Here is a 53,890-nt window from a genome sequence, read left to right as displayed (position 1 = left end):
CGCCGCCGTCCTCGTCGACTACGTCGTGGAGGTGGGGCGCGACCGCCTTCGCGAGCGCCTCGCGGGCCGGGACGCCGTCGATCTCCTCGTCGTGGTCGAGCGCCTTCGCGAGCCGGGTTATCTTCGCGTCGGCGCGGAACGCCTCGGCGAACTCCACCTCGGCGCCGGCGACGTCGAACGGGACGCCCGCGGCCTCTAAGCGCCCCGCGAAGGCGCGCGCGTCGTACTCCGTGAGCGACCGGAACCCGACGACGAGCATCGGTCGGTCGTCGCTCGCGAGTCCGGCCTCCGCGGCCGCGGGGTACCGCGCCGTCGGCTTCACCGCGCCGCCGAACGTCGGCACGAGGGCGTTGCGGTCGGTGTGGCCGCCCCGGTACGCGTCGCCGGTGAGGTCGTCGAACAGGTCGAGCCCCTCGCGGAGCGCGTCGGCGCCGACGATCCGGTAGGGATGGCTCTCGGGGAGCCGGTCGATCGCCTCGTACGGGTCCGCGAGCGGCCCCTCCGGGTCGGGCCACTCGTCGGGGTCGAGCTCGCGGCCCGCCGTCGGCGGCCCGTCGCGCAGCGGCTTCGCGGGCTCCGTCGCCGGGACGTAGCCGAGCGCGTCGATCAGCCCGGACGCCTGCCGCAGCGTGCTGGCCTTGTGAGAGACGAGCCGCACGTCCGCGCCCTCGCGGGACGCCGACACCGCCGCCGTGACCGCGGCGAGCCCGCCGCCGATCACGAGGACGTCGCTGTCGATGGCCATCAGCGGCCCCCGTCTGCGGCCGCGTCGTCGTTTGCGCGGTCACCATCGGCGGCCGCGTCGTCGTTTGCGCGGCCGCCGTCAGTGGCGGCAGTTCCGGCCGATCCGGCCCCGTCGGCGTCGGCCGCACCATCGTCGGCGCCCGCGTCGAAAGCGCCGAAGTCGACCTCATCGTCGAGGTTCGCGGGGTCGCCGTCGCGGTTCATCGTCGTCGCGTGGAGCATGTGGTTCAGCATCGCCTGCGAGAGCTGCTCGCCCCACAGCGCGTGGCGCTGGCCCTTCCAGCGCTCCTGATACAGCTCGTCTTCGGCGTCGCGGACGACCGGCTCGGGGTACTCCTCGGCGAGCTCCGACGCGATCCGGTGCGTACAGAAGCCGCCCTGACAGTTCCCCATCGAGGCGCGCGTCCGCAGGCGGACGGCGTTGAGGTCGGAGCCCGCCTCGCCGACCGCGTCCTGGACCTCGGCGCGGGTCACGCTCTCGCAGTTGCAGACGATCGGGTTCGGGTCGTACTCGTCGAGCACGTCGTCCGCCCGAGAGCCGAGCCGCTGGCCCGACCGCCGCGCGACCGGCGAGCGGAGGCCGAACTCGTCCATCAGCTCCTCCATGCGCGCCTCGCTCTCCGACCCCGGCAGCGGCGCGTCGGCGGTGTCGCAGGTCGCCTCGTGGTCGAGCGTCTCGCAGACGTGGTCGGAGATGGACTCGGCCATCATCCGGTAGGTGGTGAGCTTCCCGCCGACGATGGTCGTCATCCCCGGGAGGTCGTCGCGGTCGCCGTGGTCGAGGAGGAAGTAGTCGCGCGTGATGTCCGTCGGGTCCTCGGTGCCCGTTCCCGGGGGCTCGTAGAGAGGCCGGACGCCCCAGAACGAGCGGAGCGTCCGGGCGTCTTCGAGCGCGGGCACGAGCTCCGAGAGGGTCTCGATCATCAGGTCCACCTCCCAGTCCTCCTCGGGGTAGTCCTCGGGGTCGTCGACCTCCTCGTCCGTCGTGCCGAGGATACAGGCGGTCTCGTGGGGGACGATGATGTCGGCGTCGCCCTTCGGCCGGCAGCGGTTGATCACGGTGTCGACCTGCCGGGTGTTCATCACCGTCATCACGCCCTTCGACGGGCGGACCTCCACGTCGACGCCGGCCATCTCGCCGACGTTGCCAGCCCACGCGCCGGTCGCGTTGACGACGTGGCGCGAGCGGATCTCCTCGGTCGTCCCGGGCTCGCGGTGGACGCGCTTGCCCGGTCCGGTCTCGTGTTCGATCTCGACGCCGACGACCTCGCCGTCCTCGACGAGCACGTCGGTCACCGGGGCGTGCGTCTCGATCCGCGCCCCGTGTTCGCGGGCGTCGGCGGCGTTGGAGACGCAGAGGCGGAACGGGTCGACCGCGCCGTCCGGCAGGGCGATCGCCTTCTCCACGTCGCGCGCGAGGTACGGCTCGCGGCGCCGCGCCTCCTCGCCGTCGATCACCTCGACGGGGATGTCGCACGCCTTACACCCCTCCAGCTTCTCCTGGAAGTACTCCTCGGAGTCCTCCGGTCGCTTGACGAACAGCCCGCCGGTCTCCTCGACGCAGTGGGCCGCGATGTCGCGGAGGACCATGTTCTCCTCGATACACTCCTTCGCGCTCTTCCGGTCGGAGACCGCGTAGCGGCCCCCGCTGTGGAGGAGCCCGTGCATCCGTCCGGTCGTGCCGTGCGTCAGGTTTCCCTTCTCGACGAGGACCGTATCCAGCCCGCGTCGCGCCAGGTCCCTGACGACGCCGCACCCCGTCGACCCCCCACCGACGACGACGACGTCCACTTGTCTGTCCATGCGAGGCCCTTGGACCACGACCACTTTACTTTACCTCCCGAGGCGCCTTACTCATAACTATCAGGGTCATTCAAGTGGCGTACTCGCCCTCAGCGTCGGTGTGTTTATATACTACACTTTTTCACTCCCGCCGCTATCCGGATTTTAACAGGAAGATTATTATGGTAGTACATTATGTTCACGATCGGCGTGGTAGCTTCCGTGAAGATATGTCGCGGCGGCGTCGATACGCCTCGCGGCCGCCTCGGGTCGGCTCCGGACGGGTCTGACCGAGCGGGCACGCGACGCGACAGCGAACGCGGCGCCGGGATCGCCCTCGACGGCGAGTGCGACCCGGCCACCGCCGCGCGCGGACCAGCGCCACAGGAGGGATCCACAACATGACACAGTACGTCGGTGCGATAGACCAGGGGACGACCGGAACTCGATTCATGGTGTTCGACCACGAGGGTCAGGTCGTCGCGAACGCCTACGAACAGCACGAACAGATCTACCCGAACCCGGGCTGGGTCGAGCACGACCCGATGGAGATCTGGGAGAACACCCAGCAGGTCGTCCTCGACGGCCTCGCTGACGCGGGCCTCGAAGCCGACCAGCTCGACGCCATCGGTATCACCAACCAGCGCGAGACGACGATCGTCTGGGACAAAGACTCCGGCCGACCGGTCCACAACGCCCTCGTGTGGCAGGACCGGCGGACGACCGACCGCGTCGAGGAGCTCCAGGAGGCGGACAAAGTCGAGGAGATCCGCGAGAAGACCGGCTTGGAGGCCGACGCGTACTTCTCCGCGACGAAGACGGAGTGGATCCTCGACAACGCCGAGCCGCTCAAGATGCAGAGCTCCCGCGGCGGCGACCTGCGCGACCGGGCCCGCGCCGGCGAGCTCGTGATGGGCACCATCGACTCGTGGCTCATCTACAACCTGACGGGCAACCACATCACTGACGTCACCAACGCCTCCCGGACGATGCTGTACAACATCCGGGACTTAGAGTGGGACGACGAGCTGCTCGACGAGTTCGACGTGCCGAAGGAGATGGTGCCCGAGGTACGCCCCTCCTCCGACGAGGACTACTACGGGCACACCGACCCCGACGGGTTCCTCGGCGAGGAGGTGCCCGTCGCGGGCGCGCTCGGCGACCAGCAGGCCGCGCTGTTCGGCCAGACCTGCTTCGACGAGGGCGACGCGAAGAACACCTACGGCACCGGCTCGTTCTACCTGATGAACACCGGGACCGACGCCGTCGAGTCCGACCACGGACTCCTGACGACGATCGGGTTCCAGATGTCCGGCGAGCCGGTCCAGTACGCGCTGGAGGGGTCCATCTTCATCACCGGCGCCGCCATCGAGTGGCTCGAGGACGTCGACCTGATCAACAACGCGGCCCAGACCGCGGAGCTGGCGCGCTCGGTCGACTCGACAGACGGCGTCTACATGGTCCCGGCGTTCACGGGCCTCGGCGCCCCGCACTGGGACGGCCGCGCCCGCGGCACGATCGTCGGGATGACCCGCGGGACGAGCAAGGAACACATCGTGCGGGCGACGCTCGAGTCGATCGCCTACCAGACCCGCGACATCGCCGAGGCCATGGAGGCCGACTCCGGCGTGGAGACGACGAGCCTCCGCGTCGACGGCGGCGCGGTGAAGAACAACTTCCTCTGCCAGCTCCAGTCCGACATCATCCAGACCGAGATCGCGCGGCCGGAGGTCGACGAGACGACCGCGCTCGGCTCGGCGTACGCCGCCGGGCTCGCGGTCGGCTACTGGGACAACGTCGACGAGCTGCGCGACAACTGGCAGATCGACCGCGAGTTCACGCCCGAGAAGTCGCAGGGCGAGGTCGACAAGCTGTACAGCCGCTGGGACGACGCGGTCGAACGCTCGAAGAACTGGGCGATCGACGAGGAGGACGAGTAGATGAACGAGCTGCTGCTCCAGATCCCGGTCCTCGGGATCGAGACCAAGCTGTTCGTCATGCTCCTCATCACCGCGCTGGCGGGCGGCGCGTTCGGGGCCGCGATCGGCGCGCTCCCGGCGTTCATCTTCACCGGGTTCGTCGTCTTCCTCGGCGAGGGGATCGGCATCCTCCAGCGACAGATCGGCGCGATCGAGGGTATCCCCGCGGGCGAACTCGCCGCCGGGATCACCGGCGTCATCGGGTTCGGGGCGATCACCGGCCCGCACATCGCGTTCGCGGGCGGCGTGGCCGCCTCGGCGTACGCGGGCAAGAAGTACCCCGAGATGAACCCCGCCGACGGCGGCTACCACTTCGGGAAGGACATCACGTACGCGTTCGGCACGAAGCCCGACATCCTCGCCGTGGGCGCGATATTCGGCGTGCTCGGGATGCTGATCACGCGGGTCGCCAACGGCCTCTTCATCAACGTGTTAGAGATGACGCCGCCGACCGACTTCATCGCGGTGTCCGTGTTCGCGACCGCGTTCCTCGCCCGCCCGGTGTTCGGCTACCCGATCGTCGGCAAGCCCGCCGGAAAGGGTCTGCTCGACATGTCGCCGTTCGAGCGCGGCGACATGCACCCGCAGGCCGACGGCGGCCCCGAGGAACACGCCGGTCGACCGGCGACCGAGCCGTGGCTCCCCCACCAGTACAAGTGGGCCGGAGTCACGACCATCGGCCTCGTCGGCGGTATCCTCGGCGGGTACATCTACCTGCAGACGGGGAGCATCTTCCTCGGCTACGGTATCTCGGCGATCAGCCTGCTGTTCCTGAACCTCGGCGTCGAGAAGATCCCGGTGACACACCACATCACCCTGCTCGGCTCCGTCGGCGCCGTCCTCGGCGTCGGCGCGTTCGGGGATATCGGCGCGGTGACGCCGCTCGCGTCTGTCGGCACGATCGGCGCCGTCGTCGCGCTGCTCGCCGGCGGCGTCCTCGGGGCCCTCAGCGGCCTCGTCGGCGAAGTCACTCAGCGGATGTTCTACTCGCACTCCGGAACCCACGTGGACCCGCCGGCGATGGCCATCGCGATCATGATGCTCGTCGTGGGCGTCCTCGCCATCCTCGGCGTCCTGCCGAACGCCGGGTACCTCTGAGCCCGCTCGCGGGAGCCGACGCCGCGTCGGCCCTCCCGTAGCGGCCGGGGACCGTTCCGCACGCGAAGCACCCTCCGACCAAGCCGCCGAATACCAATGAGACCAGACCGGACACGCGGACGCCGAGGCGCTCGGATCGAGAGCGACGGCCGTCGCTCGGCCGCCGTCGCCGCCGCTCGCGGCCGCCACGTCGCTCGCGACGCACCCAACGCCTTCGACGTCCCTGCCGCCGACGCCGATCGCGACCGCGATCGACCGCGCACCGACTCCGCTTCGTGCCAGTTTTGTTCGACTATCTCGGAGGGTCGGCCGTGAACATCGACGACCGGATCGAGCGACGGCTCGGCTACGACGCCGGCATGAGCGTCCTCGCCGACTTCGAAGCCGTCTCTCCGGTCAGGCACGTCGAGTCGCCGGTCGGCCGCGGGCCGGCGATAGAGCGGCTCCTCGACGTGTTCGAGCCCGCCTTCTCCGGCTCGCTCCCGCCGAGCGTCTACGTGTACGGGCCGAAGGGGAGCGGGAAGTCGGCGGTCGTCTCCGCGCTGTTCGACCGGCTGGCGAGCCACAGCGGGCCGCGGCGCGCCATCCAGACGACGACGCGGGCGGTCGAGCCGACGATCCCCGGGTTCGTCTACGTCGACGCTCGGAACGCGTCGACCCGCTTCCGACTGTACCACGCGATGTTGGCCGCGATGAGCGACGAGCCCGTCCCGGACCACGGGATCGGGACCGAGGAGTTGGCCGAGTCGCTGCGCGACGCGATGCGCACCGGCCCCGACCTCGTCGTCGCGGTCGACCACACGAACGAGACCGAGACGCCGACGGCGGCGACGCTTATCGACTGGCTGAACGACGTGGGCGATCGGGTCACGCCGGCCTGTATCGGCCGCGACCCGCCGGACGCGATCGACTGGGAGCCGGAGACCACCGTCGAGTTCGCGAAGTACCGCCGGCACGTGCTCGTCGAGCTACTGACGAGCCGGTGCTCGACCGGGCTCGGCCGCGATGCCCTCTCGCACGACCAGATCCGCGAGATCGTCGAGTGGGCCGCGGGCGACGCCCACGACGCGCTCGCCGCCGTGATGGGCGCGGCGGTCAACGCGGAGCGGGCGGGCGCGTCGACGGTCCGCTCCGGCGACGTCGACGCCGGCATCGAGGGCGTCCCTCGCCCCTGCGTGGCGCTGGGACGCGTGCTCGCGCTCCCCGAGAGCCGGCAGCGGCTCCTCTACGAGCTCGCCGGGCTCTCGGAGGAGGAGCGGTCGACGGTCGGCGTGGCGACCGAGGCCATCGCCGCCCGCCCGGGCGTCGACCTCTCGGCGTCGACGGTGCGGCGGGTGCTCTACGAGCTGGCCGACGCCGGCCTGCTCGAACGCGTCACCGTCCATCAGAGCGACGGGAAGGGCCGACCGCCGAGCCGGCTCGTGCCGCTGTTCCCGACGGTCGTCTTCCGCGAGCTGTTCGACCGCCGCGTCCGGACCGGATAGCGGCCAACCGAGGCGACCCAACCGGATCAACAGCAGCGATACGGTTTTTTAAAGGATGTAAGTGACGGCGGCAATTGCTTATAAATGGACGCGGTGGCGTGTGCCTGCGAGCGGCCGCCACCGGCGGCCGCGAGTCAGCACGCGCGAGGGAGTCGGTCGCCGAGCGAAGCGACGGCGACCGACGAGGCTGGGGAGGCGTGAGGTGCGGTTGCTGTGCGTTCCCGCGAGCGAAGCGAGCGGGAGCACGGAAGTCGCAGCCCGCGCAGCGAAGCGAGCAGGAACGTCTTCCGGAGGGGCGGGACTCAAAGGGGCAGTCGGCTCCGGGAAGACGGCCGAAGTAAGCACCGCAGCGAACGGAGTGAGCGAGGAGCGCAACGAGGCCCTCGACCGGAGCCGACTGGGGCTTTGGAGGTGTTCGCCGCCGATCCGCCAGCGACTATTTATAAATGAGCGGCTGGGGGCTTTGGAGGTGTTCGCCGCCGATCCGCCAGCGACTATTTATAAGTGAGCGACTGAGAATTTAGCAACGTTTGTCGCGAAGTCGCAGGCTATTTATAAACAACCACTCGGTCGCTTCGATTCCGCTACGTACCAGAGCCGATCGAACGGAAGACAGTTGTCGCCGAACCGCCGATCCCGGGTATGGTTCCGCCCCTCGCGCTCGACATCGACGGCACCCTCACGACGCCGGACCACCGGATCGATCCGCGGGTCTTCGAGCTGCTGCCGGACTGGGACGCCCCGACGGTGTTCGCCACCGGGAAGGCGTTCCCGTACCCGGTCGCCCTCGCGCACTTCCTCGGCCGCGAGGAGACGGTGATCGCGGAGAACGGGGGCGTCGCGTACGCCGACGGCGAGACGACGGTCGTCGGCGACCCGGACGCGGCCCGGGCCGTCGTCGAGGCGTTCCGCGAGCGCGGCGGCGAGGTGGGCTGGGGCGACGGCGACACCGTGAACCGGTGGCGCGAGACGGAGGTCGCGCTCTCGACCGACGCGGACGAGGCGCTCCTGCGCGAGGTCGCCGCGGCCGCCGACGGCGTGGAGGTCGTCGACACCGGCTACGCCTACCACGTCAAGTCGACGGGCGTGAGCAAGGGGCGGGCGCTCCGCGTCGTCGCCGACGCGCTCGGCCTCGCGGCCGACGAGTTCGTCGCGGTCGGCGACAGCGAGAACGACGTCTCGACGTTCGACGTCGCCGGCGAGTCGTACGCGGTCGCCAACGCGGACGACGCCGCGCGCGAGGCCGCCGACGAGGTGGTGGAGGACGGATTCATGGACGGGACAGTCTCGGTGCTCGAACGGCTGCGCGAGCGCGCCGAGTAATCCCGGGCGCCGTCGTCGCGGCCGCGTTCCCGCCCCCGCGGTCACGCCTCGCCGTACGGGTACCGCGCCGTCGCCCCGCACTCCAGACATCGGACGACCACGCGGCCGGGTCGCGTTCGGACGCGGCTCGTCTTCCCCGGCCGGAGGTAGACGGCGCAGTCGTCGCAGGCGCGCCTGGAGAGCTCGGAGGGAACGCCGCAGCGGTTGCGCTCGGCGACCCGGCGGGCGCGGGCGACGTACTCGCGGGCGCGGTCGTACTCGTCGTCGACGACCGCCTCGCGAGCGAGGGCGAACAGCCGCTCGATACGCTCCGCCGGGATGCCCATGTCACGGAGGGGGGCGCGCGGCGGCAAAGAGGTTGTTATCCGGGTCGCTCGCGGCGGCCGGTTCCGGCCGCCCTCGACGCGTCGATGTCCCCGGACCGGCCGCGACCCGCACGCTTTTTTATCGGTCCAACCCAACCGAGCGGTATGAAGGAATCCCTGATGGACGTGATCTGCTGTCCGCTCGACAAGGCGACCCTCGAACTCGACGTCGACGACGCGGACGACGAGGAGGTCCTCGCCGGGACGCTCACCTGTACGGAGTGCGGCGAGACGTACCCCATCGAGGACGGGATCCCGAACCTCCTGCCGCCGGACATGCGCGAAGAGGCCGCGGCGTAGGCTCCCGAATCCGGCGTATCGCGGCGTCGACTCGACCGACCCGGAAACTCGTTGCTCGTGTGAATCTTTTTTTAGTACGGGGTCGTGGTCCCACCCGTGCCGACACTCGACGTCGAACTGAACGGGGAGACGGTCCACGACATCGACGCCCCGGACTCGTTCGTCACCGACGGACCGTTTCCGGTCGTGCTCGAGAACAGCGGGCGCTCGACGCACGTCCACCTCCACTTCGACGACGACCTCGACCGGGTGGCCGCGCTCGACGAGGGCAACCACTTCGTCGCCGACGAGGCCACCCGCCACGTCCACGTCTCGACGGCCGACGTCGACGAGGCCGTTCGCGGCAAGCTGAAGATCGTCACCGGCTACGGGTCGAACACGACGTACGTCGACGTTCGGGTCGACCCGTCGCCCGAGACCCCCGAAGAGGCGGTCGCCGTCGACGAGGAGCTCTCCGCGCCCCCGGAGCGCACGCCGGAGCCGCCGGCCCGACAGCGCGCGGTGAACGCCCTCGACCGCCTGATACGGCGCGGCGGGGTCGCGGGCGCGGTCTTCGGGCTGGTCGCGGTCGGCGTCGCGGTCGGCGTCGCGATGGCCGTCGACAGCGCCGTCGTCTGGCTCGCGGTGGGGATCGCGCTGATGGTCGCGGTCGGCGCGGCGCTGCTCGCGGTGACGTGAGGCGATGGGGGAGGTGTCGGCGCCCCACGGACTCCGCCGGCTCGACCTCCGCGTCTCGCTCGGGATCCGCGCGCTTTTAACCGTCCCACCGGAACTGAACGCCATGAGCTTCGAGAAGGAAGACGAGGTCGTGCTCCACGACAAACACAGCGAGTACGACGGCGAGACGGGGAAGATCACGCAGGTCATGGAGACGATGTTCGGCGACGCGACGTACACGGTCAGCTTCGAGGACGGCCAGGAGACGGGCGTCCCGGAGGACGCGCTCGACGCCGTCGAGAGCGAGGAGTAACGCCGCCCCCACCCGCACCGCATGTCGAAAGTCCCCTTCCACTACGTCGACCTCCGCGCGTTCTCGTACGCCACCGAGGACGTGAAACGCGTCGAGCAGGCGCTCCGCACCCTGTTGCCCGAGGACGTCGAGCTCGACCGCGTCGAGAACGTGGGCCATCACGGGGACCGGATCGTGGTGCTCTCGGCGCGCGTCGAGCGCGCCGACGAGATGCGACACGTGCTCGACCGGCTCGCCGAGCTTGAGGACCTCGACCGCGTCCTCGACGAGCTCGACGAGCGCGTCGACGACAACTGCGCGCTGTTCCTCCGCCTCGACAAGCAGGCGGCGTTCCGCGACGAGGTCCGGCTCGGCCCGGGGATCACCGTCCGCACGAAGGTGGAGGCGTACCCGGCGAAAAAGGAGAAGGCGGTCGCGAACGCCCGCGAGACGCTCTCGCGGCTCGCGGACGAGGACTGAGCGCGACCGAAGCCGGTCGCGGTCGACTGTCAACGCCGGTCGCAGTCGACTGTCAACGCCGGTCGCCGTCGCGGTCGACGGCCGCGCGCCCGCCCCGCACCCACGGCGTGACTTTTTCACCCGGCCAGTCGATGTCCAGCCATGAGCGATCCGTTCGTGGTCGTCGGCGCCGACGCGGCGGGGTTGAGCGCGGCCAGCAAGTTCCGGCGCGAGGCGCCCGACCGCGAGGTCGTCGTCTTCGAGAAGGGCCGCTGGATCTCGTACGCCTACTGCGGGATGCCGTACTTCATCGCGGGCTACGTCGACCGCATGTCGGACCTCCTCTCGCTGTCGCCGAGCGAGGTCGACGAGCGGGGGATCGACCTCCGACGCGAACGCGAGGTCGTCGCCGTCGACCCCGACGCGAAGCGCGTCACGGTCGAGGGGCCGGACGGGGACCGGTCCGAGCAGGCGTACGGCGACCTGCTCGTCGCGACCGGCGCGCGCGCGACCACCGGCCCCTTCGACGTGCGGGGCCTCGACGGCGCGTTCACGCTACATAACATGGACGCGGCGGCCGCCATCGACGCCTACGTCGCCGAGCCGGACGCCTACGACCCCGACCGCGCGGACGTGAGCGCGGTCGACCGCGAGCGCGTCGAGCGAAACGCGACGATGCCGGCCCCCGAGACCGTCGCGGTCGTCGGCGGCGGGTACGTCGGCGTCGAGGTCGCGGAGGCGCTCACGGAGCGCGGACTGGACGTCCACGTGTTCCACCGCTCCGGCCACCTCCTCTCGCCGTTCGGGGAGACGGTCGGGAACCGCGTCGAGGCGGCGCTCGAAGCCGAGGGCGTCACGGTTCACACGGACGCACCGGTCGAGGCGCTCGTCGGCGACGACCGGATCGAGGCGGTCGAGGTCGGGGGCGGGAGCGACGGCGACGCCGAGACGGTCCCCGTCGACATGGCGGTCGTCGGCGTCGGGATCCGGCCAAACACCGACCTGCTAGAGGGCACCGGCGTCGACCTCGGCCCGGGCGACGCGATCCGCGTCGACGACCGCGGCCGCACCAGTCTCCCGGACGTATACGCCGCGGGCGACTGCGCGACCGCGCGTCACGCGGTGACCGGCGAGCCCGACTGGCTCCCGCTCGGCCTCACCGCGAACCGCGCCGGGCGGGCCATCGGCGCGACGGTCGCGGGCGACCCGACCCCCGTCGGCGACATCGCGGGCACCGCGGCGGTGAAGGCGTTCGACGCCGAGGCCGCCCGCGTCGGAATCTTAGACCCCGAGGAGGCGGAAGCGGCCGGCTTCGACCCGGTCAGCGAGACGGTGACCGCGGGGTCCCGCTCCGGCTACTATCCCGGCGCGGCCGAGACGGACGTGACGCTCGTCGCCGACCGCGACACCGGGCGGCTCCTCGGCGGGAGCATCGTCGGGACCGACCGCGCGGCGGTCCGGATCGACACACTCGCGACCGCGATCGAGGCGGACATGACCGTCCCCGAGGTCGAGCGCTTGGACCTCGCGTACGCCCCGCCGTTCAGCCCGGTGTGGGACCCGATACTCGTCGCCGCGAAGGTGCTGAACGGGACGCTGGAGGACTGAGGCCGATCGGGAAGAGACGCTACCGCGACGCGGCGATCCGGGAGAGGAGGAAGCCGACGACCGCCGACGCGGCGCCCACCGCGACCGCGACCGCGCCGGCGAGGGCGAGCGGAGCGGTGAACGCGGCCGCGGCCGGGGCGCCAGCGGCGAACGGGAGGACGTACGGCTCCGGACCGATCCCCCGGAGCAGCGTCCCCGCGAACGGCCCGTAGGCGAGCAGGATCGCCGGGAACGCGCCGCCCTCGGTCGCGGCGAACGCGACCGCGCCGAGCGCCGTCACCGCGGCGAGGACGCCGGTAGTCTCCGGGCTCCCGACGCCGACCGCGGCCGTCGCGTCGAAGGCGACGTACGACAGCGCGAAGCCGACCGCGCTCCACACCGTCGCCCGCTCGAAGCCGGATTCGCCCAGGGCGATCCGTCGGAGCGCCGCCCGGCGTGACGCGGCAGCGTCCCCCTCGCCCCCGTCGCCGCCCGCCGCCCTCGTCGCGTCGCCGCCCGTCATTCCGGTCGCGTCGCGCCCCGCCCCTCGCGGTCGGGGGTGAGGTTGCCGTGTTCGTCGATCTCGCCCGCGACGATCCGCGTCGAGGAGATGCGCTCGCCGTCATCGGCCGCCACGTGGTCGACGACGACCAAGTCGAGCGGGTCGCGGCCGCGCTCGGCGCGGATCTCGTTGATCCGCTCGCCGCCCGCCTTCGTCTCGGGGGAGACGATCAGCGCGTCGAACTCCGGTTCGACCGCGATGCCGGTCGGCTCCGTCAGCTCGCGGATCTCGTACTCGCGCCCGTGCGCCTCGGCCCGCGGGGCCAGCTCCGCCTCCAAGTCGCGCTCGCGCCGGTCGTAGGGGCGGACGTACCGCTCGACGTGTCGGGTCTGCGGCGCCAAGTCGTCGGAGGTGAGCCCGACGGTGACGTCACCCAGCTCGAACGCCCGTTCGAACAGCTTGCGGTGGCCGTCGTGAACGGGATCGAACGTACCCCCCAGCGCGACGTTCATGCCTCTCCGTTGCGCGGGTCGAACTTAAAACGTCCCGAACCGCGGTCGGACGAGAGGAAGTCGGTGCCGGTCGGCTCAGTTCGCCCGCTCGTCGTCGTCCGCGTCGTCGCCGTCGGTGTCCTCGTCGCTCCCGTCTTCATCTCCGTCCGACGCCTCGTCGTCGCCGCCCTCGCCGTCACCGCTCTCGCCGTCCTCGCCGTCGACGGAGATCTGGACCGGCTCGGTGTCGCCGTCGGGCGACTCGCCGCCGAGCCGGCGGTCGAGGTTGAAGACGGCGTTCAGCTCCGCCTGGACGTCGCCGACGACGGTGCGGACCAGCTCGCTCGGCGCGATGGCCTCGTACTCGTAGGGGTTGTTGCCCGCGCCCTCCGCCTTCCGCTTGCCGCGCTCGACGGTGTCCTCGTCGTGGAGCTCGGCGAGCGCCTCGCGGACGGTGCTGGGGTACAGGCCCGTTCCGTCGGCGACCTCGTCGCTCGTGCTGTGGGGGTTGTCGCGGAGGTAGACGTAGATGCGCGCGCGGGTCTCCGTGTCGAGCAGCCACGCGAGCAGGTCGACGACGTTGTCGTCGAACCCCTTCACCGCCCGGTCGGCGCCCTCGCCGAGCCGCTCTTTCGTCTTCCGAAGCTCCTCGCGGGTCCGGTCCGTCGGCGACTCCTCCGGGTCGTCTCCCGGCTCGGTCGGTGAATCGTCCGTGGTCATGCCGGAAACTGGGGGCTACGCGGCCAAAAGCGTTTCTCGTCGCTTTCGTTCCGACGGAACTCCCGGGAGCGCCTCCGAGGCGTTCGATTCCGGGGTTAGGGGCTCACGAGGAGGTCCGAACGCAGCGCGTCGGCGCCCTCCTCGTCGCGGATCCGTCGCTGGCGCGCGGCGCCGCTCTCGGCCTCGTACACCTCGCGGATCCCGTCGACGCCGAGCCGGTCGCACTCCGCCTCGACGATTTCGCCGAGCGCGGTCGTCCCCTCGCCGTCGCGGTCGATGAACGCGGCGTCGTGCCCGTGGCGGATCGCGCGCCACTTGTTCTCGTCGAGCAGCTCGCGGCGCAGGGTCGGGAGCGACTCGCCGTCCTCGTACCGCTCGGCGTAGTCGACGACCAGCGCGCGGACGTACTCGGCGAGCGCGAGCGTGACCTCGGGGTCGCGCTGCGCGTCGGGCGCGCGCACCTCCACCGTACCGTGGCCGGTGTGGGGGCGCACGTCGAACCACAGCTCGCCGCGGTCGGCGATGGAGTCGGTCTCGACCATCCGGCGCTCGTACCGGCGGAACGCGTCGAAGTCGTCGAACGCGGAGGGGATCCCGGTGTTCGGGAGGTTCTCGAACACCTTCGCGCGGGCCGAGGCGAGCCCGGTGTCGAAGCCGTTCCAGAACGGTGAGTTCGCGGACAGGGCGAGCAGCACCGGGGAGTGCCACCGCAGCCGGTTCGCGACCCACACCGCCTTGTCGGCGTCGTCGACGCCGACGTGGACGTGGAGCCCCGCGGTCGTGTTCCGGTGTTGGGGGTACTGGATCCGGTCTAACTGCGCCTGATACCGGGGCTTCTGGACGTGGTCGAGCTCGCGCCACTTCGCAGCCGGGTGGAGGCCCGCGGCCGCGATCCGATACCCGTCCGCCGCCGCGTGCTCGACGAGCGCCTCGCGGACCGTCGCGAGCGCCTCGGCCGCTTCCGCCGGGTCCTCGATCGTTTCGGTCTGCGCCTCGATGGTGCACTCGAACAGCTCGTGGTCGAACCCCTCCGGCACCGCCGCTGGCGGGTCGCGGCCGTACACGAGGTCGTCGGTCCCGGACGTGGGGTAGCCCTCGGCATCGACGATGTAGAACTCCTCCTCGATGCCGAGCGTCCCCATCCGGGAGAACGCCTCCCGCGAACCGAGTTCCATTACGCCTCCGTTCCGCCCGCGCGGTCTTATAAGGATTGGAACCCGAAACGGAGCGCCGGTGTCGCGAGCGACTATTTAAATGACCCGCGCGGTCGCCTTGCTCGTTTATAAACAGCTGGCGGTCGCGGTGGCGCGTGCCTCCGAGCGGCCGACAGGCCGCGAGGAGCACGCGCGAGGGAGTCGGTCGCCGAGCGAAGCGACGGCGACCGACGAGGCTGGGGAGGCTTGAGGTGCTGTGCGGAGCGGTGCGGGGCGGGACTCAAAGGGGCAGCCGCGAGGCCGCAGTACGCTCGTTGCGCTCCTCGCTCGCTCCGCTCGCTGCGGTGCTTACGTCGCCTACTGCGGCCTCGCGGCTGGGGCTTTGGCGGTGTTCGTCGTCGATCTACTGTTATCCTTTTATAAACGAGCGGTAGCAACGCGGCCGCTCTCCGGTACAAAACTGAGTACGAAAACCGAACCGACCGAACTGTACTGCGCTTATTGAAAACGAGTCGGCGGTGAACCGTCACCGCCCGATTCCCCTCGCTCGGCTTCGCCCCCGCTTACCCGAGGACGTACCGGAGCGCCGGGAACTTCTCGACGAGCGCCTGCCCGCCGACCTCGATCCGCTCGATGTAGGCGTCGAGGCCGAGGACGCGACCCGCGCCGAACGCGGCGACCGTGAGGAACACCATCGCGTACACCAGCGTCGAGTCGAACAGCGCGAGCGCCTCGCCGCTCCACCCGCCGAGGTAGAACAGCATCATCTGCATCGCACCGCCGAGCGCGGCCAGCCGGACGAACGCGCCGGCGATGAGCGCGACGCCGATGAGCACTTGCGTGACCGGGACGACGACGTTGACGATCTCCATCAGCGCCGCGTTCGACGCCATGGCGGCGTAGATCCCGCTGACCGGACTCGCCGAGCCGACGTTCGCGAGGTAGCCCGCGGCGTCGAACGGCCACTCCGAGACCTTGCCGAGGCCCGCGAACAGGATCATCCCGCCGATGGTCGCCCGGAGCAGGACGATGAACAGCGCCGACAGCGAGTGCGCCTTCCCCAGCAGCGTGACGCCGCCGATCTCTCCGCCGAACTCGTTTGTGGTTTTGGTGGACATTGTGTCTCTCCTCACTTACGGATACGCCGGATACCCGTATAAATCGAGAAGCGAGTTCCCCCTCGGCGGGACGGATTCGGCCGGTTCCCCGCATCTGTGGGGTCTTTAAGTACTACTCCCGAACGCTATCGGTTCGCCCCGCCTACAACGCTTCGCCTACCACGCCTCGCCGCTCGCGAGATCCACGTCGCCGTCGCCCTTCTTGGAGGGGCAGACGTCGGCGAGCGCGCAGTCGGCGCAGTCGGGGTTGATCGCGGTACACGTCGCCCTCCCGTGGTCGATCATGAGGTGCGTGAACTGCTGCCAGTCGCTCTCGGGGACGATCTCCAGCAGGTCCTGCTCGATCGCCTCCGGCCGCTCCTCCTCGGTGATTCCCAGCCGGCGCGTGAGCCGCTGGACGTGCGTGTCGACGACGATGCCCTCGACGACGTCGTGGCCGTGCTGGAGGACGACGTTGGCGGTCTTCCGCCCCACGCCGGCCAAGTCCGTCAGCTCCGACATCGTGTCCGGGACCTCGCCGTCGTGCTTCTCCGCGATGTCCGCGCACGCCGAGCGGATGTACTTCGCCTTGTTGTTGTAGTAGGTGATCGAGTTGATCGCCTCCGCCATCTCCTCTTGGGGCGCGTTCGCGTACTCCTCGGGCGTCCGGTACGTCTCGAACAGGTCGGCGCACACCTTGTTCACGCGCTCGTCGGTACACTGCGCCGAGAGGATCACGGCGATCAGCAGCTCCAGCCGGTTCGAGTAGTTGAGCGAGATGGTCGAGTCGGGGTACTCCTCGTACAGGCGCTCCAGGACCTCGGCGACCTGCGCCTCGCGCGAGTCGAGTGGCGTTCCCATACGACACCCTCCGTCCGGGCGACATTGAACGATCCGACTACGGCGTTCCCCCCCGCGGCCCAACCGGACGACGGTGCCTCGACCGAGTAGTAAGACAGTTACCACGCGCCGCGTTTGAGGGGGTATGGACGTACTCGACGTCGCGGCGCGCGCGACCGAGACCGGACCGGTGTGCGACGCCTGCCTCGGCCGGCTCGTCGCCGACCGGAGCTTCGGGCTGTCGAACGCCGAGCGCGGCTCGGCGCTCCGGGTGTCGCTCGCGCTGCGCGACGACGAGGACCACGACCCGGTCGACGTCGCGGACTGCTGGGTGTGCGAGGGGCGCTGCGCCGAGTTCGACGAGTGGGCCGAGCGCGCCGCCGAGGCGGTCGAGGACGTCGAGTTCGCCACGTACAACGTCGGCACGCGCCCGCCGCCGCTGATCGAGGAGAACGAGGCGCTGCTCCGCGCCGACGTCGGCCTCGACGAGGACGCGGGCGAGCCGTTCAACTCGGAGTTCAACCGCGAGGTCGGCAAGCGGTTCGGGCGGCTCACCGACACCGAGGTCTCCTTCGACCGCCCGGACGTCCAGTTCACGATCGACTTAGCCGACGACGAGGTCGACGCGAAGGTGAACTCGACGTTCGTCTACGGCCGCTACAGAAAACTGGAGCGCGACATCCCGCAGACGGAGTGGCCCTGCCGCGAGTGTAAGGGCTCGGGGCGCCAGGGCGCGGACCCCTGCGACCACTGCGGCGGCTCCGGCTACCTCTACGACGACAGCGTCGAGGAGTACACCGCGCCGGTCGTCGAGGACGTGATGGACGGGACGGAGGCGACGTTCCACGGCGCGGGCCGCGAGGACGTCGACGCCCTCATGCTCGGCACCGGGCGTCCGTTCGTGATCGAGGTCGAGGAGCCGCGGCGGCGCCGGGTCGACACCGACCGCCTCCAGTCGGACATCAACGCGTTCGCCGACGGCGCGGTCGAGGTCGAGGGCCTCCGGCTCGCGACCTACGAGATGGTCGAGCGCGTGAAGGAACACGACGCCGCGAAGCGCTACCGCGCGCAGGTGGCCTTCGACGCCGACGTCGGCGCCGACGCGCTCGCCGACGCGGTCGAAGAACTGGAAGGCGCGACCGTCGAGCAGTACACCCCCAACCGGGTCGACCACCGCCGCGCGAGCATCACGCGCGAGCGCGACGCCTACGAAGTGACCGCCGAGCTCGACGACCCGCGCCACGCGACCGTCGAGATCCGCGGGGAAGGGGGCCTCTACATCAAGGAGCTGATTTCGAGCGACGAGGGCCGCACCGAGCCGAGCCTCGCCGGCCTGCTCGGCGTCGGCGCCGAGGTGACCGCGCTCGACGTCCTCGCGGTCGAGGGCGAGGACGAGCCGTTCGAGCGCGACGAGTTCTTCCGGGAGTAGCGCGCGCCGAGCCGAGCGATTCGGCCCGTCCGGGCGCCGTCTCGAACCGGTAACGACCCCGGAACCAACGGGATTTATCTGACGAGCGTCAGACGATCGCGTATGAACGGGAGCGACGCCGACGGCGGAGGCGCCCCGAGGCGCGGGGCCCGAGACGGCGGCGCCCGCGGCGAGTCGGGCGGTTCGACCGGCGCCGGCGCCGGCCACGCGGATTCGCCCGCTGTCGGCGACGCCGTGATCCGGCCCGCGATCGACGACGCCGGCGAGGTCCCGGCCGCCGCCGACGTGTCGCTGAAGGGCGCCGACCGCGCGGAGCGTCCCGACCGCGTCTCTTCGGTCCTCGTCGCCGTCGGCCCCGGCCCGCACTCCGGGGCGACGATCGACGTCGCGCGCGAGATCGCCGCCGCGACCGACGCGTGGCTCGAACTGTTCCACGTCGTCCCATCGGACGCGGCGCTCGCCGACGCCGGCCCCGACGAGGACGCCACCGGGACGGCCGTCACCGCGAGCGACGCGGCCGATGCCGAGGACTACGCGGCCGCCGGCGAGCGGCTCCTCGACGCGGCCGAGGAGCGTCTCGGCGGGTTCGACCGCGCGGACCGCTGGCTCGTCGAGGACCGGACCGCGGCGGGCGCGGTCGTCGAGCAGTCGGCGTACTACGACCTGGTCGTCGTCGGCGCGCCGACGACCGGGACCGTCGGTCGCTTCGTCTTCGGCTCCACCACCGACACGGTCGTCGGCGACGCCGAGGTCCCCGTCGTCGTCGTCGAGGCCGACGGGTCGACCGCGCTCGACGCGGAGTAGGCTCGGTCGCCGCTCTCCTCGCAGTACGGACGTTCTTCTCCGTTCTCGTCCGCGGTCACTGCGTGTCAGCGTTTACCGACCCGGCGACAGCGTTAAATTAGTGTACATACTTGTACATCACAACGCGGAATACTACATCGGTGGACACAATGAATCTCAACGACACGGTCGAGCGCGTGACGGACGGGACGGATCTCACCCTCGACGAGGCGCGCGAGGCCGCGCGGCTCGTCTTCGAGGAGGCGACGGAAGCCCAGATCGGGGCGCTGCTCGCCGCGCTCCGGACGAAGGGCGAGACCGAGGCCGAGATCGCCGGGTTCGCGCAGGGGATGCGGGACGCGGCGCGGACGATCGAGCCCGACCGCGAGCCGCTCGTCGACACCTGCGGGACCGGCGGCGACGACCACGACACGATCAACGTGTCGACGACCGCGGCCATCGTCGCCGCGGGCGCCGGCGTGCCGATCGCCAAGCACGGCAACTACTCGGTCTCCTCCTCGTCGGGCAGCGCGGACGTGCTGGAGGTCGCGGGCGCCGACGTCGAGGCCGAGCCCCCGGCCGTCGAGGACGCGATCGAGGAAGACGGGATCGGGTTCATGCTCGCGCCGGTGTTCCACCCGGCGATGAAGGCCGTCATCGGCCCGCGCAAGGAGCTCGGAATGCGGACGATCTTCAACGTCCTCGGCCCGCTCACCAACCCGGCGGGCGCCGACGCGCAGGTGCTCGGCGTCTACGACCCCGACCTCGTGCCCGTCATCGCGCGGTCGCTCGCGCACATGCCCGTCGAGCGCGCCTTGGTCGTCCACGGCGCCGGCATGGACGAGATCGGCATCCACGACGAGACGGTCGCCGCCGAGGTCGACGGCGAGGACGTGACGGAGTTCACGATCGCGCCCGATGACCTCGGCCTCGACTCGGCCCCGATCGACGCGGTCGCGGGCGGGACGCCGGAGGAGAACGCCGCGGACCTGCGCGGGATCGTCGACGGCTCCGTCACGGGACCGAAGCGCGACCTGATCCTGGCCAACGCGGGCGCGGCGATATACGTCGCCGGCGAGGCCGACACGCTCGCGGCGGGCGTCGAGCGCGCGGCCGACGCGATCGACTCCGGCGCGGCCGCCGAGAAGTTCGCGGCGCTGTGCGGCGACGACGAGTCGCTCGCGGCCGACTCGGGGGCGACGCCGGCGGAGGGCGCGGAGACGACCGCGGAGGACGACGACTGATGGCGCGGGTGAAGATCTGCGGGATCACCGGAGAGGCCGACCTCCGCGCCGCGGTCGACGCGGGCGCCGACGCGGTCGGCGTGATCACGGAGGTGCCGGTCGACTCGCCGCGCGAGGTCGACCCGGCGACGGCGGCGGAGCTGCTCGCGGACGTGCCCCCGTTCGTCACCGCGACGCTCGTGACGATGCCGGACTCCGCGGAGCGCGCGGTCGAGCTCGCCCGGACGGTCGCGCCCGACGCGATACAGCTCCACGGCGAGTGGACCGCGGACGAGCTCCGGTTCATCCGCGCGGAGACGGAGCGGCGCGTGCTGCTCACGGTCGACGCCGACGACCCGGCACGCGCCGAGGAGCTCGACGGCGCGGTCGACGCCTTCGTCGTCGACTCGACCGACGACTCGGGCGCCGGGGGCACCGGCGAGACGCACGACTGGCGATCGACCGCCGAGCTCGCAGAGCGGCTCACCACGCCCGTCGTGTTGGCGGGCGGGCTCACGGCCGACAACGTCGCCGAGGCGGTCCGCGTCGCCGACCCCTTCGCGGTCGACGTCGCCTCGGGCGTCGAGATCGAGGGCGGGCGGAAGGACCACAACGCGGTGGCCCGCTTCGTCGCGAACGCGGGCCGGGAGATGGAGCTGGCATGAGCGACGCGGCCCCCTCGCTCGACCGCTCGAAGGCCGAGTTCGTCGAGCTCGCCGCCGACGCGGAGAAGCCGGTCGTCGTCCGCGCGTCGGCCTCGCTCGACGCCGACGTCACCCCGCTCGGGGCGTACGCGACTCTCGTCGGCGAGGGGCCGTACGGGTTCCTCCTCGAATCCGGGGAGAAGGTCGCCTCCAGCGACCCCGACGGCGCGTTCACGTCGGGCGGGAAGGCGGACCGGCACGCCCGCTACTCGTTCGTCGGCTACGATCCGGAGGCGATCGTCTCGGTCCACCCGGACCGCACCGAGGTGACCGAGCTGGGGCCGGCGGCGGAGTTCGTCGGGGACGGATCCGAGAAAGAGATCGGCCCCGGCGCTGGCGACGCCGTCGACCGCGTCCGCGCGGCGTTCCCGGACGTGCGCCTCCGCGGCTTCCCCGACACCGACCGCCAGATCCTCTCGGGCGGGTTCGTCGGCTTCCTCGCGTACGAGGCCGTCTACGACCTCTGGTTGGAGGAGATCGGCGTCGAGCGTCCCGAGACGGAGTTCCCGGACGCCGAGTTCGCGCTCACGACCCGGACCGTCGTCTTCGACGAGCGGGAGGGCGGCGCCGAGCTCGTCTTCACCCCCGTGATCGGCGTCGACGACGACCCGGCCGCGGTCTACGACGACCTGATCGCGGAGGCCGAGCGCGTCGCGGCCGAACTGGAGGCCGCGTCGCCGCCGGACCCGGACGGGGTCCGCGTGCGCGAGGAGTCCGCCGACCCGCGCGAGGAGTACGAGGAGGCCGTTCGGACCGCGAAGCGGCACGTCCTCGACGGCGACATCTACCAGGGCGTGATCTCGCGCAGCCGCGAGCTCCGCGGCGAGGTCGACTCGCTCGGACTGTACGCGGCGCTCCGGGACGTGAACCCCTCGCCGTACATGTACGTGCTGCGCCACGACGACCGGAGCGTCGTCGGCGCGAGCCCGGAGACGCTCGTGTCCGTGAAGGGCGACCGCGTCGTCTCGAACCCGATCGCCGGCACCTGTCCGCGCGGGACCAGCCCGGTCGAGGACCGGCGGCTCGCGGGCGAGATGCTCGCCGACGGCAAGGAGCGCGCCGAGCACACGATGCTCGTCGACCTCGCGCGCAACGACGTGCGGCGCGTCTCCGAGCCGGGGTCCGTCCGCGTCGAGGAGTTCATGAACGTGCTGAAGTACAGCCACGTCCAGCACATCGAGTCGACCGTGACGGGGACGCTCGCGGCCGACGCCGACGCGTTCGACGCGACGCGCGCGACGTTCCCGGCCGGGACCCTCACCGGCGCGCCGAAGGTCCGCGCGATGGAGATCATCGACGACCTGGAGACGACGCCGCGCGAGGCGTACGGCGGCGGCGTCGGCTACTACTCGTGGACCGGCGACGCCGACTTCGCGATCGTGATCCGGACCGCGACGCTCGACGAGTCGGGCGACGAGTCGGTCGTCGGCGTGCGCGCCGGCGCGGGCCTCGTCGCGGACTCCGACCCGGCCGCGGAGTACGAGGAGACCGAACAGAAGATGGACGGCGTGTTGACCGCGATCGACCGCATCCGCGAGGACGCGGACGGCGAGGACGGAGAGCGAGAGGGCGAGGGCGACGACGAGCCCATCGCCACCGGCACGGAGGCCGAGCGATGAGGGTCGTCGTCGTCGACAACTTCGACTCGTTCACCTACAACCTCGTCGAGTACGTCTCCGACCAGACGGTCGACGGGGAGCCGGTCGCCGTCGACGTGTTCAAGAACACCGCGTCGCTCGCGGACATCGAGGAGCCGGAGCCGGACGCGGTGATCGTCAGCCCGGGCCCCGGCCATCCGAAGAACGACCGCGACGTGGGCGTGACCATGTCGGTGCTGCGCGACCTCTCCCCGTCGGTCCCGACGCTCGGCGTGTGTCTCGGCTTAGAGGCCGCCGTCCACGAGTACGGCGGGACGGTCGGGCACGCCCCGGAACCGGTCCACGGCAAGGCGTTCCCCGTCGACCACGACGGGGAGGGCGTGTTCCGCGGGCTCGATCAGGGGTTCCGCGCCGGCCGCTACCACTCGCTGGCGGCCACGGAGGTCCCCGACTCGTTCGCGGTGACGGCGACCACCGACCACGAGGGCGAGTCGATCGTGATGGGGATCCGCCACCGGGAACACCCGATCGAGGCGGTCCAGTTCCACCCGGAGAGCGTGTTGACCGGCTCGGGCCACGACCTCATTCGGAACTTCCTCACCGGAGTCTGAGGCGCCGGCGCGTCAGGCTCTCTCGCTCGTCGACTCGTCGTCGGCCGCCTCGTCCTCCTCGTCGTCCTCCGTCATCCCTTCCTCCTCCGCCTCTTCGAGACCCCGGCCGGCGAGCCCGGCGAGGTGCCCGACCTCCGGGAGGATGATCTCGTCGACGCCGAGCCGGACCGCGTTCTCGGAGCCCGGGAGACAGAACACCGGCGTGGCTGAGACGACTCCGGCGGTCGCGCGCGATCCGACGGTCCGCGTGCCCACCTCCTCGTAGGAGAGCCGGCGGAACAGCTCGCCGAACCCGGGAAGCGGCTTCGCAAGCAGTCCCCGGACCGCCTCCGGCGTGACGTCGTCCGGCGTGACGCCCGTTCCCCCAGTGGTCACGACCACGTCGGTGTCCTTCCGGCGGGCGAGCCGATCGACGGTCCCCTGGACGCTGTCGTAGTCGTCCAGAATCAGCTCGCGGACGGCGACCTCGTGGCCCGCCTCCTCGAACGCGGCCGCGACGTAGTCGCCGGCCGGGTCCTCGTCCGTGCTGCGCGAGGACGACACCGTGACCACCGCGGCCGCGACCGAGTCGACGTCGTGGTGATGGTGGTCGTCGGAGTCTGCGTCGTGGCCGTACCGGTGTCCGTCGTCGCCGTGGTCGCCGTGGTCGTCGTGGGCGCCGTGGTGTCCGCCGTCGTCGTGGGTCATGACTCCGCGTTGGTCGCCCGCGTCAAAACACCTCCCGGTCTCCCTACGGCCAGTCGTCGCGGGCCTGCTCCTCGGGCGCCTCGTCCTCCGTCTCACCGGTCGCGAGCGTCCACCCGGCCGCTTCGGCCGCGTCCTCGACGTGGAGGAACTCCCAGCCCGTCGCCTCGGCGACCGCCTCGTCCTCGTCGTCGACCCCCACGAAGACGTGGCGGTCAGTGTCGAACTGCCCGCTGATGTTCTCGAGACTCTCCTCGACGCCGCGCGGGCCGGAGAAGAAGTCCTGTCGCACGCGGTGTTTCCGCGTGAAGTTCGTGACGACGTAGGTCGGCTTCTCGCTGACGACCCCGACGTACTCGGTCCACTGCCGGGCGTTGTTGAACACCGCGTTGGGGTCCGCGAGCGCTTTCAGCGCCTCCAACTCGAACGCCAGCGTCATGTCTGTAGATCCGCCGCTGTCCATGCGATCCGCTTGCTCCCCACCGGCGAAAACAACTTCGCTTCCGGGCAGCCGCGCCCGCGCCCGCCCACCGCCGCGCGACTGCGGCTCCTGACGCGACCGCCCTCACCGCGACCGAACCAGGTAGTAGTCGGTGAACTTCACCACGTCGCCGTCGGCGAGGTCGCCGGTCTCCGGCGCCGTCCACGGCACGTCCGCCAGCTCTCGGACGATCCCCTGCTCGTCGTCGTCCAGCTCGTCGTAGTGGCGAACCCGCGCGTCCGCCGGAACGCGGCCGGTGCGTCGGAGCCGCAGCCGTCGCCCGGTGTCTCTGAGTGACATATGCTACCGTATGCCACGATTAATCATAAGCGTTTCGCGGCGGGCGCCGCTCCGGTTCGGCTCGCTCGCCCCGCGAACGCGACGGCGGCGGTTCAGTCGTCGGCGCGGGGGAAGGTGAGCGTCACCACGGTGCCCCGGGGCTCCGCCTCCGCGACCGCCGCGGAGCCGCCCGACTGCTGGACGACCCAGTAGACGAGCCACAGCCCGAGACCGCTGCCGTGGTACAGCGCGTCGACCGCAGTCCCGTCGACGAGGACGTCTCGGTTCATGCCGGTCAGCCCCGGCCCGTCGTCCTCGACGCGGACCTCGACCGCGTCGGGGTGGACTTCGACGGACACCGTCACCGTCGGTCGGTCGCGGTCGTGGTGTTCGACCGCGTTCCGGACCAGCTCGTCTATCGCCCGGGAGAGCCAGGTCGTCGCGGACGCCGTCGCGACCCCGTCGTCCGGCACCGACGCCTCGACCGTCGCGCGCGGGAACTCCTCGGCCCGCGCCGCCACCACCTGTCGGGCGACGCGACCGACGTCGACGGGTTCGGTCTCCGGCGCGTCGCTCAGTATCTCGGTGATGTGGTGGGCCTTCTCGCTCGTCTCTAAGAGGCCGTCGGCCCGCGACACGATGTACCCGGCCGCGTCCGCGGGGTCGGCGGCGCCCGCGGCGATCTGCTCCGCCCGTCCCCGGACGACCGTCAGCGCGTTCCGGAGGTTGTGCTGGAGGACACGGTCGACGACCCGAAGCTGTCGCGCGCGGTTCTCGCTGTCGGTCACGTCTCGAAGCACGCCGACGACCCCGGCGGGCTCCCCGTCGTCGGGGCTATCGAGCGGGTAGTACCGAACGTCGAACGTCCGCGTGCCCCGGGTCGGGTGCGTCCGCGTCGTCCGGTACTCTACCGACTCGCCCCGGAGCGCACGCTCCACCTGTCGCTCGACGTCCTCGTAGCCGTCCGCCGGGACGACGTCGGCGAGCGTCAGTTCCGTCACGTCGCGGTCGCCGAGCCCGTGATACTCGCGGTACTGCGGGTTCGCGAACAGGAGCCGCCCGTCGCGATCGACCGCGGCGATGAGGTCCGTCGCCCCGTTGATCGCGCGCTCGTACCGCTCCAACTCCCGTTCGCGCTCCTTCCGGTCGGTGACGTCCCGGCAGATGGCGAACGTCCCGGCCAAGTCGCCGTCGGCGTCGTAGTAGGGGTACCGCTGCGTGCTGAACGTCGCCTCCCGTTCGCTTTCCGGAAACGTCGGTGAGACCTCGTACTCGGCCATCTCCTCGGCGTCGAGCACGCCTCGCCGGCGCTCGTCGACCTCGGCCGCCGTCTCCGCGTCCATGAACGCGAACTCGTCGGTGCCGTACAGCGCCTCGCGGTCGACGCCCGCGAACTCGCTTACGGCCTCGTTCAACAGCTCGAACTCCCCGTCGCGGTTCTGGAGGAGGACGGGGTCGTCGAGCCGCTCGACGATGTCCCGGTACTGTTTCAGCTGGGCCATCGCCGCCTTCCGTGCCGTAACGTCCGTCTGGATCGCGACGAACCGCGACACCTCGCCGTCGTCGCCGAGTACGGGCGCGATCGTCTGGTGGGCGTGGTACGGCTCGTCGTCTCGCCGCCGGTCGATGATATCCTCCTCCCACACCTCGCCGTCCAGCAGGGTCGACCACAGCGAGTCGAAGTACTCGTCCGGCATCTCGCCGGAGTTGAGTATCGCCGGGGTCTCGCCGAGGACCTCCTCCGGCTCGTAGCCGGTGTGGTCGGTGAACGCCGGGTTGACGTACTCGATCGTCCCGTCGACGTCGGTGACGTAGATGGCGTGGCCGGCGTGTTCGACGAGGTTGCGGAACGTCTCCAACGTCTCCCCGCCGACTTCCTCGACGCCGTCGCGGAAGACACCGGTATACACGGCGTCGGTGTCGTCGGTCTCCGCGTCGGGGTCGCCGTCGCTTCCGCCGCCCCCGCACCCCTCTCCCGTCGAGTGTTCGTGGAACCGGACCGAGAAGGTCACGGTGTGACCGTCCGCGTGTCTGATCGGTACAGAGAAGCTCCCGCGGTCGTCGAGCCCGTCGACCTGTGCGAACCGCTCGCGGACCGATCGGACGCGCCCGTCCGCGGCCTCCGAGGCGACGAGGGACGCGAGGTCGCGGCCGCGAAGGGCGGCCGGATCGTACCCGAGAACCGCCTCGGTGGCGGGGTTCGCGTAGACGATCGTCCCCGCCAGATCGACGGAGACGATCGGATCGGAACACCCCTCGACGAAGGACGCGAAAAAGCCGTCTGGAGGCCGTGACGATCCGGGTGACATACAACGGAGACAGAGCGTCCACCGTAAAAAGCACCGTGACCCGGCGGTCGCCTCGAACCCGTCGCCGCGATCGGCGGCCGCCGCGACGGGGGGCGGGGTCGGCGGGCTACTGCTCGGTCGGGGCCGCCAGGTCGTCGACGGAGAAGCCGGGCTCCATGAGGCGGTCCGTCTGGTCGCTCACGTCGCGCCCCTCGCGCATCAGCTGCTTGAACGCGGACTGCGGCGAGAGGTCGCCGATGAGCACGCCGCCGACCACCTTCCCGTCCTTCAGCGCGACGCGGCGCCACTCGCCCTCGGCGGTGGTCGCCTCCACCGACTCGTCGCCGAGCGTCGGGTGACCGAACGAGAGGAACGGGAAGTCGAAGTGCGTGATCGAGTACGAGGAGACCCACTCGAACGCCTCGCTGCCGTACTCGACCATGTTGCGGGCCGCGATCGTCCCCTGCTCCTTGGCCGAGCCCCACGAGCCGTTCTTCGCGTGCTCGCCGAGAATCAGGTCGTCGAACGTCGTGATGTCGCCCGCGGCGAACACGTTGTCGACGTTGGTGCGCATGAACTCGTCGACGACGATGCCGTCGTCGAGTTCGAGCGGGGTGTCTTCGACCAGTTCCGTGTTGAAGTTCAGCCCGATGGCGACGCCCGCGAAGTCGCACTCGTAGCGCTCGCCGTTCGGGTCGACGGCGGCCTCGACGTGGCCGTCGTCGTCGACCTCGAAGTGGTCCACGCCGGAGCCGAAGACGGGCTCGACGCCGCGCTCGCGCATCGCCTCGTGCATGATCTCCGCGCCCTCCTCCGAGAGCGCGTAGCGCCACCAGTTGTCGCCGCGCATCAGGTACTTCGCCTCGACGTCCTGCGCGCCGCAGATGGCCGCGAAGTCGATGCCGAGCAGCCCGGCGCCGACGATGACGCCCTTCTCTGCGCCCTCGACGCTCTCTTTGATCTTGCGAGCGTCCTGGAACGTCCAGAAGTGGTGGATCCCGTCGGCGTCCGCGTTCCCGACCGGGAGCTGCTGGGGCGTGCCGCCGACCGCGAGCAGGAGGGAGTCGTACTCGAACGTCTCGCCCTCGTGGGTGTGAACCGCGTCCGCCTCGACGTCGATGTCGACGACGACCGTGTTGAGCCGCAGGTCGACGTCGTGGTCGTCGTACCAGTCCTCCTCGTGGATCGAAATCGGCGCCTCGGGGAGCTTCCCCTTCGCGTACTCCTTGATCAGGATCCGGTTGTAGAGGGACTCACCCTCGTCCGTGAGAACCGTGATCTCGGCGTCGGGCGCTTCCTCGCGCAGCGTCTCGGCCGCGGACGCGCCCGCGATACCGTCACCGATGATCACGTACGAATCGCTCATGGCTCGGGGTTCGGATTCATGGTTAATGTGGGTTGTCATCCGCGCTCGCCCCCGTGAGAACGGGCGACACGACCCGCGAAAACGCGAACGAAGGCACCGTTCGCGGCGGTACCGCGATCCGTTTCAGTGGTCCGCGCCCGCCGGCTCCGCGGGGAAATCCTTCTCGCCCGCCTCGATCGCGACGTCGAGCCGGTTCTCCGTCGGGACGAGCGGGCACTCGTACGCGTGGTTGTACGCGCAGGTCGGGTTGTACGCGTGGTTGAAGTCCACTATCCACTCGCCGTCGACGCGGTCGCGGTCGGGCTCCAAGTCGAGGTATCGGCCCGCGCCGTACGTCGCCTCGCCGCTGGTCGCGTCGCGGAACGGCACCCAGAAGCGGTCCGCGCCGTCGGCCGGGCGGTACGCCTGAAGCGTCGCCGCCTCGCCGTCGACCTCGAACCGGAACTCCCCCCAGCGGCGGTACGTCTGCTCGCCGTCGGCGGTCGTCTCGACGGTCACGGTCTCCTTCTCGTCGTGTTCGTGGAGCGGGAGGTGGAACCGGAACGACGGGTCCGGCTCGAAGTACGCCAGTCCGGGGAACGCGTCGCCCCGCATCGCGACCGGCAGCGGCGACCGCGCCGAGTCGCGGAACTGCTCGATCTTCGCCTCCCGCTGCGCCTCCACCTGCCCAGCCCAGTCGTCGACCTCGTTCGAGTCCATGTCTACCACAATATTGTTCGTAAAGCGCAATAACAGTTCCGCGGTGGGGACGGGCTCGCACACGATCCCCTCGCACGAGTCCACGGGGCTCCGTTCGCGTCGAGAGCGAGTCGAGAAACCCCGGCCCGACGCCACAGATTCAAGAGCGTCCCGACCCAACGACGCGTATGAAAATCCGGCAGAACATCCGCCACTGGGCCGCGAAGAAGGCGTTGACCACGCCGGTGGTCGGCGACGTCGCCAACGACAAGCTCGTCGACCTCCACACGAGCATCTTCCTCAACAAGGCCGACGAGGACCGGCGCGAGGAGCGCCGCGACCACCTCGACAGCTTCTTCGACGCGACGATGGACACGTACGTCGCCGCCTTGGAGGCCGGCTACCCGGAGGCCGAGGCCCGCGAGATCACCCACGTCCAGGCGAACTTCGACTTCTTCAACCACGGCTGGACGGAGATGATGGAGATCCCGGGCGACGAGCTGGAAGCGCACTACCGCCGGTACGAGTCGTTCTTCTCGGAGTACGGGATCACGATCGACGACCCGCTCGGCGAGTTCCGGCCGGCGGCGGGCGTCGTCGAGGCGCCGGAGACGTCCGAGAAGCTCGACGAGCCCGAGTACGAGAACGCCTTAGCCGGCTTCGCGGACGACGTGTACGTCGAGACCGACGAGGGGGAGACGGTCGTCGGCGGCGACACGGAGGAGCCGGACGAGGTCGACCCGTCGGCCGCGCCCGGGCTCGACGAGGACGAGGCGAGCGCCTGAGCGCGCTCAGCGATTTTTAACTCCCTTTCCGTCGGCGCTCGGCAGCCGCATCGGCGACCACGGTAGCCCGCCGCCCACTTTATAATCCACCGGAGAGACGGTGACGCATGAACCGCGGGCAATCGTTCCTCCTGCTTCTCATGGCGTCGGTCGCGCTCCTGACGCTCTTCGTCATCCTGCCGTTCGTCGAGTACGTGATCGCCGCGGCGATCCTCGCGTTCGTCCTCTACCCGTTCCACCGGCGCCTCTCGCGGTGGCTCCGGGCGCGCGTCTCGAAGCGGTTCGGACACATGCTCTCGGCGCTCACGCTCATCTTCTCCGCCATCGTCGCCGTGATCATCCCGCTCGCGTACATCTCGTGGGTGTTCGTGCGCGACCTCACGGCCATCGCCGCGGGCGAGACCGGCATCAACGTCGCCGCGATCGAAGCGGAGATCGCCGCGCTCACCGGACAGGACCCGGAGGTCGCCGACCTGATCCAGACCGCCGGCGAGCTCCTCGTCGAGGTGCTGTTCGGCGGGTTCAGCGGCGTGGTCACCACGGGGCTCCGGGCCTCGGTCGGCCTGTCGCTCGCGCTGTTCCTGCTCTACTACACGCTCATCGACGGGCCGGCGTTCGTCGGGTGGATCCGGGACACGAGCCCGCTCCCTCCCGAGGTCACCGCGGACCTCGTCGACCGGGTCGACGCGATGACGCGCGGCGTCGTGATCGGCCACATCTCCGTCTCGCTGCTCCAAGCCGTCATCGCGGGGGTCGGGCTCTGGGTCGCCGGGATCCCCAACGTGGTGTTCTGGACGTTCGTGATGGCGGTGCTGGCGCTGCTGCCGCTCATCGGAGCCTTCTTCGTGTGGGGGCCCGCGGCCGCCTACCTCGTGGTCGTCGATCAGGTCACGGCCGGGATCTTCCTCGCGGTGTACGGCGTCGCGGTGATCGCGATGGTCGACAACTACGCCCGCCCGCTCGTCATCGACCAGCGGGCGCACCTCAACCCGGCGATCATCCTCCTCGGCGTCTTCGGCGGCATCTATTCGGTCGGATTTACCGGCCTCTTCGTCGGCCCCATCGTGATCGGCGTGCTCGCGGCCACGCTGGAGACGTTCCGAGAGGACTACGACGCGATCTGACCGGGGTTTAACCCCGCACCCCGCGAACGACACCCATGGCGACGACCGCGACCTCTCGACTCCCGAACCGCCGCGACGCCCTCCTCATCGCCGGCGCCGCGGTGGCAGTCAACCTGATCGGCGCGCTCGGCGTCCCCTTCACGACGACGCAGGGCGCGTGGTTCGCCTCGCTGGAACTGCCCTCCTTCTACCCGCCGGGGTGGGCGTTCGGCGTCGTCTGGCCGATACTGTACGCGCTGCTGGGCGCCGCGGCCGCGCTCGTCTACCTCGCCGGCCGCGACGGGGGAGCGTCCGCGGGACGCGTCTGGACCGCGCTCGCGCTGTTCGGCGTCCAGCTCGCCGTCAACGTGGCGTGGTCGCCGGTCTTCTGGGGGCTCGAACGCGCCGACCTCGGGCTCGTCGTCCTCGTCGTCCTCCTGCCGCTCGTGGTCGCGACGATCCGGGCCTTCGACCGCGTCGACCGCCGCGCCGCGGCGCTGCTCGTCCCCTACCTCGCGTGGGTCTGCTTCGCGACCGCGCTCAACTACGCCATCTGGTCGCTCAATTAGCGCCCGTCGCGCGGGGACCGGTCGGGGTCGGGCGGCCCGCGCTCCAGCCGCTCCGCGACGAAGCGGCGCTCCGCCCGGCTCAGCTCCCCGTCCGTCTCGCGGAACGCCGCCAGCCCCTCGCGGTACCGCTCGGGGTCGACGCCGGCGGGCGTCGCGGCGGGGCGCGCCAGCTCCAGCTCGGCGATCCCCGTGCGCTCGCCCGTGTACGCGAAGCCGCACTTGTGGCACGCCTCGTACGCGAACGGGTTGTTCACGGCGATCTTCACGCGCTCGAAGCCGGCGGCAGCGAGGTCGGCGACCGTCTCGCCGATCAGCCGCGGGCCGATCCCCTCGCCGCGCCGCGCGGCGTGGACCGTAACGTACCGCAGTCGACAGGTGGTCGGATCGGTCCGGTCGGGCGAGAAGGAGACGGCCGCGACCACGTCCTCGTCGAACGCGTCGGGGTCGACCGTGTCCGGCAGCGGCTCCTCCGGCTGCCAGTCCGGCGCGGCCGGGCTCCCGTCCGGCGTCCGAATCACCGACTTCCCCGGCGCGCCGACGACGAACTTCCCGGCGTACGCGAACGCCCGGTAGTCGAGCCGCAGGGTCGTCCCGTCGTCCGGGGGACACACGAGCGCGTACTCCATGCGGCGTCGTACGACGGGGAACGGATAAATTGGGTCGGTGGCCCTTTATCCGTCGCGCCGCTGGTCGCGTTCATGTACGGACTCGGCGACGTTGGCTTCTTCGACCGGGTGGCGCCGCTGTACGACCTCGCGATGCCGCCGGCGGACGGCGAGGCGCTGGCCGCCGGTCTCGACCACGCCGACCGCCCGATCGATCGCCTCCTCGACGTCGGCGGCGGCTCGGGCCGCGCGGCGGCCGCGCTGACCGGTCCGGAGATCACGGTCGTCGACGCCTCCGTAGAGATGCTCTCGCGGGCGCGTCGCGGCCGCGGGCTCGCGGGACTCGCGGCCGATGCGGGCCGACTCCCGTTCCGGGACGCGAGCGTCGACGCGGTCACGGTCGTCGACGCGTTCCACCACCTGCCCGATCAGGACGCCGCGCTCGCGGAGGCGGCGCGGGTGCTCGCGCCCGGCGGCACGCTCGTCGTCCGCGATTTTAATCCGGACCACCCCCTCGGGCGACTGCTCGTCGCCGGCGAGCACGCGATCGGGATGGAGTCGCGGTTCCGGCCCCCCAGCGACCTCGCAAGCGCGATGGACGCGGTCGACCTCGACCCGCGGATCGTCGACCGCGGGTTCGGCTACACGGTCGTCGGCGTTCGACGATGATCGGTCGGTACAGAGAAAGAGACAGCCGATCGGCGGTGTCGTGGCGCGTGCCTGCGAGTGGCCGCCGAAGGCGGCCGCGAGCAGCACGCGCGAGGGAGTCGGCGGCGACCATCGGGAGCCGCCGACGAGGCTGGGGAGGGGTAAGGTGCTGGGCGGAGCGGTGCGGGGCGGGACCCGAAGGGGCGGCCGCGAGGCGGGCGTAGACGACGCAAGGACCGCAGGAACGAGCGGAGCGAGTGACGAGGACCGTGGTTCGAGACGCCGGCGGCGTCTCGTCATCACGAAAGGCGCTCCGCGCCTTTCGAACGACAGCGAGTGTACGCCCGCCGAGCGGCTGGGGCTTCGGCGGTGTTCGTGTCGATCGGTGTCGAGGAATTTGGTCGTTCGCCTCAGTCCTGCGTCCGTCCCTGCGGTTCGGCGCCGCGGGTCGGGTCCGGGGAGTCCTCGTCGTGGCTACCCTCACTGCCGTGGTCGTGGTCGCTGTGGTCGTGGCCGCCGTGGTCGTGACCACCCTCATCGCCGTGGTCGTGGGCGTCGTTCGACCCCGTCTCGCCGAGGACCTCCGCGCCCTCCCCGTCGATCATGTCCATGTTCTTGAGGTTGTCGCGCTCCTCGAAGTCCTCGACCGCCTCCATCACGTCCGCCTGCGTGATCGTCATCCGGTCCTCGGTGAGGGCGCCGAGGACGGCCTCGCGGAGCACCATCCGGAGGTCCGAGCCGGTGAGCCCGCTGGTCCGGTCGGCGACCTCCTCGGGGTCGAAGTCGGCGATCTTCATCTCCTTGGTCACCACGCGGAGGATGTCCGCGCGCATGTCGCGGTCCGGCTTGGGGAAGTTGACGATCTCGTCGAACCGGCGCCACGCGGCGGCGTCGAGCTGGTCCGGGTGGTTCGTCGCGCCGATGAGGAGCACCTCGTCGCGGACCAGCGACACCTCGTCGATCGACTTCAGCAGGGTGTTGACCGCGCGCTTCAGGGCGGCGTGCTCGTCCGAGCGGCGGGTCTTCGCCACCGAGTCGAACTCGTCGATGAAGAGGATACACGGCGAGAGCCGCTTGGCGACCTCGAAGCTCTTCTCGACGTTCTTCGACGTCTCGCCGAGGTACTGGCTCGTGATCATCGAGAGCTTCACCTCGACGAACGGGAGCCCGAGCTCGTGGGCGAGCGCGCGCGAGACGGTCGTCTTTCCGGTGCCCGGCGGGCCGACGAACAGCAGCTTCCCGATCTCGCGGAGACCGATCTCCGCGAGGTACTCGCGGTGTTCGATCGCCTTGACGATCTTCTGGATCTCGCCCTCCTGGTCGCCGGTCAGCACGAGGTCGGCCAGCGTCGTCTCGATCTCCTCGGGCGCGCGGACGTTCACGAGGTCGAGCATCTCCCCGTCCTCGTCCTCGTCGAAGTACTCGGAGAGCAGCGCGTCGATCCAGACGCGGTCGGCCTGGACCGGCCGCACGTCCTCTCGGGCCTCCTCGCGGGTCACCGGCGGTTCGAGGTCCTCGGCGGCCTCCATCGCGGCGACGAGCGTCGGGTTCCCGGCGAGCCGGTCGTCGTCCGCGCGGTCGCGGTACCACTCTAACCCCATCGCGGGCTGGGTCAGGGAGATCTCGCCGGAGAACTCCGTGCGTTGGGTGAAGAGGAGGTCGGAGACCGCGTCCCACGGCCGCTCGACGCCGGTGGCGGTGCGGGTGGTCTCGTCGGTCGCCTTCAGCGGTCGCTCCACGCCGCCGGGGGCGTCCTCGGCGGCGTCGGCCGACCAGAACACCTGCCGGAAGCGCGGCGGCAGGTCGTTCTCGTCGAGGTCGCGGTCCTGCGTGTAGAAGTGCGTCGTCAACACGAACTCGACGACGTCGAGCGCCGGGTCACTCATCCGCGCGAAGTAGCGCCGGGACGCGGTTAAGAGCGTCGAAGCGCCCGCGGTCGAGGCCGGACCCTGTCGGCGGGAGCGAAGCGCCGTCGGGGCGGGCGAACGGGAGCGCCGTCGGGGCGGGCGAACGGGAGCGCCGTCGGGGCGGGCGAACGGGAGCGCCGTCGGGGCGGGCGAACGGGAGCGCCGTCGGGGCGGGCGAACGGGAGCGCCGTCGGGGCGGGCGAACGGGAGCGCCGTCGGGGCGGGCGAACGGGAGCGCCGTCGGGGCGGGCGAACGGGAGCGCCGTCGGGGCGGGCGAACGGGAGCGTCGTCGGGACGCGCGGACGGACGCCGTATCGAATCCTTATTAGCGCTGGTCCGCGACGTACCGCGCATGAGTTCCGAAGACGCGGGCGCGCCGGGAGACCCCGCCGGCGACGGCGCGAGCGAGACCGACGACACGAGCGAGACCGACCACGAGAACGCGCTTCAGGACGTCATCGCCGTCGACCCCGACGACGTGGCGCAGGGAACGGTGAACCGGCTCGACGCGCACACCGGCGACGGGATCCGTCACCGGGCGTTCACCTGCCTCGTCTTCGACACCGACGGCCGGATCCTGCTGGCCCAGCGCGCGCCGAACAAGCGCCTCTGGGACGGCCACTGGGACGGCACGGTCGCCTCCCACCCCGTCGAGGGGCAGTCCCAAGAGGAGGCCACCGAGCAGCGCCTCGAGGAGGAGCTCGGCATCTCGCCCGACCAGTACGACGACCTCCGGGTGACGGACAAGTTCGAGTACAAGCGCTACTACCCTAACGAGGGCGTCGAGTGGGAGGTGTGCGCGGTGCTGAAGGTGACCCTCGACGACACCTCGCTCGACCCGGACGACGACGAGATCGGCGGCATGCTGTGGGCGGACTACGACCACCTCCACGAGAACCCCGCGCTGTACCGCCAGCTCCGCCTCTGCCCGTGGTTCGAGATCGCGATGCGGCGCGACTTCTCCTGAGCGGTCGGTCCGTTCCGCGGCCGGGGCGACCCCGTCCGCGCGCGGTCTCTTCTCGAACCGAAGCGGCGACTTGAAGGCGCTCCCGCGCCGCGATCCGGTATGACCGTCGTCGCCCTGCTGGCGAACCCGCCCCGCGAGGGGCTCGTCGGAACCGCGATCGCCGAGTCGACGCCGCTGTCGCCCGCCGAGGCGGCCGACCTCTACGAGGCGATGTTCCGAGACGCCGTCCTCGCGGTCGAGCGCTCGGGCGGCGAGCTCCTCGTCAACTACCCCGACGAGGAGGACCTCCCCGCGGAGTACCGGACGGAGACGAGCCCGGAGGCCGAACTGCGGACGCTCGTCGCGGACACCCTCGGCGGCACCGACGAGGTCCGCTTCGAGCGGCAGGTCGGCTCCTCGTTCGGCGCGCGCGCCGGCAACACCGTCACGCACCTGCTGCGCGAGGAGGGCGCCGACTCGGTCGCGGTGGTCACCCCGACCGCGCCGCTGCTCTCGCGGACGATCGTCGACTCCGCGGCGATGAAGCTCCGCACGACCGAGGTCGTCCTCGGGCCGTCGTCGAACGGCCGGGCGTACTACGCCGGCTTCACCGAGCCGATCGACTTCGACGGCGCGTTCGAGGCGCCGGCGCTGCCGACGCTCGCGGAGCGCGGGCGCGACGCGGACCGCTCGGTCGACTTCGTCGAGCCGTCGCCCTCGCTGGAGACGGGCGAGGACTTGCTCGACGTGGTGCCGAACCTCCGGGCGCGGTTCGCCGCGGAGCGCGTGGTCCCGGACTACACCGCGGCGTTCGTCCACGAGAAGGGGCTGGACGTGGTCGTCGAGGACGGCGAGCAGCGGTTGGTTCGGGACTGAGCGGTCGGGCTCGGGCGGTTCGGTGGGGCTCGTCGGATCCGATACCACTTAGTCGGACGACCTCCAGCGATGACGTGTGGTGGGATGGCAGAGCGGCCTATTGCGCCTGCCTTGAAAGCAGGTAGCCTCACGGCTTCCTGGGTTCGAATCCCAGTCCCACCGTAACGCGTCCGGCGCACTTCGCGCCGGACGCGGTTCGTGCGGGATTCGAAGCAGAGAGCGACAGGTACCTCAACCGGTCGCGAAACTATATGTGGTTACTGGATCGCGTCGTCCGTCGATTTCGGTCGGCACCGCGCGTCGTCGGCGCTGACGCCCGAACCGCAACACGACCGGTAACGGTCGCGTACACCTGATAACACTCGCGTCCGGTGACGCGTGGTATCGCGTGCCGCATTATCTTTAACACCGTTCCGACACATGTTCGTGGTAGGTGATACAGACATGAGCTACGAACTCGATCCGCTTCCGTACGACTACGACGCGCTGGAACCGCACATCTCCGAGCAGGTGCTCGAATGGCATCACGACACCCACCATCAGGGGTACGTCAACGGCTGGAACTCCGCCGAAGAGACGCTCGAAGGGAACCGTGAGTCCCACGACTTCTCTTCGTCCGGCGGCGCCATCCGCAACGTGACCCACAACTCCTCGGGCCACATCCTCCACGACCTGTTCTGGCAGAACATGTCGCCGGAGGGCGGCGACGAGCCCGAGGGTGAGCTGGCCGACCGCATCGAGGAGGACTTCGGCTCGTACGAGGCCTGGAAGGGCGAGTTCGAGGCGGCGGCCTCCGCGGCCAGCGGCTGGGCGCTCTTGGTGTACGACACGTTCTCGAACCAGCTCCGCAACGTCGTGGTCGACAAGCACGACCAGGGTGCGATCTGGGGCGGTCACCCGATCCTCGCGCTGGACGTCTGGGAGCACTCCTACTACCACGACTACGGTCCGGCTCGCGGCGAGTTCGTCGACAACTTCTTCGAGGTCGTCGACTGGGAGGAGCCGTCGGATCGCTACGAGCAGGCCGTCGAGCTGTTCGAGTAAGCGCGTTCGAGAGGACGCGTTACGCGCGTCGAGATCCGCATTTTTTCGCAGGACGCTACGGGGTTAGTGACGGGTCCGTTCAGGCCGACTGATTTATAAGTGATTGCTGGTGAGTCAACGGTGAACTCCACTGAATCTCAGCTGCTCATTTATAAACAGCTGATTGCGGATCGGCGGAAAACACCTCCAAAGCCCCAGCTGTTCGCTTATAAATACTCGACTACGGATCGGCGGAAAACGCCTTCAAATTCCCAGTTGCTCGCTTTAAAACACTCGACTACGGATCGGCGGAGAACACCTCCAAAGCCCCAGCCGTGAGGGCGGCGCACGCTCGTTGCGCTCCTCGCTCGTTCGCTCCGCTCACTCGCTGCGGTGCTTACATCGCCTGCGCCGCCCTCACGGCTGCCCCTTTGAGTCCCACCCCGCACCGCTCCGCACCGCACCTCTCACCTCCCCAGCCTCGTCAGTCGCCGTCGCTTCGCTCCGGCGACTGACTCCCTCGCGCGGTGCTGCTCGGCCGCAAAGCGGCCTCGCAGGCACGCGCCACCGCACCGGTGAATCTGTATCGGCAGCGTTTACGGACGCGGTCGCGTATCCACGCGCATGCCCGAACCGAAGTCGGCGTTCGACGCCACCTACCCGTGCGACTTCTACGAGCCCGCGGAGCTGTTCGAGCCGGACCAGATGTACACCATCCCGGAGATCGGTCGCCTCCTTCAAGGGCTGGAGCCGGACGCCGAGGTCGACCCCGACACCGAGGCCGTGCTGGTCGACTGGGCGGTCCCGTGGGTGATGGTCCACGCCGAGGAGATGGTCGTCGCCGAGCCGCTGAGTGAGGACGGCCCGGGGTACTACGGGCTCGCGACGGATGAGGAACCAGACGCGGAAACCGCCACCGACGAGTCGGCGTGACCGGGGAGTCCTCCGCCCCGCCGACCTACCTCGTCGCTGGCGGCGCGCGCGTCGACGCCGGCAAGACCACCTTCTCGGCGGGGCTGGTCGCGCACCTCGCCGAGCGCGCGGGCGACGCGGTCGGCGTCAAGCCCCGCGCGGGCAACGACTACTGGTTCGACCACGACGACTATCGGGTCGCGACGGACGCGGGCCGGCTCTACGGGAAGGACGCGCGCACCCTCGCGGCCGCGACCACCCGCGCGCTGCCGACGGTCGACGACGAGTCGCCGTCGCCCTCGGCGGTCACCCCGGAGTCGATCAACCCGGTCCACCGGCTCTGGAAGCCGACGCCCGGCCGGACCGGCATGCTCGGCGACGCCGACCGCACGTTCCTCTGCGACCGCGTGACGACCGAGTCCGGAACGCGGTTCGTCGTCAACGGCGCGGCCGAGGACGCGGGCTTGCTCCCCGAAGAACTCGCCGAGCGCCTCCCGCTCGCGGACGCGACTCGTGTGAACGACGTTCCAGAGTTCAACGAGGTGATGGCCGAGTCGCACCTCCCCGCGATAGAGCGGCTCGCGGAGCGCGTCGCGCGCACTCCGGTCCCGCGAGTCGTCGAGTCGTACGCCGACGTCGCCGGGACGCTGCCCCGCGACGGGCCGGTCGCGCCCGACGCGGTCGCCGTCGTCGACCCCGGCCGCGCCCGTATCTACGCGGGCGACCGCTACGCGAAGGCCCGGGCGGTCGCCGCCGGCAGCCCGCGCGAGGGGGCCCGCGAGGAGCACGTCGACGCGGTGACGGAGATGATCGAGCCGCTCGCGACCGAGCCGCTGCCGGCGCTGTCCGGCGACGTCCGCGGTGACCCCGACCGCGTGGCGGCGGCGTACGAACCGGCGTACGCGGCGCTCACGGACGCGGTCGAGAACTGAGGAAGTTCCGCGTGCGGCCCGCGCTCAGGCGTTCCGCTTCGTGTAGTGTTCCAGCGCGGACTCGATGGAGGAGAGGTCGGCGGTCACCCGGCTGTCGGCGACGCGCATGAAGCCGGGCGTGTACGACGACGAGTAGTCGAAGATGCGGTTGACGGCGCGCTTGGGGGCTGAGACGGCGCCGAAGTCGGTGACCGTGTACACCCGCGTTGTCGGGAACGCGGTCCAGAACGTGCCGCTCGCCCACCGGTCCTCGTCCGCGAACGTCTCGCCGACGCGGCCGGTCGCGACGTACTCGTCGTCCGCGTAGAACAGCAGGAGGTCGCCCGCCGCCATCTTGTCGAACGTCGACCCGTTGCCGCTGTCGTCGTCGACGGCCCATAGGCGGGCCTCGTCGAGGTCCGCGAGGGGCTCGGGCCGGTCCGGGTAGTCGGTGAGGTCGACGGCGGACCGGACCGTTCGGTCGAAGTTCTCCGGGTCGATCGGGACCAGGAAGACGTTCTCGCTCATTACCCGTCGTTTCGCCGGCAGAGGTTTAAAGCCGTTCGTTGATGTCTCAGGTCGAGGGCCGTCCGGTCACTCGTCGTAGTCGGCGTACAGGCGGTCCATCCGCGCCGCCATCACGAAGTCGGCGCGCGTCAGGCCGCCGACCTCGTGGCTCCACATCTCGACCCCGACCTCGCCCCACGACAGCGCGATGTCGGGGTGATGCCACTCCTTCTCGGCGAGCTCGCCGACGTCGTTGGTGAACGAGAGCGCCGTCTCGAAGTCGGGGAACTCGTAGCTCGCCTCTAAGTGGTGGCCGTCGATTACCTCCCAGGCGGCGCCGAGCTCGTCGAGGTAGTCGGCGCACTCGTCTTCGTCGAGCGGTTCTCCGTCGTCGCCGGCCGGTTCGACCGGCTCGTCCGCGAGCGGTGAGGACATACCCCACGTTGGGCGACGAGCGGTTTGTACCTTCCGCGGGCGAGCCCCACCGATCCCGACGAGCGGGGGTCGGGAACTCATCGGAGCCGCGAGAGCGCGCCGCGGACCGTCCGCCGCAGTCGGGCAAGTCGTCCGTCGCCGCCGTCCGCGTCGCTCCCCGTCGCGCCGGGCTCGGAGAGCTCCCAGCCGGCCTTCTCGGCGGCCTCGTCGACCCGCAGGAACTCGTAGCCCGTCTCGGTCGCGACGCGCTCGTCCGCGCGGGTGGTGCCGACGAACACGCGCCGCGGGGCGGCGCTCTCCTCGCGGACGTCCGCGAGCGTTCCCCACTTGTCCCAGTTCGTGAGCGCGTAGTCGTTTTTGACCCCGTGGTCGCGGGCGAACGCCGCGACCTGCTCCGCCTCGTTCGCGACGATACCGACGTGGCGGCTCCACCGGCGCGCGTCGGCGAACGCCGCGGCCGGGTCGGCGAGCGAGCGCGCGGCGCCGAGCGAGAACACGAGCGTCACGTCGCCGTCGCCGGGGTCCGTCGCGTCGATTCCCATCTCGTTCGGCGGGAGGCGACCCGCGGCCTAAACGCTGTGGGGAGGCTTTTGTCCGGGCGCCTCCTCGGCCCCGACGATGGAGTTCGAATCCACCTTCGGCACGGCCGCGCCGCTGCTCGGCATGGTCCACCTCCCGCCGCTCCCCGGCGCCCCCCGAGCGCCCGACGACGGACGCGAGGCGATGCGCGCGGCGGTCGAGCGGGCCGCGAGCGACGCGCGGGCGCTCGACCGCGGCGGCGTCGACGGGATCGTGATGGAGAACTTCGGCGACGCACCCTTTTACCCCGACGAGGTCCCGCCCCACGTCGTCGCCGCGGTCACCCGCGCAGCGACCGCGGTCGCCGACGAGACCGACCTCCCGCTCGGGATCAACGTCCTCCGGAACGACGCCGAGGCCGCCCTCTCGGTCGCCGCCGCGGTCGGCGCCGACTTCGTCCGCGTGAACGTCCACACCGGCGCCCGCGTGACGGATCAGGGGATCGTCCAGGGCCGCGCCCACGAGACGCTCCGCCTGCGCGACCGGCTCGGCGTCGACGTCGGCGTGTTCGCCGACACCGACGTGAAACACTCGGCGCCGCTGACCCCGGCGGGATACACCGCCGAGTCGTTCGCCGACACCGCCGAGCGCGGCCTCGCCGACGCCGTCATCGCCTCCGGGTCCGGGACCGGCGAGGCGGTCGACGCCGAAGCCTTGGAAGCGGTCGTCGACGAGCGCGACCGCCACGGCCTCGACACGCCCGTCCTCGTCGGCAGCGGCGTCACGCCGGAGACGGTCGCCGACCTGCTCGGCGTCGCGGACGGCGCGATCGTGGGAACCGCTCTCAAGGAGGGCGGCGAGACGACCGCGCCGGTCGACGCCGACCGCGTCGCGGACCTCGTCGCGGCCGCCGACGCGGTGCGGTGACGAGGCTCCGGCCTCGGATTACTCCCTCTCGGTGACGCTTCGCTCTGCGAGGAACGATTCGACCTCGCTCCGCGTCGGCAGTCCGGGCTGCGTGAACCGGCTCGTGCAGTTGATCGCGGCGACTGCGGCCGCGAACCTGACGCCGGAGGCGACGCCGTCGCGGTCGGCGTCGTGGTCGCCGTCCGGCTCCCCGGACGCCTCCGGTGGCCGTCCCGCGATCCACCGGTCGATCAACCCCGCGGTGAACGCGTCGCCGGCGCCCGTCGTGTCGACCGTCTCGACGTCGAACGCGTCGAACTGCGACACGTCGCCCCCGGCGACCGCTGTCATCCCGTCCGCGCCGTGCGTGAGGACCGCGCGGGGCCACGTCGGCCCGCGTCGCGACCGCGATCCGGTCCCCGGGTCGGATCCCGCGTCGGACGCGACCGCTCGGCGCTGTGCGTCGGCGATCCGCTCGACCGCCGCCTCCGCCGAGCCGAAGAACGCCGGAGCGGCGACGCCGTCCGCGACGAACAGATCGGCCCGGTGGAGGAACCGGTGGATCGTCGCCGGTTCCGTCCCGCGCCCGACCAACTCCTCGACGGATCCGGAGAGGTCGAAGATCAGCGCGGGCGGGGTACCATCCGAGTCGGTCGCGCCCTCCCGGAGCGACTCGACCCGGTCGAGCACCCGCTGCGCCGCGCGGTCGGGGGCGTAGGCGGTGAGGAAGACGGCGTCGGCGTCGGCCATCGCCGCGAGCGCGTCGTCGCCGAGCCGGAGCCCGCGGAAGCTCTCGCCCGCGGTGACGATGGCGCGCTCCCCGTCGGGGTCGCGGAGGATGAGCGACCGCGTGTGGGGGTCGTCGCCGACGGCGACGTGGGTCCCGTCCACGCCGGTTTCGGCGAGGTACGTCAGCGCGCGCCGCCCGTACTCGTCGTCGCCGACGCGGCTGACCAGGCCCGCGTCGCGGCCGAGTCGGTCGAGCGCGACCGCGACGTTGGCGCCGACGCCGCCGAACGCGGACGTGACCTCGCTGGCGAACGCGCCCCCGTCCGGCTCGGGGAGGTTGCTGACCGCGTACCACTCGTCGATGGCGGCGGCGCCGATCGAGAGAATCGCCGGCGAACCCCCCTCCGCGGCGTCGCCGGCGTCCGACTCCGGCGTCACGACTCGCCGAAGAAGGAGTCGTGGACCGCCATCGCGGCCTCGACCGCGATCGGTCCCTCGACGGTCGTGTCGCCGTCCGCGCGCCGGATCACCTCTTCGAGGGGGATCGGCACCACGTCGCCGGAGAGCTCGCCGAGCGTCTCGCCGTCGACGCCGAAGACGACCCGCCCGATCCCCGCGTAGTGGATCGCGGTCGCGCACATCGGGCACGGCTCGGTGCTCGCGTACATCGTACACGCCGTCAGCTCGTCGGCGTCGAGCTCGCGCGCGGCCCACCGCGCGAGTGTCAGCTCGGGGTGCGCCGCCACGTCGCCCTCGGTCCGCGTCTCGTTGCGCGCCTCGCCGACGACCTCGCCGTCGACGACGAGCAGCGCGCCGAACGGAGTGTTGCCTGCCTCGACGGCCGCCTCCGAGAGCCCGATCGCTCGCTCCACGTACTCGCGGTCGGTCGGGTCGTCGGGGAGGTCGTCGAGGCCCCGAAACTCGCCGGCGTCGCCGGGCGCGTCCGCGTCTGTCATACCCCCCTGTTCGCCTCCGGGTACCTAACGGTTGGTGCCGCCGTCGTCGGCCGACTTCGGACGGTCGTCGTCCGGCGGCCTCGAGTCCCCTCCGTTCGAGTCGGTCGGATTCCCCACACCCTGCGACTCCCGCACGTCGCGGAGCGCGTCGACCGCGTCGTCGGTGGCGCTCGCGGTCCGCGTCTCGGTGGCGGCCGCGGGGTCGAGCCCGTCGGGTTGGTCATCGTTGGTCGCGGTTTCGTCGGCCTCGTCGGCGTCGCTCGGTCCCGTCCCGTCGTCCGATTCGCCCGCGTCCGCCGCGTCGTCGCCCGCGCCGAAGAGCCACGCGCGGACCGCGTCGATGAATCCCATGGGTCTGTGTGGTCGTCGTCAGTAGTTTCTGAACAGCAGCGCGCGCACGTCGTCTTTCGTCCGCGCCGTCTCGACGCTCCCGTCGGGGAGGTCGACCTCGTACCGCGCGTCGCCGTCCCCCTCTCGCCACTTGTCGGCGTGGGTGTCGAGGAGGCTCATCATCGCGTCCAGCTGGCCGGCGCCGCCGTCGTCGTCGCTTCCGGTACTGTCTCCACCGGCGTCATCTTCGCTTGCTTCGTCCTCGACCGAGTCGTTTTCGTCGTCGTCCTCGACTGGCTCATCCGCGGCCTCGGCCGCGTCGAGGTCGACGTCGACGCGCGCGAAGGGGTCGGCGGCGAGCGCCTCGGCGGCGTCGAGGATCGCGTCGACGAGGTCGTCCTTCGTCATCCCGCTGCGCCCGGTGACGTCGAAGGCGGCGGCGATGTCGGACAGGTCCATCGGATCGTCCGGATCGGGGTCGCTGTCCCGTCGGTTCCGCGCCGAGAGGAGTTCGCGGGCGCGGTCGCGGTCGAACGGGACCGCGTCGGCCGCCGCCGCTTCGCCAACGGCGTCGGTCGGCTCGTCGCCGGTTTCGGCGCCGCTCTCGTCGCCCGTCGGCGCCGCGACGCGTTCAGGGTCGTCGACGGCGTCCGCGAGGTCGAGCAGGTACGCGAGCGCGTCCTCGCGGTCGACGGAGGCGTACGGGCCGGCGTGGGCCGCTTTCAGCTCCTCGCGGAGCGCTTCGATCCGGTCGGCGTGGTCGTCGGTGACGTCGAGCGTGGGCATGGTGTGGGTCCGGGGCTACTGGTTCTGTGGCTCGGGCGGCTACTGGTTCTCCTCGAAGCGCGCGAGCGCGTCCGCCCAGCTCTCGGCGAACTCCGGCTCGCCGGAGTGGTCGGCCTCCACGTCGGCGTAGCCGCAGTCGTCGCAGGCGACGGCGGTGGCGGCGCCCAGCGAGAGCGACGACAGGGCGGCGCCGCAGCGGGGGCACTCGTGCGACACGGATTCTCGCGTGGAACCTCGTCGCCCGCGGTGAAAAACGCACGGGTCGGGTGGGTGCGTCGACGGACGGGAACGCGATCGGAGCGGCGGGCGGACGGTGCGCCGCCGGGGGTAACAGTCATTACACTCGGCGGAAACGTTCGGATATGAGCGAAGCGGACGCCGAGAACGTCCTCATCGAGTACTACCGTCGCTACGTCGGCGACCCGGACCGAACGATCGACGTGTACGCCGGCTTCGGACTATTCTCCGCCGGCATCGCGCTCGGGGTGATCGGGGTCGTCGTGTTCCTCTACAGCGCGACGCTCGACCCGACCGCGGCCTCGACGTTCGCGGTCCGCGAGGTCGCCGCGGTCGCGGGCGCCGTGGGGCTCCCCGCGCTGCTGTTCGGTATCGTCGTTCTCCTGCCGGTCGACCGCCGGATGCTGTACCTCGCGGGCGCCGGGATCGCGGTCACGCTCGCCGCCACGGGCGCGTTCACCTGGGCGTACCCGCACAACTGGAACGTCGTCGTCAACACGGACTACAGCGCGCAGATCGTCGCCGTCTACGCGCTCGGACTGGTGGCGGTCATCGGCGCCACTGGCGGCGCCCTGGTCGCACACCGCGTCGAGCGCGTCGCGGGCGGCGAAGCCGTGGGTAGCGCGGCGGGCGGTGCGGGCGGTGCGGGCACCGGAGGCGGCGTCGCGGACGCGAGTGGCGGGTCGGGGTCGGAAGCGACCGGATCCGGCGGCGAGGCGGTCACCGAGGAGTCGGTTCGCGCGGACATCGAGCGCGAGCTGGAGGACGCGGAGCTGACGTGGGGCGGCGTCGAGCGCTCCGAAACGCGCCGGCTGGAGCTGAACACGAGCGCGGTCGACGAGGCCGACGTCGACGCCGAGAAGCTCGCGGGGTCGGCGACCGAGACCCGGACGACCTCCGGCACGGTCAACGACGCGGTCTCCGAGTTGAAGGGGCTCCAGGGCGGGGACGTGAAGACCGACAGCGGCGAGGGGACCGACGACCAGGCCGCGAAGCTCCGCGAGCTGCGCGAACAGCAGCGGAAGGAGGCCGAGGCGGAGGCCGAGGAGGACGGTTCGGTCGTCGACAGGATCAAGGGACTGTTGGGCTGAATCGGACGAATCGCGTTCGGTGTTATTTATAAGTCGATGGCTCGGCGGAGAACATCGGTGAACTCCTACGAGGTCATTTATAAATGGCCGATAGCGGATCGGCGGTGGACTCCGCCAAAGCCCCAGCCGCTCACTTATAAATAACCAACTATAGATCGGCGGTGGACACCGCCAAACTCCCAGAGGGTCGTTTATAAATAACCGACAGTAGATCGGCGACGAACACCTCCAAAGCCCCAGTCGCGAGGAGCGCGGAGGCTCGCTGCGGTCCTCGGTCACTCGCTCCGCTCGCTCCCTGCGGTCCTTACGTCGTCATCAGAACGCTTCGCGTTCTGATTGGCTCACGAGAGCTCCGCTCTCGTGAACGCCTCCGCGCTCCTCGCGACTGCCCCTTTGAGTCCCGCCCCGTACGGCACCGCAACCGCCGGAAGACGGTCCTGCTCGCTCGCTTCGCTCGCTGCGCGGGCTGCGACTTCCGTGCTCCTGCTCGCTCCCTCCGGTCGCTCGCGGGACCGCACCTCACGCCTCCCCAGCCTCGTCGGTCGGCGTTTAAAACGCCGACCGACTCCCTCGCGCGTGCTGTCTCGCGGCCGCCGAGGGCGGCCGCTCGCAGGCACGCGCCACCGCATCACCTCGTTTATTTATAAACGATCCACCCCGGACGACCACGATTTATATCCGACGGCGGGGAGGCCTCGACATGGCCAGACGAAGTCTGCTGTTCTCGCCCGGCGACAGCCCCGATCTCATGCGGAAGGCGCCCGGCGCCGGCGCCGACGTGATCTGCTTCGACCTCGAAGACGCCGTCGCCCCCGGCCGGAAGGACGAGGCGAGGGCCGCGGTCCGCGAGGTCCTCGCGGACCCCTCGTTCGACCCGGACGCGGAGGTCTGCGTGCGGCTGACCGCCGAGGCGCCCGCGGCCGACCTCGACGGCGTACTGCGGGGAGGTAGCGAGGACGGGACCGGTGACGGACCCGGCGGCGGGACCGACGACGTCCGCCTCGACGCGGTGATGCTGCCGAAGGTGGAGGCCGCGGACCGGGTCGAGCGCGTCGCCGACCTGTGCGCCGAGCGGGGACGCGACCTCGCGGTCTTCGCGCTCGTCGAGACCGCGGCGGGAGTGCTCTCCGCGCAGTCGATCGCGGCCGCGGACGCGACCGACGCGCTCGTGTTCGGCGCCGAGGACCTCGCCGCCGACGTGGGCGCGACCCGGACCGACGAGGGGACGGAGGTGCTGTACGCCCGCGAACACGTCGTCATCGCCGCGAGCGCGGCCGACGTCGACGCGATCGACACGGTGTACACGGACTTCTCCGACGAGGCGGGGCTCCGCGAGGACGCGGCGTTCGCGCGGCGGCTCGGCTACGACGGGAAGCTCGCGATCCACCCGGCGCAGGTGGCGCCGATCACCGAGGCGTTCACGCCGGATCCGGCGGACGTCGAGTGGGCCGAGGCCGTCCTCGACGCGCGCGACGAGGCGGAGCGGGAGGGCCGAGCCGTCTTCCGAGTCGACGGGGAGATGATCGACGCGCCGCTGATCGCGCAGGCGGAGCGGATCCTCGACCGGGCGCCCGACGGCGACCGCTGAGGCCGGGTCGCCCGTCCGCGCTGCCTTCGAGTCGCCCGTCCGCGCTGCCTTCGAGTCGCCCGTCCGCGCTGCCTTCGAGTCGCCCGTCCGCGCTGCCTTCGAGTCGCCCGTCCGACTTTCCGGAGTGGCTGTGTGCGGTGTCGACACACACAATTTCCGTACCGGTCGTCACAGTTAACCTCTGGCCGCCGGCACGTGATGGTATGTCTTCTGAGGCGAACCCGTTCGAGAGTCTGCGAGAGCAGGTGGACGACGCCGCGGCGGTCGTCGACGCCGATCCGGGCGTCATCGAGCGCCTACAGAACCCGGAACGGGTGTTAGAGACGAACCTGACGTTCGAGCGCGACGACGGCTCCCTGGAGACCGTCCGCGCGTACCGCTCGCAGTTCAACGGCGACCGCGGCCCCTACAAGGGGGGGATCCGCTATCATCCGGGCGTCACCCGCGACGAGGTGAAGGCGCTTTCCGGCTGGATGGCGTACAAGTGCGCCGTCGTCGACGTGCCCTACGGCGGCGGGAAGGGGGGAATCGCGATCGACCCGGCCGACTACTCGGAGACCGAGTTAGAGCGGATGACGCGCGCGTTCGCGACGGAACTGCGCCCGCTGATCGGCGAGGACCGCGACATCCCCGCGCCGGACGTCAACACCGGCCAGCGGGAGATGAACTGGATCAAAGACACCTACGAGACCTTAGAGAACACCACCGCGCCGGGCGTGATCACGGGGAAGGCGCTCGACTCGGGGGGCAGCGAGGGACGCGTCGAGGCGACCGGCCGCTCCGTGGCGCTGTCGGCCCGCGAGGCGTTCGACTGGCTCGACCGCGACCTCGCGGGCGCGACGGTCGCGGTCCAGGGGTACGGTAACGCCGGGTCGATCGGAGCGGCGCTGCTCGACGACCTCGGCGCGAGCGTGGTCGCGGTGTCCGACTCTTCCGGCGGAATCCACGACCCCGACGGGCTCGACCCCCGCGACGTGAAGGCGCACAAGGCCGAGACCGGCTCGGTGACGGGCTACGCCGACGCCGACGCGCTCACGAACGACGAGCTGCTCACGCTCGACGTCGACTGCCTCGTCCCGGCCGCGCTGGAGAACGCGGTCGACGAGGACCTCGCGGCGGACGTCGACGCGAAGCTGGTCGTCGAGGCGGCCAACGGGCCGCTCACGCCCGGCGCCGACGACGTGCTCGCCGAGCGCGACGTCCACGTCGTCCCCGACATCCTCGCGAACGCGGGCGGCGTCACCGTCTCCTACTTCGAGTGGGTCCAGAACCGACAGCGGTTCAGCTGGACCGAGGAGCGCGTCAACGAGGAGCTGGAACGCGTGATCACGGACGCGTTCGACACGCTCGTCGACACCTACGAGTCGAACGAGGTCCACAACCTCCGCACCGCGGCGTACGTCGTCGGCATCGGCCGGATCGTGGACGCGTACGACCAGGCCGGTAGCTGGCCGTAGCGGGCAGATTCGACCGCTTCAGGAACCGCTTCGACTCACTCTAGGTGCGCGTCCCGGATCTCGACGTGCCCCCGGTCGCCCTCCCACACCGCGTCGTACGTGAGGTCGATGCGGCGGTCCATGTGCGGCCCGTCGACGACGTACGTCTCGAACTCGCCGCCCTCGCCGAGCGGGTGGACGCCGTACTCCTCGCGGAGCGCGAGCAGCTCGTCGAGCGCGTCGGCGTCGAACCGCCGCCCGAGCCACGACTCGTCGAGCCCGTACGCCGCCACCTGAACGATCCGGATCTCGAAGCCGGCGTCGAACATGGCCTCCGCGAGCTCGACCGGGTCCCGCTGCCACAGCGGCGCGAACAGGTCGATCCCGAGCCGGTCGCACATCGCCCGAATCCGGTTCGTCTGGAACTCGCTCTCGACGGCGCCGGCCGTGACGCCCGCGAGGTCGACGTCGTCCGCGGCGGCGACCTCGCGGAGGGCCGCCTCCATCGGCTCCAGTTCGGCGTCGCCCTGCGCGCCGGCGTCGTCGACGTCGTCTGCGCCGAAGTCGTCGGGCGACACCTCGACGAGGTCGATCCCGACGCTCTCGGCCGCGAGCGAGGCGAGCTCCGTCGCCGGCGTGTGGTACATGTACGAGTCGCCGGCGGGGTGGACGGTCAGCAGCCGCGAGACGTCGAGGCCCTCCTCTAAGGCGCGGTACAGCGCCCACGAGGAGTCCTTGCCGCCCGAAAAGAGGCTCACCCAGTCGTCGGTCATTGGCGAGGGAACGCCCGGCTTACGTAAATCGTCGACGGTCCCGGTTGACGACCGTCGACTGTCGGCTCCCGGACGCGTCGATCTGTCGATACAACAGTAATATCCCCGCGAGTTATCCGGAAATCCAGCATCATTAATGAAAAATGATAAACTATTAGCGACGGTGCGTCGGAGTTCGCGTATGGAAGACCGATCGAAGTCGACGTTCGAGACGCTCGCCGTCTCCGAGGGCGAAGAGCCGTTCGAGACCGGGAGCGAGGCGGGCGACGTCGTCTCGCCGATTCACCTCTCGTCGACGTTCGCCCTGCCGGGCCTCGATACCGAGATGCGACTGGATGACGTCGACCCGGCCGCCGGCGAGTTCGTCTACGGCCGGCTGTCGAATCCCACCCGACACGCGCTGGAGACCCGAATCGCCGCGCTCGAAGGCGGCGCTCACGGGGCCGCGTTCGCCTCGGGCACCGCGGCGATATTCACGACGCTGCTCGCTCGGCTGACCCCCGGCGACCACGTCGTCGCCTTCGAGGACCTGTACGCCGGCACCCGTCGGATGCTCGACGACGTGTTCCGGTCGCGCCTCGGCGTCGACGTCACGTACGTCGACGCGACGGACACGGCGAACGTGGCGGCCGCGCTCCGCGAGGAGACCGCCATCGTCTGGATGGAGTCGCCGACGAACCCCAAGCTCGCGCTGTGTGACATCGCCGGTATCGCCGACCTGGTCGCGGACCGAGACGTGCTGTTCGGCGTGGACAACACGTTCGCGAGCCCGTACTTCCAGCGCCCGCTCGAACTGGGCGCCGACGTCGTCGCGCACAGCACGACGAAATACCTCAACGGTCACTCCGACGCCATCGCCGGCGCGGTCGTCACCGACGACGACGCGCTGGCCGAGGAGATCCGGTTCCTCCAGCGAGTCGGCGTGGGCGCCGTGAGCGGCCCCTTCGACAGCTACCTCGTGTTACGAGGCACCAAGACGCTCGCCGCGCGGATGGAGAGACACGAGGCGAACGCGACGGCCGTCGCCGAGTTCCTCGACGGACGGGCGGAGGTGAGCGACGTGTACTACCCGGGGCTGTCGAGTCATCCCGACCACGAGCTCGCCCGCGAGCAGATGTCCGGCTTCGGCGGGATCCTCTCGTTCGAACTCGACGGGACGATAGACGACGCGAAACGGTTCGTCGAGGCGCTGACGGAGTTCACGCTCGCGGTCTCCGTCGGCGGCGTCGAGAGCCTGATCGAGCTGCCGGCCGCGATGACTCACGAACCGCTCTCGCCCGCGGAGCGGGAAGTGCTCGGGATCTCGGACACGTTGCTCCGCGTGTCGGTCGGCATCGAAGGGGTAGACGACCTGATCGCGGATTTAAAAGGCGGGTTCGACGCGATGAACCGTCGCACGACGACGCCGTCGGCCGACCGCTGACGCCGCGGCGAGCGCGCTGCTTCAGCGTAATTCAAGCTGGAGCCCCCGACCTCAAGGAGCGACCGAAGGGAGCGAGTAGGTCGGGGAGGAAACCGACATGATACCGTCATTACCACGTTCTACACGTGGCTACCTCTCCTCCAAAAACAGTATTATCATAAAAACTTAGCGTAACGTCTGAATTACGGATGGAGGTGCGTCGCACGGTCCCCGTCAAACTCGACGTGGCCGACAGCGACGCCGACCTCCTCCATGAAACTATCTCCGAGTTCCTGTGGGCCGCCAACTACGTCGTCGACCAAGCCTGGCAAGGCGAGTATAAAACAACAAGCAAGGCCGAGCTACAACGCGAGACCTACGACGACGTGCGAGCCGAGACGCGACTTCAAGCGAATCTCGTCCAGAACGCCCGTAACAAGGCCGCCGACGCCGTCCAAAGCGTCGTCGCCCGCTGGAAACAAGGTGACTACGCAGGGAAGCCGCATTTCACTGCCTCAACTCTCGTCTACGACAAGCGGTGTGCGACGTTTAACGAAGACCACGCGACGCTCTCGACCGTCGAAGGCCGTATCACCGCCGAGTACGTCGTGCCAGACGGTAACCGTGAGACGCCCCACTCGGAGTATCTGTTCAACGACGACTACGAAGAGACAGGCGCGGAACTCCACTACCGCGACGGCGAATTCTACCTTCACGTCCGCACAAAGGCGGACGCGGAGTTCGAGACTGCCGACGACGGCAACGACGGGCACAGCACAGTCCTCGGCGTTGACCTCGGCATCGAAAACGTCGCCGTCACCTCCACGGGCACGTTCTGGAACGGCGCAGAGCTAAACCACTGGCACCGCGAGTTCGAAAAGCGGCGTGGATCGCTTCACCAGCGCGGGACGCGGGCTGCTCACGAAACCATCCAATCGGTCGGACGCACCGAGACAGGTCGGTACGACCACTTTTTACACACAGTCTCGAAAGAACTCGTCGCGGAAGCCGTCGAATACGACTGTGACGTGATCGCGTTCGAGAACCTGACCGGCATTCGTGAGCGGATGCCGAACGCCAAGAAGTTCCACGCGTGGGCGTTCCAACGTGTGTTCGAGTACGTCGAGTACAAAGCCGAGATAGTCGGCATCTCCGTCGAGCAGGTGAGTCCCGCCTACACCTCCCAGCGGTGTTCCAAGTGCGGGACGACACTCCGAGAAAACCGCGAGACACAAGCGCGGTTCTGCTGCCAGAAGTGCGGTTACGAAGTGAACGCCGACTACAACGCAGCGAAGAATATCGGTCTGAAGCATCTCCGCTCGGCGCAAACGTCGTCGGGTGGAGGCGCACCCGTAAACGTGCGCTTGAATCGCGGGACGTTGAACGTGAACGGCGATTACGAGCCTGCCAGCGATGGCCAGAACGGGAGTCCACGCGAAAGCCCTACCCTCAACGAAGCGAACGGCAGCGCCGTGAGCGAGTAGGGTAGGGTAGTTTACTCCGAGATGAACTCGTTGTCGCGCCAGTTGACGCCGCCGTCGCCCTCGCCGGCGCCCTGCGGGCTCTCGACGACCTCGATGCTGGCGGGGCGCGGCTCGCCCTCGACGATCCGCGTCGCCTCCAGCTCGTCGTCCTCCTCGGTGATCGCGGTCAGCGTCCCCTTCTCGGAGAGCAGCGCGATCTGCCGTAACACGAGGAACATGGGGTACTGGAGCGCGGAGTTCTGGAGGACGGTCTCGCGGTCGCCCTTGAAGCAGGCGAACTCGACGAGCTCTGAGGGGATCTCCTCCTCCTCGTCGTCCATCCACTGCGGGCCGCCGGCGCGGGGCGGCTCCTCCTCCCAGACTCGGGTCTCCGTGACCGACGCCTTCAGCTGCGCCGTGGGCGTGTACTTGCTGATCGACTCGTCGTCGGACAGGGCCTTGATGATGAGTGTGTTGTTTCGACGCGTGATGTCGATGTCGTCGATCTCCTGCGGCAGGTCGGGATCTTCGTCGAAGTACGTCTCTACGTCTTCGAGGGGCAGTTCGAGCGTCGAATGAAGTCGGAACACGCGGCCTGTCATTGTTTGTGGAATGCGGTGGGGTCGAACCGGTGGTCACGGCGGCAGCGGCAACGGCTGCACCTACCCCACGTAGGCACCGTAGGTTTATATGGACTGCCCTTCGAGGTGTGAAGATCGGCGCGACGCGCTCGCCCGGCGTCTCACGCTTCGAGGCGGGGATCCGGCACCGGAGCCGGGCCTCACTCCGCGCCCAGTTCGGCGGCGAGCTCGCCGCGCTCGTCGAGTTCGGCCAGGACGTCGCTGCCGCCGACGAACTCCCCGTCGACGAACGTCTGCGGGATCGTCTCCCAGTCGCTGTGCGATTCGAGCGCCTCGCGGTACTGCGGGAGCGCGGGCAGCACGTCGACCGTCTCGAACTCCTCGACGTGTTGCGAGATGAGCTCGACGGCGCGCTTCGAGTAGCCGCACTGCGGCATCAGGCGGTTCCCCTTCATGAACAGCACCACGTCGTTGTCGGCGATGGTGTTCTCGACGCGCGCTTCGATCTCCTCGGGGTCGGCGTCCGTTTCGGGGCTGAACGTCATGCGGACGTGTACGCGACGGCGAGGCAAATGGGTTCCGCACGGGACGAGCGGTGATCGTGAGGTGAGCGGGCGCCTGATTATTTATAAACCACCGACGGTGTGGGAGCACTTCGGTCGCCAAGGCCGTTTTAATACGAATTAGGCGCCATGGAACCTCCACCCGCTCGTTTATAAATAACCGATCCCGGATCGACGGGTCGCGTAAAGTTAGAGGATGAGGCGGTCGATTTCTGAGTGTCTATGCCAGAATTCGACCGCCTCAGCGAACGTATAGCGTGGATCGACTTGTCGTTTGTGGAGCGAGATCGAACTCCGCGTTGGG

The 53,890-nt window shown here is 70.3% G+C and carries 59 protein-coding genes and 1 tRNA gene (1 of these 60 cut by a window edge); 32 read left to right on the top strand and 28 right to left on the bottom strand.

Annotation, left to right across the window (positions count from 1 at the left end; all coding sequences use genetic code 11):
- Positions 1–745 carry the 5' portion of a glycerol-3-phosphate dehydrogenase subunit GlpB gene (gene glpB, locus DVK07_RS12100; protein WP_121597306.1) on the bottom strand. 635 nt of this gene lie to the left of the window's left edge, so the window shows 745 of its 1,380 coding nt (coding positions 1–745); it begins with the start codon at positions 743–745; the stop codon falls past the left edge of the window.
- On the bottom strand, positions 745–2,547 hold the full coding sequence (gene glpA, locus DVK07_RS12095) for an anaerobic glycerol-3-phosphate dehydrogenase subunit GlpA (RefSeq protein WP_121597305.1): 1,803 nt from the start codon (positions 2,545–2,547) through the stop codon (positions 745–747). Before glpA ends, glpB begins: the two co-directional genes overlap by 1 nt.
- 380 nt (positions 2,548–2,927) lie before the next feature.
- Here glpA and glpK point away from each other — a divergent pair, with 380 nt between their 5' ends.
- The 4 genes from glpK (at position 2,928) to DVK07_RS12075 (ending at position 8,410) form a co-directional block, all read left to right on the top strand.
- A complete protein-coding gene (gene glpK / locus DVK07_RS12090) occupies positions 2,928–4,466 on the top strand; it encodes a glycerol kinase GlpK (RefSeq protein ID WP_121597304.1) in 1,539 nt (512 codons plus the stop codon).
- Positions 4,467–5,603, top strand: coding sequence for a hypothetical protein (locus DVK07_RS12085; protein ID WP_121597303.1), 1,137 nt, complete (start codon positions 4,467–4,469; stop codon positions 5,601–5,603). It begins immediately after the preceding gene.
- A 311-nt stretch (positions 5,604–5,914) separates the two neighbouring features.
- A complete protein-coding gene (locus DVK07_RS12080; RefSeq protein ID WP_121597302.1) occupies positions 5,915–7,087 on the top strand; it encodes a Cdc6/Cdc18 family protein in 1,173 nt (390 codons plus the stop codon).
- Positions 7,088–7,729: 642 nt separating this feature from the next.
- Entirely contained in the window at positions 7,730–8,410 is a 681-nt protein-coding gene (locus DVK07_RS12075; RefSeq protein WP_121597301.1) for an HAD-IIB family hydrolase, read from the top strand.
- A 41-nt stretch (positions 8,411–8,451) separates the two neighbouring features.
- Here DVK07_RS12075 and DVK07_RS12070 read toward each other — a convergent pair whose 3' ends face one another.
- A complete protein-coding gene (locus DVK07_RS12070; RefSeq protein ID WP_121597300.1) occupies positions 8,452–8,736 on the bottom strand; it encodes a ribonuclease P protein component 4 in 285 nt (94 codons plus the stop codon).
- Between the two features lie 144 nt (positions 8,737–8,880).
- Between DVK07_RS12070 and DVK07_RS12065 the strand changes: the two genes are divergently transcribed.
- The 5 genes from DVK07_RS12065 to DVK07_RS12045 all read left to right on the top strand — a co-directional run bounded on the left by DVK07_RS12065 (position 8,881) and on the right by DVK07_RS12045 (position 12,091).
- A complete protein-coding gene (locus tag DVK07_RS12065) occupies positions 8,881–9,075 on the top strand; it encodes a methytransferase partner Trm112 (protein ID WP_004596226.1) in 195 nt (64 codons plus the stop codon).
- 96 nt (positions 9,076–9,171) lie between these two features.
- Entirely contained in the window at positions 9,172–9,753 is a 582-nt protein-coding gene (locus tag DVK07_RS12060; protein ID WP_199719485.1) for a hypothetical protein, read from the top strand.
- A gap of 103 nt (positions 9,754–9,856) precedes the next feature.
- Entirely contained in the window at positions 9,857–10,045 is a 189-nt protein-coding gene (locus DVK07_RS12055; protein ID WP_017342881.1) for a hypothetical protein, read from the top strand.
- A 21-nt stretch (positions 10,046–10,066) separates the two neighbouring features.
- A complete protein-coding gene (locus DVK07_RS12050) occupies positions 10,067–10,504 on the top strand; it encodes an RNA-binding protein (RefSeq protein WP_121597298.1) in 438 nt (145 codons plus the stop codon).
- A 141-nt stretch (positions 10,505–10,645) separates the two neighbouring features.
- A complete protein-coding gene (locus DVK07_RS12045; RefSeq protein ID WP_121597297.1) occupies positions 10,646–12,091 on the top strand; it encodes an FAD-dependent oxidoreductase in 1,446 nt (481 codons plus the stop codon).
- Positions 12,092–12,110: 19 nt separating this feature from the next.
- On the opposite strand, the gene DVK07_RS12040 is transcribed toward DVK07_RS12045, so the two are convergent.
- The 4 genes from DVK07_RS12040 to DVK07_RS12025 form a co-directional block, all read right to left on the bottom strand.
- A complete protein-coding gene (locus tag DVK07_RS12040; protein WP_121597296.1) occupies positions 12,111–12,593 on the bottom strand; it encodes a hypothetical protein in 483 nt (160 codons plus the stop codon).
- The gene (locus tag DVK07_RS12035) at positions 12,590–13,084 is read right to left on the bottom strand and encodes a phosphopantetheine adenylyltransferase (protein WP_121597295.1); all 495 of its coding nucleotides are present in this window, start codon (positions 13,082–13,084) and stop codon (positions 12,590–12,592) included. The genes DVK07_RS12040 and DVK07_RS12035 overlap by 4 nt, the downstream gene beginning before the upstream one ends.
- A 75-nt stretch (positions 13,085–13,159) precedes the next feature.
- Positions 13,160–13,783 (bottom strand): winged helix-turn-helix domain-containing protein, encoded by a 624-nt coding sequence (locus DVK07_RS12030; protein WP_121597294.1) that lies wholly within the window; start codon positions 13,781–13,783, stop codon positions 13,160–13,162.
- Between the two features lie 95 nt (positions 13,784–13,878).
- Positions 13,879–14,958, bottom strand: coding sequence for a glutamate--cysteine ligase (locus tag DVK07_RS12025; RefSeq protein WP_121597293.1), 1,080 nt, complete (start codon positions 14,956–14,958; stop codon positions 13,879–13,881).
- A 79-nt stretch (positions 14,959–15,037) separates the two neighbouring features.
- On the opposite strand from DVK07_RS12025, the gene DVK07_RS22670 reads away from it, so the two are divergent.
- Positions 15,038–15,187, top strand: coding sequence for a hypothetical protein (locus tag DVK07_RS22670; protein WP_158603151.1), 150 nt, complete (start codon positions 15,038–15,040; stop codon positions 15,185–15,187).
- A gap of 313 nt (positions 15,188–15,500) precedes the next feature.
- Here DVK07_RS22670 and DVK07_RS12020 read toward each other — a convergent pair whose 3' ends face one another.
- On the bottom strand, positions 15,501–16,055 hold the full coding sequence (locus DVK07_RS12020; protein WP_121597292.1) for a DoxX family membrane protein: 555 nt from the start codon (positions 16,053–16,055) through the stop codon (positions 15,501–15,503).
- Positions 16,056–16,211: 156 nt separating this feature from the next.
- Entirely contained in the window at positions 16,212–16,895 is a 684-nt protein-coding gene (gene nth, locus DVK07_RS12015) for an endonuclease III (protein WP_121597291.1), read from the bottom strand.
- A gap of 124 nt (positions 16,896–17,019) precedes the next feature.
- On the opposite strand from nth, the gene DVK07_RS12010 reads away from it, so the two are divergent.
- From DVK07_RS12010 to trpG, 6 genes are all read left to right on the top strand, one after another.
- Positions 17,020–18,303: a tRNA pseudouridine(54/55) synthase Pus10 gene (locus DVK07_RS12010; protein WP_121597290.1), complete on the top strand. Its 1,284-nt coding sequence runs from the start codon at positions 17,020–17,022 to the stop codon at positions 18,301–18,303.
- Positions 18,304–18,405: 102 nt separating this feature from the next.
- Positions 18,406–19,107, top strand: a complete 702-nt coding sequence (locus DVK07_RS12005) for a universal stress protein (RefSeq protein WP_121597289.1) — start codon at positions 18,406–18,408, stop codon at positions 19,105–19,107.
- A 149-nt stretch (positions 19,108–19,256) separates the two neighbouring features.
- Positions 19,257–20,330, top strand: a complete 1,074-nt coding sequence (gene trpD, locus DVK07_RS12000) for an anthranilate phosphoribosyltransferase (protein WP_121597288.1) — start codon at positions 19,257–19,259, stop codon at positions 20,328–20,330.
- On the top strand, positions 20,330–20,974 hold the full coding sequence (locus tag DVK07_RS11995; RefSeq protein ID WP_121597287.1) for a phosphoribosylanthranilate isomerase: 645 nt from the start codon (positions 20,330–20,332) through the stop codon (positions 20,972–20,974). The genes trpD and DVK07_RS11995 overlap by 1 nt, the downstream gene beginning before the upstream one ends.
- Positions 20,971–22,632, top strand: coding sequence for an anthranilate synthase component I (gene trpE / locus DVK07_RS11990; RefSeq protein ID WP_121597286.1), 1,662 nt, complete (start codon positions 20,971–20,973; stop codon positions 22,630–22,632). Before DVK07_RS11995 ends, trpE begins: the two co-directional genes overlap by 4 nt.
- A complete protein-coding gene (gene trpG, locus DVK07_RS11985) occupies positions 22,629–23,222 on the top strand; it encodes an anthranilate synthase component II (RefSeq protein WP_121597285.1) in 594 nt (197 codons plus the stop codon). Before trpE ends, trpG begins: the two co-directional genes overlap by 4 nt.
- Positions 23,223–23,234: 12 nt before the next feature.
- On the opposite strand, the gene DVK07_RS11980 is transcribed toward trpG, so the two are convergent.
- The 6 genes from DVK07_RS11980 to DVK07_RS11955 form a co-directional block, all read right to left on the bottom strand.
- Positions 23,235–23,909 (bottom strand): molybdenum cofactor biosynthesis protein B, encoded by a 675-nt coding sequence (locus DVK07_RS11980; protein WP_121597284.1) that lies wholly within the window; start codon positions 23,907–23,909, stop codon positions 23,235–23,237.
- A 43-nt stretch (positions 23,910–23,952) separates the two neighbouring features.
- A complete protein-coding gene (locus DVK07_RS11975; protein ID WP_121597283.1) occupies positions 23,953–24,369 on the bottom strand; it encodes a hypothetical protein in 417 nt (138 codons plus the stop codon).
- A gap of 102 nt (positions 24,370–24,471) precedes the next feature.
- A complete protein-coding gene (locus tag DVK07_RS11970; protein WP_121597282.1) occupies positions 24,472–24,687 on the bottom strand; it encodes a hypothetical protein in 216 nt (71 codons plus the stop codon).
- A 92-nt stretch (positions 24,688–24,779) separates the two neighbouring features.
- Positions 24,780–26,975: a PAS domain S-box protein gene (locus DVK07_RS11965; protein ID WP_121597281.1), complete on the bottom strand. Its 2,196-nt coding sequence runs from the start codon at positions 26,973–26,975 to the stop codon at positions 24,780–24,782.
- Positions 26,976–27,081: 106 nt separating this feature from the next.
- Entirely contained in the window at positions 27,082–28,320 is a 1,239-nt protein-coding gene (locus DVK07_RS11960) for an NAD(P)/FAD-dependent oxidoreductase (RefSeq protein WP_121597280.1), read from the bottom strand.
- Positions 28,321–28,443: 123 nt separating this feature from the next.
- Positions 28,444–29,019 (bottom strand): DUF1684 domain-containing protein, encoded by a 576-nt coding sequence (locus DVK07_RS11955; RefSeq protein ID WP_121597279.1) that lies wholly within the window; start codon positions 29,017–29,019, stop codon positions 28,444–28,446.
- Positions 29,020–29,186: 167 nt separating this feature from the next.
- Here DVK07_RS11955 and DVK07_RS11950 point away from each other — a divergent pair, with 167 nt between their 5' ends.
- The 3 genes from DVK07_RS11950 (at position 29,187) to DVK07_RS11940 (ending at position 31,455) form a co-directional block, all read left to right on the top strand.
- A complete protein-coding gene (locus DVK07_RS11950) occupies positions 29,187–29,783 on the top strand; it encodes a DUF6149 family protein (protein ID WP_121597278.1) in 597 nt (198 codons plus the stop codon).
- 107 nt (positions 29,784–29,890) lie between these two features.
- On the top strand, positions 29,891–30,907 hold the full coding sequence (locus tag DVK07_RS11945; RefSeq protein WP_121597277.1) for an AI-2E family transporter: 1,017 nt from the start codon (positions 29,891–29,893) through the stop codon (positions 30,905–30,907).
- A 35-nt stretch (positions 30,908–30,942) separates the two neighbouring features.
- Positions 30,943–31,455 (top strand): TspO/MBR family protein, encoded by a 513-nt coding sequence (locus tag DVK07_RS11940; protein WP_121597276.1) that lies wholly within the window; start codon positions 30,943–30,945, stop codon positions 31,453–31,455.
- On the opposite strand, the gene DVK07_RS11935 is transcribed toward DVK07_RS11940, so the two are convergent.
- Positions 31,452–32,081: a GNAT family N-acetyltransferase gene (locus DVK07_RS11935; RefSeq protein ID WP_121597275.1), complete on the bottom strand. Its 630-nt coding sequence runs from the start codon at positions 32,079–32,081 to the stop codon at positions 31,452–31,454. The two genes, DVK07_RS11940 and DVK07_RS11935, sit on opposite strands and share 4 nt — an antisense overlap.
- Positions 32,082–32,153: 72 nt before the next feature.
- Between DVK07_RS11935 and DVK07_RS11930 the strand changes: the two genes are divergently transcribed.
- Positions 32,154–32,729, top strand: coding sequence for a class I SAM-dependent methyltransferase (locus tag DVK07_RS11930; RefSeq protein WP_121597274.1), 576 nt, complete (start codon positions 32,154–32,156; stop codon positions 32,727–32,729).
- A 389-nt stretch (positions 32,730–33,118) separates the two neighbouring features.
- Here the strand turns inward: DVK07_RS11930 and DVK07_RS11925 are convergent, their stop codons facing one another.
- Positions 33,119–34,594, bottom strand: a complete 1,476-nt coding sequence (locus DVK07_RS11925) for an ATP-binding protein (RefSeq protein WP_121597273.1) — start codon at positions 34,592–34,594, stop codon at positions 33,119–33,121.
- Positions 34,595–34,968: 374 nt separating this feature from the next.
- Between DVK07_RS11925 and idi the strand changes: the two genes are divergently transcribed.
- From idi to DVK07_RS11895, 6 genes are all read left to right on the top strand, one after another.
- The gene (gene idi, locus DVK07_RS11920) at positions 34,969–35,583 is read left to right on the top strand and encodes an isopentenyl-diphosphate Delta-isomerase (RefSeq protein WP_121597272.1); all 615 of its coding nucleotides are present in this window, start codon (positions 34,969–34,971) and stop codon (positions 35,581–35,583) included.
- Positions 35,584–35,682: 99 nt separating this feature from the next.
- A complete protein-coding gene (locus tag DVK07_RS11915; RefSeq protein ID WP_121597271.1) occupies positions 35,683–36,438 on the top strand; it encodes a DUF2064 domain-containing protein in 756 nt (251 codons plus the stop codon).
- A gap of 78 nt (positions 36,439–36,516) precedes the next feature.
- A tRNA-Ser gene (locus DVK07_RS11910) sits at positions 36,517–36,600 on the top strand.
- 282 nt (positions 36,601–36,882) lie between these two features.
- The gene (sod, locus tag DVK07_RS11905; RefSeq protein WP_121597270.1) at positions 36,883–37,482 is read left to right on the top strand and encodes a superoxide dismutase; all 600 of its coding nucleotides are present in this window, start codon (positions 36,883–36,885) and stop codon (positions 37,480–37,482) included.
- Positions 37,483–38,085: 603 nt separating this feature from the next.
- The gene (locus DVK07_RS11900; protein ID WP_017342848.1) at positions 38,086–38,394 is read left to right on the top strand and encodes a DUF5827 family protein; all 309 of its coding nucleotides are present in this window, start codon (positions 38,086–38,088) and stop codon (positions 38,392–38,394) included.
- A complete protein-coding gene (locus DVK07_RS11895; RefSeq protein WP_121597269.1) occupies positions 38,391–39,305 on the top strand; it encodes an ATPase in 915 nt (304 codons plus the stop codon). The genes DVK07_RS11900 and DVK07_RS11895 overlap by 4 nt, the downstream gene beginning before the upstream one ends.
- Before the next feature lie 24 nt (positions 39,306–39,329).
- Here DVK07_RS11895 and DVK07_RS11890 read toward each other — a convergent pair whose 3' ends face one another.
- The 3 genes from DVK07_RS11890 to DVK07_RS11880 all read right to left on the bottom strand — a co-directional run bounded on the left by DVK07_RS11890 (position 39,330) and on the right by DVK07_RS11880 (position 40,768).
- Positions 39,330–39,812, bottom strand: a complete 483-nt coding sequence (locus tag DVK07_RS11890) for a hypothetical protein (RefSeq protein WP_121597268.1) — start codon at positions 39,810–39,812, stop codon at positions 39,330–39,332.
- Between the two features lie 66 nt (positions 39,813–39,878).
- Positions 39,879–40,226 carry a 4a-hydroxytetrahydrobiopterin dehydratase gene (locus tag DVK07_RS11885; RefSeq protein WP_121597267.1) on the bottom strand — a complete coding sequence of 116 codons (348 nt, stop codon included), beginning with the start codon at positions 40,224–40,226 and terminating at the stop codon, positions 39,879–39,881.
- A 77-nt stretch (positions 40,227–40,303) separates the two neighbouring features.
- Positions 40,304–40,768, bottom strand: a complete 465-nt coding sequence (locus DVK07_RS11880) for a hypothetical protein (RefSeq protein WP_121597266.1) — start codon at positions 40,766–40,768, stop codon at positions 40,304–40,306.
- 76 nt (positions 40,769–40,844) lie between these two features.
- On the opposite strand from DVK07_RS11880, the gene DVK07_RS11875 reads away from it, so the two are divergent.
- Positions 40,845–41,672 (top strand): BtpA/SgcQ family protein, encoded by an 828-nt coding sequence (locus tag DVK07_RS11875; RefSeq protein WP_121597265.1) that lies wholly within the window; start codon positions 40,845–40,847, stop codon positions 41,670–41,672.
- A gap of 18 nt (positions 41,673–41,690) precedes the next feature.
- Here DVK07_RS11875 and DVK07_RS11870 read toward each other — a convergent pair whose 3' ends face one another.
- The 5 genes from DVK07_RS11870 to DVK07_RS23320 are packed head-to-tail and all read right to left on the bottom strand — an operon-like array spanning position 41,691 to position 44,668.
- A complete protein-coding gene (locus tag DVK07_RS11870; protein ID WP_121597264.1) occupies positions 41,691–42,818 on the bottom strand; it encodes a carbohydrate kinase family protein in 1,128 nt (375 codons plus the stop codon).
- Positions 42,815–43,336: a nucleoside deaminase gene (locus DVK07_RS11865; RefSeq protein WP_121597263.1), complete on the bottom strand. Its 522-nt coding sequence runs from the start codon at positions 43,334–43,336 to the stop codon at positions 42,815–42,817. The genes DVK07_RS11870 and DVK07_RS11865 overlap by 4 nt, the downstream gene beginning before the upstream one ends.
- Positions 43,337–43,360: 24 nt before the next feature.
- On the bottom strand, positions 43,361–43,687 hold the full coding sequence (locus DVK07_RS11860) for a hypothetical protein (protein ID WP_121597262.1): 327 nt from the start codon (positions 43,685–43,687) through the stop codon (positions 43,361–43,363).
- Between the two features lie 18 nt (positions 43,688–43,705).
- Positions 43,706–44,452, bottom strand: a complete 747-nt coding sequence (locus DVK07_RS11855) for a hypothetical protein (protein ID WP_121597261.1) — start codon at positions 44,450–44,452, stop codon at positions 43,706–43,708.
- A gap of 39 nt (positions 44,453–44,491) precedes the next feature.
- Positions 44,492–44,668 carry a hypothetical protein gene (locus DVK07_RS23320; protein ID WP_008445351.1) on the bottom strand — a complete coding sequence of 59 codons (177 nt, stop codon included), beginning with the start codon at positions 44,666–44,668 and terminating at the stop codon, positions 44,492–44,494.
- Positions 44,669–44,814: 146 nt separating this feature from the next.
- Here DVK07_RS23320 and DVK07_RS11850 point away from each other — a divergent pair, with 146 nt between their 5' ends.
- From DVK07_RS11850 to DVK07_RS11835, 3 genes are all read left to right on the top strand, one after another.
- The gene (locus DVK07_RS11850) at positions 44,815–45,780 is read left to right on the top strand and encodes a permease (RefSeq protein WP_121597260.1); all 966 of its coding nucleotides are present in this window, start codon (positions 44,815–44,817) and stop codon (positions 45,778–45,780) included.
- A 700-nt stretch (positions 45,781–46,480) separates the two neighbouring features.
- Positions 46,481–47,368 carry a CoA ester lyase gene (locus tag DVK07_RS11845; protein ID WP_121597259.1) on the top strand — a complete coding sequence of 296 codons (888 nt, stop codon included), beginning with the start codon at positions 46,481–46,483 and terminating at the stop codon, positions 47,366–47,368.
- Between the two features lie 203 nt (positions 47,369–47,571).
- Positions 47,572–48,825: a Glu/Leu/Phe/Val dehydrogenase gene (locus DVK07_RS11835; RefSeq protein ID WP_121597258.1), complete on the top strand. Its 1,254-nt coding sequence runs from the start codon at positions 47,572–47,574 to the stop codon at positions 48,823–48,825.
- A gap of 35 nt (positions 48,826–48,860) precedes the next feature.
- On the opposite strand, the gene DVK07_RS11830 is transcribed toward DVK07_RS11835, so the two are convergent.
- Positions 48,861–49,577 carry a diphthine--ammonia ligase gene (locus DVK07_RS11830; protein ID WP_121597257.1) on the bottom strand — a complete coding sequence of 239 codons (717 nt, stop codon included), beginning with the start codon at positions 49,575–49,577 and terminating at the stop codon, positions 48,861–48,863.
- Between the two features lie 181 nt (positions 49,578–49,758).
- Here DVK07_RS11830 and DVK07_RS11825 point away from each other — a divergent pair, with 181 nt between their 5' ends.
- Together DVK07_RS11825 and DVK07_RS11820 are read left to right on the top strand one after the other, a co-directional pair.
- Entirely contained in the window at positions 49,759–51,000 is a 1,242-nt protein-coding gene (locus DVK07_RS11825) for a PLP-dependent aspartate aminotransferase family protein (RefSeq protein ID WP_121597256.1), read from the top strand.
- Positions 51,001–51,188: 188 nt separating this feature from the next.
- Positions 51,189–52,463, top strand: coding sequence for an RNA-guided endonuclease TnpB family protein (locus tag DVK07_RS11820; protein ID WP_121597255.1), 1,275 nt, complete (start codon positions 51,189–51,191; stop codon positions 52,461–52,463).
- 11 nt (positions 52,464–52,474) lie between these two features.
- Here DVK07_RS11820 and DVK07_RS11815 read toward each other — a convergent pair whose 3' ends face one another.
- Both DVK07_RS11815 and DVK07_RS11810 read right to left on the bottom strand, forming a co-directional pair.
- Positions 52,475–53,044: a hypothetical protein gene (locus DVK07_RS11815; protein WP_121597254.1), complete on the bottom strand. Its 570-nt coding sequence runs from the start codon at positions 53,042–53,044 to the stop codon at positions 52,475–52,477.
- Positions 53,045–53,223: 179 nt separating this feature from the next.
- Positions 53,224–53,568, bottom strand: coding sequence for a glutaredoxin (locus tag DVK07_RS11810; RefSeq protein WP_121597253.1), 345 nt, complete (start codon positions 53,566–53,568; stop codon positions 53,224–53,226).
- Positions 53,569–53,890: the final 322 nt, after the last annotated feature.

This window comes from Halorubrum sp. Atlit-26R (assembly GCF_003666015.1).
Lineage (GTDB): Archaea > Halobacteriota > Halobacteria > Halobacteriales > Haloferacaceae > Halorubrum.
Note: the sequence above shows the minus strand (reverse complement) of the source record. Positions and strands in the feature narration are given on the sequence as shown.

What these genes read in the sequence shown, in the direction of transcription:
- glpA (WP_121597305.1), bottom strand. Translation starts at nt 2,547, where the DNA reads ATGGACAGACAAGTGGACGTCGTCGTCGTCGGTGGGGGGTCGACGGGG.
- glpK (WP_121597304.1), top strand. Translation starts at nt 2,928, where the DNA reads ATGACACAGTACGTCGGTGCGATAGACCAGGGGACGACCGGAACTCGA.
- DVK07_RS12085 (WP_121597303.1), top strand. Translation starts at nt 4,467, where the DNA reads ATGAACGAGCTGCTGCTCCAGATCCCGGTCCTCGGGATCGAGACCAAG.
- DVK07_RS12075 (WP_121597301.1), top strand. Translation starts at nt 7,730, where the DNA reads ATGGTTCCGCCCCTCGCGCTCGACATCGACGGCACCCTCACGACGCCG.
- DVK07_RS12070 (WP_121597300.1), bottom strand. Translation starts at nt 8,736, where the DNA reads ATGGGCATCCCGGCGGAGCGTATCGAGCGGCTGTTCGCCCTCGCTCGC.
- DVK07_RS12065 (WP_004596226.1), top strand. Translation starts at nt 8,881, where the DNA reads ATGAAGGAATCCCTGATGGACGTGATCTGCTGTCCGCTCGACAAGGCG.
- DVK07_RS12055 (WP_017342881.1), top strand. Translation starts at nt 9,857, where the DNA reads ATGAGCTTCGAGAAGGAAGACGAGGTCGTGCTCCACGACAAACACAGC.
- DVK07_RS12050 (WP_121597298.1), top strand. Translation starts at nt 10,067, where the DNA reads ATGTCGAAAGTCCCCTTCCACTACGTCGACCTCCGCGCGTTCTCGTAC.
- DVK07_RS12045 (WP_121597297.1), top strand. Translation starts at nt 10,646, where the DNA reads ATGAGCGATCCGTTCGTGGTCGTCGGCGCCGACGCGGCGGGGTTGAGC.
- DVK07_RS12040 (WP_121597296.1), bottom strand. Translation starts at nt 12,593, where the DNA reads ATGACGGGCGGCGACGCGACGAGGGCGGCGGGCGGCGACGGGGGCGAG.
- DVK07_RS12035 (WP_121597295.1), bottom strand. Translation starts at nt 13,084, where the DNA reads ATGAACGTCGCGCTGGGGGGTACGTTCGATCCCGTTCACGACGGCCAC.
- DVK07_RS12030 (WP_121597294.1), bottom strand. Translation starts at nt 13,783, where the DNA reads ATGACCACGGACGATTCACCGACCGAGCCGGGAGACGACCCGGAGGAG.
- DVK07_RS12025 (WP_121597293.1), bottom strand. Translation starts at nt 14,958, where the DNA reads ATGGAACTCGGTTCGCGGGAGGCGTTCTCCCGGATGGGGACGCTCGGC.
- DVK07_RS22670 (WP_158603151.1), top strand. Translation starts at nt 15,038, where the DNA reads ATGACCCGCGCGGTCGCCTTGCTCGTTTATAAACAGCTGGCGGTCGCG.
- DVK07_RS12020 (WP_121597292.1), bottom strand. Translation starts at nt 16,055, where the DNA reads ATGTCCACCAAAACCACAAACGAGTTCGGCGGAGAGATCGGCGGCGTC.
- nth (WP_121597291.1), bottom strand. Translation starts at nt 16,895, where the DNA reads ATGGGAACGCCACTCGACTCGCGCGAGGCGCAGGTCGCCGAGGTCCTG.
- DVK07_RS12010 (WP_121597290.1), top strand. Translation starts at nt 17,020, where the DNA reads ATGGACGTACTCGACGTCGCGGCGCGCGCGACCGAGACCGGACCGGTG.
- DVK07_RS12005 (WP_121597289.1), top strand. Translation starts at nt 18,406, where the DNA reads ATGAACGGGAGCGACGCCGACGGCGGAGGCGCCCCGAGGCGCGGGGCC.
- trpD (WP_121597288.1), top strand. Translation starts at nt 19,257, where the DNA reads ATGAATCTCAACGACACGGTCGAGCGCGTGACGGACGGGACGGATCTC.
- DVK07_RS11995 (WP_121597287.1), top strand. Translation starts at nt 20,330, where the DNA reads ATGGCGCGGGTGAAGATCTGCGGGATCACCGGAGAGGCCGACCTCCGC.
- trpE (WP_121597286.1), top strand. Translation starts at nt 20,971, where the DNA reads ATGAGCGACGCGGCCCCCTCGCTCGACCGCTCGAAGGCCGAGTTCGTC.
- trpG (WP_121597285.1), top strand. Translation starts at nt 22,629, where the DNA reads ATGAGGGTCGTCGTCGTCGACAACTTCGACTCGTTCACCTACAACCTC.
- DVK07_RS11980 (WP_121597284.1), bottom strand. Translation starts at nt 23,909, where the DNA reads ATGACCCACGACGACGGCGGACACCACGGCGCCCACGACGACCACGGC.
- DVK07_RS11975 (WP_121597283.1), bottom strand. Translation starts at nt 24,369, where the DNA reads ATGGACAGCGGCGGATCTACAGACATGACGCTGGCGTTCGAGTTGGAG.
- DVK07_RS11970 (WP_121597282.1), bottom strand. Translation starts at nt 24,687, where the DNA reads ATGTCACTCAGAGACACCGGGCGACGGCTGCGGCTCCGACGCACCGGC.
- DVK07_RS11965 (WP_121597281.1), bottom strand. Translation starts at nt 26,975, where the DNA reads ATGTCACCCGGATCGTCACGGCCTCCAGACGGCTTTTTCGCGTCCTTC.
- DVK07_RS11960 (WP_121597280.1), bottom strand. Translation starts at nt 28,320, where the DNA reads ATGAGCGATTCGTACGTGATCATCGGTGACGGTATCGCGGGCGCGTCC.
- DVK07_RS11955 (WP_121597279.1), bottom strand. Translation starts at nt 29,019, where the DNA reads ATGGACTCGAACGAGGTCGACGACTGGGCTGGGCAGGTGGAGGCGCAG.
- DVK07_RS11950 (WP_121597278.1), top strand. Translation starts at nt 29,187, where the DNA reads ATGAAAATCCGGCAGAACATCCGCCACTGGGCCGCGAAGAAGGCGTTG.
- DVK07_RS11945 (WP_121597277.1), top strand. Translation starts at nt 29,891, where the DNA reads ATGAACCGCGGGCAATCGTTCCTCCTGCTTCTCATGGCGTCGGTCGCG.
- DVK07_RS11940 (WP_121597276.1), top strand. Translation starts at nt 30,943, where the DNA reads ATGGCGACGACCGCGACCTCTCGACTCCCGAACCGCCGCGACGCCCTC.
- DVK07_RS11935 (WP_121597275.1), bottom strand. Translation starts at nt 32,081, where the DNA reads ATGGAGTACGCGCTCGTGTGTCCCCCGGACGACGGGACGACCCTGCGG.
- DVK07_RS11930 (WP_121597274.1), top strand. Translation starts at nt 32,154, where the DNA reads ATGTACGGACTCGGCGACGTTGGCTTCTTCGACCGGGTGGCGCCGCTG.
- DVK07_RS11925 (WP_121597273.1), bottom strand. Translation starts at nt 34,594, where the DNA reads ATGAGTGACCCGGCGCTCGACGTCGTCGAGTTCGTGTTGACGACGCAC.
- idi (WP_121597272.1), top strand. Translation starts at nt 34,969, where the DNA reads ATGAGTTCCGAAGACGCGGGCGCGCCGGGAGACCCCGCCGGCGACGGC.
- DVK07_RS11915 (WP_121597271.1), top strand. Translation starts at nt 35,683, where the DNA reads ATGACCGTCGTCGCCCTGCTGGCGAACCCGCCCCGCGAGGGGCTCGTC.
- sod (WP_121597270.1), top strand. Translation starts at nt 36,883, where the DNA reads ATGAGCTACGAACTCGATCCGCTTCCGTACGACTACGACGCGCTGGAA.
- DVK07_RS11900 (WP_017342848.1), top strand. Translation starts at nt 38,086, where the DNA reads ATGCCCGAACCGAAGTCGGCGTTCGACGCCACCTACCCGTGCGACTTC.
- DVK07_RS11890 (WP_121597268.1), bottom strand. Translation starts at nt 39,812, where the DNA reads ATGAGCGAGAACGTCTTCCTGGTCCCGATCGACCCGGAGAACTTCGAC.
- DVK07_RS11885 (WP_121597267.1), bottom strand. Translation starts at nt 40,226, where the DNA reads ATGTCCTCACCGCTCGCGGACGAGCCGGTCGAACCGGCCGGCGACGAC.
- DVK07_RS11880 (WP_121597266.1), bottom strand. Translation starts at nt 40,768, where the DNA reads ATGGGAATCGACGCGACGGACCCCGGCGACGGCGACGTGACGCTCGTG.
- DVK07_RS11875 (WP_121597265.1), top strand. Translation starts at nt 40,845, where the DNA reads ATGGAGTTCGAATCCACCTTCGGCACGGCCGCGCCGCTGCTCGGCATG.
- DVK07_RS11865 (WP_121597263.1), bottom strand. Translation starts at nt 43,336, where the DNA reads ATGACAGACGCGGACGCGCCCGGCGACGCCGGCGAGTTTCGGGGCCTC.
- DVK07_RS11860 (WP_121597262.1), bottom strand. Translation starts at nt 43,687, where the DNA reads ATGGGATTCATCGACGCGGTCCGCGCGTGGCTCTTCGGCGCGGGCGAC.
- DVK07_RS11855 (WP_121597261.1), bottom strand. Translation starts at nt 44,452, where the DNA reads ATGCCCACGCTCGACGTCACCGACGACCACGCCGACCGGATCGAAGCG.
- DVK07_RS11850 (WP_121597260.1), top strand. Translation starts at nt 44,815, where the DNA reads ATGAGCGAAGCGGACGCCGAGAACGTCCTCATCGAGTACTACCGTCGC.
- DVK07_RS11845 (WP_121597259.1), top strand. Translation starts at nt 46,481, where the DNA reads ATGGCCAGACGAAGTCTGCTGTTCTCGCCCGGCGACAGCCCCGATCTC.
- DVK07_RS11835 (WP_121597258.1), top strand. Translation starts at nt 47,572, where the DNA reads ATGTCTTCTGAGGCGAACCCGTTCGAGAGTCTGCGAGAGCAGGTGGAC.
- DVK07_RS11830 (WP_121597257.1), bottom strand. Translation starts at nt 49,577, where the DNA reads ATGACCGACGACTGGGTGAGCCTCTTTTCGGGCGGCAAGGACTCCTCG.
- DVK07_RS11825 (WP_121597256.1), top strand. Translation starts at nt 49,759, where the DNA reads ATGGAAGACCGATCGAAGTCGACGTTCGAGACGCTCGCCGTCTCCGAG.
- DVK07_RS11820 (WP_121597255.1), top strand. Translation starts at nt 51,189, where the DNA reads ATGGAGGTGCGTCGCACGGTCCCCGTCAAACTCGACGTGGCCGACAGC.
- DVK07_RS11815 (WP_121597254.1), bottom strand. Translation starts at nt 53,044, where the DNA reads ATGACAGGCCGCGTGTTCCGACTTCATTCGACGCTCGAACTGCCCCTC.
- DVK07_RS11810 (WP_121597253.1), bottom strand. Translation starts at nt 53,568, where the DNA reads ATGACGTTCAGCCCCGAAACGGACGCCGACCCCGAGGAGATCGAAGCG.